Origin of the sequence: Staphylococcus sp. HMSC13A10, from assembly GCF_001808005.1 — a bacterium.
GTDB lineage: Bacteria > Bacillota > Bacilli > Staphylococcales > Staphylococcaceae > Staphylococcus > Staphylococcus pasteuri.
The window spans coordinates 1-57,671 of sequence record NZ_KV791880.1; the positions used below are offsets into that span (position 1 = coordinate 1).

Genomic DNA, 57,671 nt, shown 5'->3' on the forward strand with positions numbered 1-57,671 from the left:
CAAGACAGACATCTACTGCCAATATATGAACGAAGTTCAGAATGGTTTAAGGCGAACCGAAAAGAACGAATGAAAAGAGTTAGAGCCACTAAAGAATAAATAAAACACAAAAAGCGTGTTGAAAGACATCTTTATCAAGATCATCTTTCGACACGCTTTTAATTATTAAAAGATATATTATTTAATACGGATTTTTCTGTTTCTAAAGAATAGACTAATAATTAGTAATCCAATGCTACAAGCTAATAAAATAAGCGCGTTGTGAATAGCATCGGCTTCTACCACTACCTGATCTGGTGAGACAGTTAAGTAATATTGTTTAAGTGAATCAGAAATTTTCTCAGCTAATGTATGAATAATATAGCTAAAGTACATTGTTATCACTAGCATAATGGCAAGAAACAACATATTTACAACCTTTAAAGCACTTCGATTAAAAATAATTGTTAAAATCGATAAAATTAAACTAAGAATACATAATGCGAAAAAGGCGTAAAAGACAATCAATAATCGGTCAATTGATTGTTGTAATTGATCAATATTACCTAAATTGATATTAATATTTCCAATTTGTGTAACAGTATCTTGGAAATTTTTAAGTTGATGAAAATCAATAGTTTGTTTGGCAAATACAATATTGAATATGGGTTGTTTATACATGCTATAACCTGTAATTGCAGTCAACACAAGCACAATTAATTGAATAATCATGCTTACCCATGAACGCTTTTTCTTGCCATATTGTTTACCTCGATGCAAACCTTGCGTTTGAAATGCATCGTCAAAGTTTTCCAATCTGCTTTGTTGATTAGACATGCAGGTGCCTCCCTTGAAATAGTCATATCTTTCTTTATCATTTCTAGTCTGATTTTGTTATAATAATGATTACTCAAAGACAGTAAAAAATTAGACAATTTATAAAATGAAATTCATGACTAAATTAAAATATACTTTAAATTATATCCCTTTTTATGTTGCGAATGTAGGTTTTTAATCAAATTGTTTTTTAATTTTAAAAATTGATAAGAGGTAGGTTTAGTTATTTATGAAGAATCGTTTAATGAACAGAGTGGTAAACAAATATATTCTACACAATCGTTCAATATTTTTCGATAATGATGAAGCAGTGGATAAATTTTTCGAAAAAAGACAAATTGAAAATGAGAAAAAACATAAGCAACCATCTACACTGAATGTGAAAGCCAATTTAGATAAACTTATGCTAGGAGATATGCAAGTTTTTAGATTTAATTTTAGACATGAATCCAAAAGAAAAATTTTGTATATTCATGGTGGATATAATACATTACAACCATCACCATTTCATTGGAGATTCTTAGATAAATTGACATTATCAACGTTACATGAAGTTGTATTTCCTATTTATCCTAAAGCACCTGATTATCATATCAATGATACACAAAAAGCTGTTAAAGATGTTTATGATCAATTAGTATCTGAAGTGGGTGCAGAACATATTATTGTCATGGGAGATGGCTCTGGTGGTGGATTAGCATTAAACTTAGTGCAAAACTTGATCGAACAAAATGAACAAGTACCACGTCAATTATATTTAATTTCACCATTATTAGATGCGACATTATCAAACAAAGATATAACTGATGACCTATTAAACAAAGATATATTAGTGAGCAGATTTGGTGTGAATGAAATTATGAAACGTTGGGCAGATGAATTGCCACTTACCAATTCACGTGTATCACCGAAATATGGCAAGATTGAAGGGTTACCACCAGTGTTTATGTTTGGTGGAGGTAGAGAAATTATTAATCCAGATATGCATTTATTTAAGGATACATTGGAATCAGTTGGACAAGATATTGAATTTTATGAATATCCAAGAATGGTTCATGATTTTCCACTTTATCCGATTCGTGAATCACATAAAGTTGTTAAACAAATTACCAAAGCTTTAAATAAATAGCATGTATAAATAAAGAAAAGGGCGTTTAGCAGTTCAATATTTAGCTAAACGTCCTTTTTATATTATTCCATAATAGAATTAATATGTTTAATAATGAAGTTTTGTCCTTTTGAAAAATATAAGTCAGCAATTGTGTCCTCAAAATGACTTGGTATGTCGGTTAAATTACTAAATGAAAAGACTTTTTCAATATTATCATTTCGTACACGATTCGCAAGTTGATTATAGTGTTCAAGAAATTGTTTGTCATCTTCATATTTTTCAAGAAGTTGATTTATTTCATCAATAGCTTGTTTTTGACCTTGAGTGAAACTCATTCGTGTTGCACGTTTAAATAATTTTGAAGCTGGACCATTAATCGTCAAGGCTTTTTGTTCGTTTAAGTCACTAAGCGCATATTTAACATCATCGAATAAATCTAATAATTCACTTTGTACTGTATAGCGAATAGAATCATTCATTATTTATCCTCCTTATGAGGTATACCAATTCGATGGCCTAGTTGGTCTGGCCATTCAATTGTTTGCTGTTGTTGGTCAGCATAGTGTTGCATTTGTTTGTAATAGTCTTCTGGAAAGGCAGCTGAGCGTCGTTGTTTTTGATCAATGCCCATCATCATTACTTCATTTGTAGCTGCAACATTACCATTATTACGGACCATTCTTAAGAAAAAGTGAACACGTTTGTAATCATAATCATAAATATATAACTCAACATCATAATGCTCATTTAATGTTAATTCAGATAAAAATGTAGTGTGTTCTTCAATTGTAAATGTAGTGTATTTATATTGTTCACGTTCTTCTAATGATAAACCATGACTATAATTAAAATCATCAATCACATCACTAAAAATGATATTATAGTATGCATCATGCATATGATTATTATGATCGATAAAATCTTCAGTCACCGTTTTACTTACCTTAAATGTTTGAGACATGACAACTACTCCTTTTTTGTGTGCTTGCTAATTATTTTACTAAATTAAATTAAGACATACACGTAATTCAATTCATGATAAAATAATGAAGAACTGCTTAACAGGGGGTAAATGGAGATGACAATGACTATTCGATACCAAACATCTACCGAACCTTTAAAAAGGGTGAATCGGATTGAAGATATTCCTAGTGAAGCAACAATTGTTTGGTACGATTTTGAGGACGCAACACCACAAGAAAATGAATTTTTAAGAAATCATTTTAACTTTAATAATTTAGAAATAGATGATGCCATTAATGGTATTCCTCGAGCAAAATATAAATCGTATGATGATTATCAATATTTAGTTCTTCATAGTATATTAGTACGCAATTATTCTGCAATAGCGTTAAATGTATTTTTAGGGGATAAATTATTAGTCACATACCATCATCAAAGTTTTGAATCGCTTAAAAGAGTGGCTAAAGTAAATGAACAACACCATGATCCAGAACTAGATTGTGCAGATATTGTTATTCTTATATTAGATAGTATGGTAGATAAATACTTTAATTTTGTTTACGATATTGAAGATAAGGTATATACATTTGAGGATAGACATGTTGATGATCGCTTTAGTAAAGATGTAATGGACAACGTATTTAAATTACGTTCTGACTTAATTAAAATCAAACGTGTTTTATTTCCAATGCAAGAGTTAGTTGATACGATTAAAACTGAAGGTAATTTAATTAAAGATAATAAGCATTCAATGTATATACAACATATAGATGACCACTTAATTAAACAAAGTAACGTCATTAAGACTTCTCAAGAAATGACGAATGAAATTAGAGAAAACTATGAATCTTATACATCATTTAGAATGAATAATATTATGCAAATTTTAACATTAGTTTCAGTTATATTTTCTCCACTTACCTTTATTGCAGGTATATACGGAATGAACTTTGAATATATGCCTGAACTTAAATGGCATTATAGCTATTTTGTTTGCTTAATTATTATGTTAATCATCACTATTGTGTTAATAATTTTTTTCAAAAAAAAGAAATGGTTTTAAATTGTGCATTTTAAAATAAGAATGAGTTGGAAAGGGCGGTATAGCAATGAGTGATTTTCAAAGAGAACAGAGAAAAAATGAACATGTTGAAATCGCGATGGCACAACAAGATGCTGCATTGTCAGATTTTGACAAAGTAAGGTTTGTACATCATTCAATTCCTAATATAGATGTAGATGATGTTGATTTAACTACGCGTACATCACATTTTGACTTAAAGTATCCTGTTTATATCAATGCAATGACGGGTGGTAGTGAATGGACGAAACAAATTAATGAAAAACTTGCGATTGTTGCAAGAGAAACAGGATTAGCAATGGCGGTTGGTTCAACACATGCTGCTTTACGAAATCCCAAAATGGCGGAGTCATTCACTATTGTAAGAGAAACTAATCCAGATGGTATTATATTCAGTAATGTGGGTGCTGATGTGCCTGTAGATAAAGCCGTAAAAGCCGTTGAATTATTAGATGCGCAAGCATTACAAATACATGTTAATTCACCACAAGAACTAGTTATGCCAGAAGGTAATCGTGAATTTGCCAATTGGATGGAAAATATCGAAGCTATTGTTAAAGCAGTTGATGTTCCAGTGATTGTAAAAGAAGTAGGATTTGGTATGAGTAAAGAAACGTACAAATCACTGCTTAACGTTGGAGTAGCTTATGTTGACGTAAGCGGGCGTGGTGGTACAAACTTTGTTGATATTGAAAATGAGAGACGTTCAAATAAAGATATGGATTATTTATCAAATTGGGGACAATCAACAGTTGAATCTCTATTAGAAAGTACCGATTATCAAGATAAGCTTAATGTCTTTGCAAGTGGTGGTTTACGTACACCATTAGACGCAGTGAAATGCTTAGCATTAGGTGCTAAAGCAGTTGGAATGTCACGACCATTTTTAAATCAAGTTGAACAATCAGGTATTACGCAAACGATTGAATATGTAGAGTCATTTTTAGATCATATGAAGAAAATAATGACTATGATAGACGCTAAAAATATTGATGAATTAACTCATAAAGATATGATATTTAGCCAAGATTTATTATCGTGGATAGACCAAAGAGGTTTAGATATTCATAGAGGATAATTGGCCTAACTATAGTTGCCAAAATAAATTCAAAAATAAATCAGTACACATGAGAAACTGTCAGGACATAAGCAAAAACACTTTATGTCTTAGTTCCATCATGTGTACTGTTTTTTAATTATTGGAAAAATTGTATAAAGCCCATAACAATAATCACGCCTATTAAGTCGATTAAGAATGCACCGACAATAGGAACAACTAAATAAGCTTTTGGTGAGTTACCGTATTTTTTAGTAATGACATCTAAATTAGCCATTGCATTAGGTGTTGCACCTAACCCATGACCAATAAAGCCACCAACCATTACTGCAGCATCATAGTCTTTGCCTAAGCCTCTGAATAAAATGAAGATAGAGAACAAGATCATGAATACAACTTGAACAAGAACTATGATAATTAATGGTAATGCTAATGAGTAGATTTCAGTTAATTGAATACTCATTAACGCGAGAGATAGGAAGATACCTAATGAGATATCACCGATTTCTTCGTTAATTTTTAAATCAACAATGTTAAAGCCAAATGCTTCAGAAATGTTACGTACAAAAACAGCGACGAACATTGAGCCGACATACATTGGTATATTAACATTTGTTAAATCAGTAAACGTATTTCCTATGTATGTACCGAGTGCCATACAGAATACAAGAATTGTAAACTGTATAAAGAAAATTTGTGTTGGTTTATATTTTTCGTGAAGTGCTTGATTATATTCAACTTCACCATAGTTTTTAAATGAATCATCACTATGTTCAGGTTTGAGGTTATAACGTTTGATTAAAAATTTAACTACAGGTCCGCCAATCAAACCGCCAAATACTAAGCCTAATGTTGCGGCAGCAAGAGCAGCAGTTACAGCGGAATCAATGCCCATATCTTGAATTGTTTTACCATAGGCAGCGGCATTACCGTGACCACCCTCCATTGACATAGAACCTGCTGTTAAACCTAATAATGGTTTGATATTTAATACTTTAGCTAAGGAAACACCAATGACGTTTTGACAGAAAGCCATAATACCACAAAACATAAAGTATAATAACATGACTTTTCCACCAACTTTAAATAATTTCAATGATGCTCCTAATCCAATTGTTGTGAAAAAGGCTAACATAAAGAAATTTTGTATAAATGATGAGTCTAATTTAATTTTAACTATATTAAAGGAATCTAAAATCGCAACTAAAATTGCAAAAATTAAGCCACCAATCACTGGTGCTGGAATACAAATTCTTCTTAAAAACGAGACATGGTTTATGATTGTTTGACCAATCAGATATAAAATACATGCTAAACATAATGTGGTAATAGCATCTAATTCTAACATTTTAACTCCCCCTTAGAAGTTACCCCAAAACCTATGTTTAAGTGTTATTCAATTAAAATATGTAAGCGTTATAAAAAGCCACTATACCTAGTATACACGTATAAATCCATTAAATCTAGTTTTAGAATAAATATTATTTGTATTTATACATGAAAGTATTAATTTTCAATAGATATTATCAGAAATAATATTAAAATTATTAAAAAAGAATATCCTATGTGGAGGATTTATTATTTAGTACCTTGCAATGTACAGTAGTGAGTGCTATATTATAGATAATCACTACTGTGTAATGTTTAGTACCTAAAATGAAATATGGAGGAATGCCTATGAATACGCAATTTAAGAAGGGTGCGTTAGAACTAATTGTCTTGCTCATTATTAAAAGAGAAGATCAATATGGTTATTCATTAGTTCAAAATATCTCACGTTATATGACAATTGCTGAAGGAACTGTATATCCATTATTACGAAGATTAGTTAAAAACGGTGAACTATCTACGTATTATCAGCCATCAACAGAAGGTCCAGCGAGAAAATATTATCGTCTTACAGAACAGGGCCAAGGAAGATTGGCGACGTTAAAAGAGGAATGGCAGTTGTTTTCTAATGCTGTAAATACGTTTATTGAGGAGAGTGAATCAAATGAATAAAGAAAGATATTTAAAGCAATTGGTCGCTAATTTAAAGCATATGGATAATACTGACAAGCAAGATATTTATAACGAATATGAAACTCATTTTATAAGTGGTAAAAATGAAAGGAAATCTGAAGAAGATATAGCTAAACAATTAGGAGATCCTAAAATGATTGCTAAAGAATTGAACGCCACTATGGCTATCGAAAAGGTAGATGAGAAGTCTAATTTAAAAAGTATATTTAAAGCTATATTAGCAGTGATGGGATTAGGACTTTTTAATTTCTTTATTGTATTAGTACCAGCATTCTTCATTTTAACGATTTTTTTCACATTAATTGTTTTTACATTAATACTTTTCAGTGCACCTATATTTTTAATTATCAAATTTGCAACTGAAGGCTCAAATTCAATTATTTTATATGATGTTTATATGGCGGGATTAATGTTTGGTGTTAGTTTAATGTTATTAGCAATTACTATTCTTCTCATTAAATGGTTCTTAAAATTAACAGTAATGTATCTTAAATGGAATGTCTCATTCGTGAAAGGAAGTGTTCATCCATGAGAAAGTTAATCATCACACTTTTTATAATTGGTTTAATATTGAGCATTGGTTTTGGTATAGGTCTTATTTCTCAAGGTAAGAAGTTATCTTCAGCACATCATGAAACGCAATTAAATAAAGAATATAAAAACAATATAAAATCTATTCAATTGGATGTTGAGAATAGTGATGTTGAAATAAAGCATGGTAAGACATTTTCGATAAAATCAATTGGTAGTTCAGACGCTAAAGTAGATAGTAAAGTCGAAAAAGGAACACGGCATATTAATGACCAACATAATCAATCTAATATCAATTTTAGAATAGGCACTATGTTCACTAATAAAATTATTATTACCTTACCAAAAGAAATGAATGAACTAACAATAAAAGATGACGCGGGGGATATAAAAGTTGATAATGTTGTTAGTAAGAAAACGCATATCAATGTTGATTCTGGAGATATCACTTTGACAGATAGTAAATTAGGTGATTTGAAAGTCAATAATGATTCGGGTGATATTTTAATGAAACACATTCATTTCACAAAAGGTAAAATAAAAAATGATTCAGGAGATATAGAAATGAAACAAAGTATTCCTGATCAACCATTAAATGTATCAAATGAGAGTGGAGATATTCATATAAATTATAAAAACAAAGCCAAAAACACATCATTTACTGCCTTAAACGATTCTGGAGATACGAATATATATGATAAAGAATTAAAACAACATCAAATAGGTAAAGGAGACAACAAAGTCAATTTATCTAATGATTCCGGTGATATTACAGTAAAATAAAATTTATTAAAAGAGAGGATGGCACTATTTTTAGTGCTATCCTCTCCTTTATTTCCATGTATCATCAGGGTTTTGAAAATCTGATTTTTTCATGCGAGATACATATGGATTACCTTTGACTGTATAGCGAAGTGGTTTATTTGTCCATTCTCCTTTATTTGGAATACCAATACGACCACTTTCAACTATCGATTTAGGATGTTTCCGATTTTTTATGTCAATTGATAGGCGACATTGATTGATAGTAGATCCATCAATGGCACGCGGAATATTAAATGCTTTCGTCCATTTTCCTGGTCCATTAGTCAATTCAAATCCATCTTTGCCTCTATTGATTCTCATAGCTTCAATCCCGTCTTCTGGTTCTACTGCGCGAATAAGCACACCTTCAGGAACACCACTATCTTTAGTAACAAAGTTAATTAATAAATGTGTATGCATGACATGTGCATAAATTGTTCCACCAGTCTTATATAATGAAGTAACTTTAGGTGTTTGTTTACCGCCAAAGCCATGAGCTGCGCGATCTTCAAAACCTAAATAAGCCTCAGTTTCGACAATATAACCGCTATAAGTTTGATGATTATCCTGATAAATAACACGGACTCCTAATAATGATTTTGCAATATCTGTTGTATTACGTTCTTTAAAATCCATAATGGAACTCCTCTATAAAAATATTTGTTTTTATAATTTATTTTGGAAATTCTTAAAAAATATTTGATTTATATTTTTTAAAGTCTATCTATTTAATACAATGACCGTATTAACAATATTATTACTTAATTAATGTATCAAAATTGATATGAGTAATAAAATAAATTGAATTGATGATTTGAAAGGAGCAGCTAAGATGAGAGAGAAAGTTGGTTTTAAAGCATCATTTAAATTATATTGGTCAAATTATTTTAATTTTAAAGGTAGATCAAGACGTAGTGAATATTGGTTTATGCAATTAGGGCATTTAATATTTATGTGTCCTGGTATTATTTTATTGATTATTGGTGCAATAGGGCTGACTATAGGTATCTCTTCAGGTCAAAGTACGACTGCACTTAGTATTGGTGCCTTTAGTCTAGTGATATCCGTTTTATATTTAGCCATTTACTCACTAGTGACAATTATTCCGAATTTAGCTATATTAGCTCGTCGATTCCATGATACTTCACGCACAATGTGGATACCTATGATTGGATTTGGTATTGCAGTATTTTTAAATATATTTAATTGGGTTGTCAATGCAACTGGACATTCAGAAAATGGTTGGTTATTACTAATCTATTGGTTAATTACAATCATCTCTTGGATTTTTGGTATTTATAATATTGTTATTTGTTGTTTAAACAGTCAGAGAGAAACAAATATTTATGGACCAAGTCCAAAATATGAAGGGTCTGAAATGATAAGTGATAATAATTATAATCCAGTAGATAAAGCAAATAAGAAACATAATTATGATAATAATGAAATTTAAAATAGTAATGTAAAGCTAGGGTCATAGTGAGACCTTAGCTTTTTATATAAGAAATCATCATTTATTCTAGTAGATGTCGTATATATTTGACGTATGGGTAAATGATTTAGTAAAATTAAGATAATACTTATCGAAAGAAGCGGATGAATGCGTTGAATAGAGTGAAACAATATCGAGCACATCAAAAGATGTCGCAATTAGAACTAGCAAGACGAATAGGGGTTTCCAGACAAACAATTAATATGATTGAAAATGATAAATATAATCCGTCATTAAAATTATGTATAAATATAGCTAAAACATTGTCAGTCACACTAAACGACTTATTTTGGGAGGATGAATAGTTATTTTTAATAAATTAGAATTTAAAGATGAATTCAAAAATAATTTATTCAAAAATCATTTAGTAAAAACGAGTGCGATATCTATATTTGTAATTGCCTGTATATTTTATTTCCAAGCAATGTTTGATATTCAACGTGAATATTTGTCTCCATATTTGATAGGTAGTTTACTTATATTAATCGTGACAGTCTGTAAACTATCTTTAAATAAAGAAACAACGGATACTACAATAATTTACGTAAATAATAAAAATGAGAAAAACTATTTAAATCGTAAAGCCAGAAAGAAACACATTATATTTTTTATAGTGCTCATGATTTATTTAATCGTCATTAATAATGTAATTATCCCTTTAGTGGTAAGCAGTGAGGTGATGGTTAATAGTTGGTCTAGTTTAGGGTTGCTTATTCCAATTATAATGATGATATTGATGAAAGACAGTCGTATTCAAATATCTGATACACCGACAGTTTCAGCAAAAGAAAAGATTAATACACAAGAACGTTCTTTAAATATGTTGCCTAATTATAACTTCAGTGATGAATATGAGAGACGTAGAATTGTTAATGCATATGCGATTAATACAATTTGGCAATTAATTGCTTTAATGGTAGTCAGTATTGTTGATATAGTTATTGAAGTAATAATGGGGCATTGGCCAATATCTAGTTATATTTCAATCCTGTTCATTGTTATTATTTCATTAGTCATTACATTTAAATATAAAAGTATTAAAAATTAAAAACAGCTATTCTTGCCATGTTGATAAACAATGGCAAGAATAGCTGTTTTTAAAGTTGCTTATTCAGTTTCATGAATATAAGATAATTCAGCATGTTCTCTACCTAATAAATCATGAAGTTGTCGGTATTTATTAAATAATTTTTCGTAATGTTTTACTTTTTCAGGATCTGGTTGTTTTTCATAATAAATCGGTTGTTTCATATGTTGTACAGTATCTCGTAATGTTTCGTAAGCACCGCCGACGTTAGCTCCTAACATAGCAGCACCTAAAGCAGTAGCATTAGATGATTCTAAGACAACTACTTTTTTGTTTAATACATTGGCATAAATATCTACGAGTAATTTACTTTTTTTAGGTATACCACCTGACGCATATACTGTATGAACTGGAATGTCATTATCTTCGAATTGTTTCATGATCATTTTAGTTCCAAATGCAGTTGATTCTAAATAAGCACGGTGTACCATTTCGAATGGTGTTTGTAATTTTAAACCAAAGACACTACCAGTTAAATGGCTATCGCTTAATATACTTCTATTACCATTATGCCAATCTAGCACGACTACATGTTGTTCTTCAACAGGGATTTGCTCTGCTAGCGTTTCTAAGTATTGTAATACATCCATATCTTTGTTCTTCGCGGCTTCAACAATTTCATGTGGAGCCATGCGTTCAGAGTAACTAAACAAGTCTCCTACAGCAGCTTGCCCAGCTTCATATGCATATAATCCAGGTATAATAGCATCTTTAACTGAACCTGTAATTGATTGAATGGGTTCTTGTTTAGGGTCTAACATTAAGTGACAAGTACTTGTACCAATGACTGGAGTGAATTCTCCTTTTTCAATGGCACCTGCACCTAATACGCCAGAATGTGCATCAATCATATAAGGTGATATTTGAACATTTGAAGATAATCCCCATAAATTTTGGTAGTATTCTGATAATGAACCTGCACTATCTCCAATTTGAATAACCGGTGCTTCACATTTGTCTTTCACAATTTGAGGTAATTCTGAATCTACAGTTTCAAAGAAATCGTAATTAAATCCATTGACTTCATCGTAAAATCCTTTAAATCCTATACCACAATTTGATCGGATATTTTGATTAACAAGCAAGCTTGTCATATAGTCTCCGGCTTCCATAATATAATGAGCACGTTCTAATAATTCAGGTGCTTTATGTTTTACCTCAAGAATTTTAGGTATCATCCATTCACTATTAACACTGTGACCATAATAGTCTAACCAATTTTGATTTGCTTTTTCATTAGCTTCGACCATTTGTGTTGCTTCATCTTGGGCACCGTGATGTTTCCATAATTTAACATAGGCATGTGGGTGATTTTTTAAATCTTCATTCATATGTAAAGGTTTGAAGTTATCATCTAAAAAGACAATAGTACAACTTGTGAAGTCGACGCCAATTCCGATTACTTCATCTTTATTAATTTGACTTTCTTCTAATACATGTTTAACACCATTTTCTAATACATTGCGATAATCGCCAGCATGTTGTAAGAAGTAATTATGAGGTAAAGTTTCTCCACCTAATTCTTCAGCAATTGTCCCATGTTGGTATGTTTCTTCATAACTAGAAATAATTTTTCCATCTGATGTATCTACTAAAATAACACGTCCAGATGCTGTGCCATAATCGATACCAATACTATAACTCATTATGTCTATCCCCTTTATGTAATGTTTTATCTTAAAGAAGTTATCAATAAAATAATGTTCTACGATATGATTAATGATAGTGCTTACATAAATGAATGTAAAGTGTGACATATTGTAAATTCTAAATTCATTAATTAGTTTATTAATGTTATATTTATGTAGAATTAAGTCATTAATTTGGGAGGTAACCATGTCATTAAATATTGAACACGTGACAAAGAGATTTAATCAATTTACAGCAGTTAATGATATATCGATTGAACTTGAGAAAGGAAAAATGCTTGGTTTTTTAGGACGTAATGGTGCTGGCAAAACAACTACATTTAGAATGATTTTAGGATTAAGTGAACCAACAGAAGGTCACATTACATATGAGGGGCATACTATAGATAAGTCGATGTACAATCGTATAGGTTATTTACCAGAAGAGCGGGGTTTGCATTCAAAAATGACTGTTGAAGACGAATTAACTTATCTTGCTACTTTGAAGGGTATGTCTAAAAAAGCTATTAAGAAAAATATAGATTATTGGTTAAATCGATTTGCAATTACTGAAAATCGTCATAAACGTATTGATTCACTTTCCAAAGGTAACCAACAAAAAATTCAGTTATTAGCAAGTATGATTCATCAACCTGAATTACTTATTTTAGATGAACCTTTTAGCGGATTAGATCCAGTCAATGTTGAACTACTAAAAGAAGCGGTCAAAGATTTAAATAACCAAGGTTCGACGATTATTTATAGTTCACATCGTATGGAGCATGTCGAGGAATTATGTGACGATGTATGTATTTTAAATCATGGAGAACTAGTAGTTTCAGGCGATATACAAGAAGTTAAATCTTCTCATGGATATAAACAGGTAATTATCGAAACTAATAAATCAATGCCAGAATTAACAGGCATTCAAGGTGTTATTGATGTAGAAGTGAATAAGCATGACATTAAACTAACAATAGAAAATGAGGCTGTAGCTGAATCTATATACAATCAAGTTATAACACATGGTTATGTGCGTCGATTTCAAGTGTTAGAACCATCACTGAAAGATATCTTTATTGATAAGGTAGGTGATCTTCATGAATAAATTCTGGGCTACATTTGGATTAACATATAAAAGTAAGGTTAAATCTAAATCCTTTATGATATTTATGGTTATTGTCATTATTTTGATGGTAGCTTTATCAAATGCTGACAAAATTATAGATATGTTCAAAGGTGATGATGACCATATAGGTGTCGTAACCAATAATGAACCATTATATAAAGCAATTAAACAACAGAGCCATGTGATTGATGAGGAAGCAACGTTTGAAAGAGTGAGTCAAAAAGATGCGAAATCTCAAGTCAAAAGCGAGAAATTAAAGGAAGCTTATATCATCAAAATGGATAAAGATCATCAACTTTCAGCGACCATTTTGAGTAAAGATAACGTTTCACAAGAAAAACAACAAAAAGTGACTGGTTTACTTACAAATCTTCAGTCAAAACTAATAGCATCGAAATTGCATCTTAGCGATAATGATTTTAAAAAATTACAATCTCAAAGTAAAGTAGATAGCCACATCTTATCAGATGATAAAGGACAACAATTAAGTGAAAGCCAAAAAGTATTTAATATGATTCTTGTTTATGCCATTTTAATGCTAATGTTTTTTATTATTTTCAATTATGCAACACAAGTGGCTATGGAAATTGCAACTGAAAAAACATCAAGAGTTATAGAAATGATTATTACGAGTGTGTCTCCGATAACACATATTATGGCTAAGATAACAGGTGTCATAGCAGTAGCGTTTACACAAATAGCTATGATAATTGTGGTTGCAATCATTTGTATATATGCTTTTGATTTAAAGCGTATGCTCAAAGGTTTTGATTTATCAATGAGTGACATATCATGGCAAATTATTATAGTAGGCATTTTAAGTGTGATTATCGGTATATTAACTTATGTTTTATTAGCAGCCATTTTAGGTTCTTTAGCATCCAGAATAGAAGACATTAATCAAACCTTAATGCCTTTAACTTTATTTGCAATGATTGCATTTTATATAGCTATTTTCAGTATATATAAACCTGATATTTTATTGGCTAAAATTACAAGCTTTATTCCATTTTTAGCCCCATTTGAAATGTTGGTGCGCGCTCAATCGACGGAATTACAAATTTGGGAAATTGTATTAAGTATGTTGATTTCATTAGTAGTTATGGTGATCTTGTTATGGATTGCTATTAAAACATACAAAGATTCAGTTTTAACATTTGAAAAAGGTCTTATTAACTCAATTAAAAAAGTAATGAAAAAATAAATAAAAGAGGGGGAAGAGTGTTAATGTCATTTTGAAAAAGCTTACATAACATTCTTCCTCTTTAAATTATAATTATCTATGGAATATTAGGTGAAAAAGTGTAACAATGTGTATGAGTTAGCAAACAAGTTAATATAAAATAATAACTGATTGATACACATCATCAACCATAATTGATTAATATAACCTCTTATTAGGATGGAGTAGATAGAACGATGTTATATTCAACGATGATTTTTATATTAGCAGGTCTTTGTGAAATAGGAGGCGGCTACTTAATATGGTTATGGCTTAGAGAAGGTCAGCCATCGTGGCTAGGTATTATTGGTGGTATCATACTCATCCTATATGGTGTGATTGCGACGTTACAATCATTTCCAACGTTTGGACGAGTTTATGCCGCATATGGCGGTATATTTATTGTCATGAGCTTAGTATGGTCTATGTTCATTGATAAAAATATGCCAGATAAATACGATGTATTGGGTGCTGTAGTATGTGTAATTGGCGTTTTAATAATGTTATTACCACATAGGGCTTAATAAAACGTGTTTGAAAGGGAGAAATAAGTAATGAATGTTGAAATTGAGCATCAAAGATATGGTGTTGATTTAATTAAAATTGATAATGAAGAAACGAAAATTGTATTTACAAATTTTGGTGCAAGAATAGTATCATGGAAATATCATGATAATAATATTGTACTAGGGAATGTTGTTGAAGCGGACGAATTTTATTTTGATAATCCATTTAAATTTGGAGCGACTATAGGAAGATACGGTGGTCGAATTTCCGATGCTTCGTTCACATTAGATGGAATAAAATACCAATTAGAAGCAAATGATGGTAATCATCATATCCATGGCGGGGGTCACGGGCTAGATACAAAGTTATTTGACTATGAAGTAGTCGAAGAATTGGGACAAGTAAAAATTATTTTTAAGACAACGTTAAAGGAAACAGATGATAATTACCCAGGAAATATGGATGTTAAAGTTACTCATACTTATGATGTCGATCATTGTTGGACAGTTGAATATGAGGCTTCATCAACGAAGACAACATTATTTAATCCAATGAATCATGTTTATTTTAATTTGAACAGAGATAATAACGTTATCGATAACCACCGTCTATATAGTTCTGAATTGAATATGTATCAACTTAATGAACAACATATAATAAATACAGACGAAACACTAGATTTACATCAAATTTTTAATGGTAATGATATATACTTTAAAGATATATTTGAAAGTAAACATGCACAACTAGCACAACAAATTGACACTTTTAATGGCTTGGATCATCCATTCAAAGTTGGAGACCATCAATTATCAATAGATAACGGTGAGTTTCAATTAGATGTAAAAACTGATATGCCAAATTATGTATTATATACATTTAATCAACCAAAAGATTGGAATAGTGATTCTAATATTTATAAGGCAAATTCTGGCTTAGCTATTGAATCTCAATTTTTACCAAATGATATTAATATGTATGGTGAAGACGCTTCGTCTATCTTAAAAGCCAATGATACATTTTATTCTCAAACAAGTTATGAAATAAATGAAAAGTAATTATTAAGAGTGAAGCCTACGGTTTTGATTCCATTGGTTTCACTCTTTCTTTATACTTAGAAAGTATTTTAATTATGATGATTTTGTTGCACGTTGGTACATCTTTTCTAATTTTTCATATCTTTTCATGGATAAATATGGATTTTTTAAAGCTTGTGAAATTCTCTTAGTATTTTTTCTGTCATTATAATAAATATCGTTTAATTCTTGAACCGATAATTGAGTCTTCGGGTCTGCTTCTTTAATTAATTCTAAATGTTGATTTTGACTGACAAATCCTTCTTTAATTACGCGACAATAAAATCCTGTTTTTCCTGATTTAGACATGCGCTTCACTAAATTGGGTAAACCATATTTTGCTTGTATTTTCCAACAAGGTTCTCTGATTTCCGATACTTCTATAATTGCTTCACCCAAACGAGATTGATTACCAAAATAAACTTTATTTTCATCTAAATTTTCAATAGTTAAGTTTTCCCCAAACATTGCATAATCAGGCAGTTTTTCTAAATCATCTTTATACATGTCATAGTTTGATTTACTAAAGCAACAGACTGCTTTATCTGGTCCACCGTGGTCTTTATAGGCTTGTTCATCATCAACAAAACCTAATTTAGATAACCACATATCTCCTTCGAAAGGGCGCTTATTAATAGCTGATTGCATGGTTTTTGAGTCTTTATATTGTAGCGATTCTATTTTCCCAGTTGAAATAGCGTAAACAGGTATCATTTCTATTCTCCCTCTTAAAGTATTTAAATGATAGTTTACTATATCTCAAGGCTTTTATGTAAAATTTTAAAATATATTAAAAATTAAACGATAAATAAGGTATGTTAAATCAAAAAAGTCATGTAAAATAGGAAATGTAAACGATTTAGAAAAGAGGCTCATGACGTAATGAATGATGTAAAACAACTTAAAATGATGACATTGAATGATGTTTTGAATCAAATTGAAGACGGTATGACACTAGGAATTGGTACAGGTAGTACAATTGAATTGTTAGTTCCTAAAATAGCACAACTTGTTGAAGAAAAGAATTACGACATCAAAGGTGTTTGTACTTCAAATAAGACTGCTTTTTTAGCTAAAGAACTAAATATTGAAATTGTTGATGTAAATGATGTTGAAAAAATCGATTTAGCTATTGATGGGGCAGATGAAGTCGATCCAAACCTCAACTTAATTAAAGGCGGTGGCGGTGCCTTATTTAGAGAAAAGGTCATTGATGAAATGGCAGACCGTTTTGTGGTCATTGCTGATGAAAATAAAGTAGTCAATTATTTAGGAGAAACATTTAAATTACCAGTAGAAGTAGATAAATTTAATTGGTATCAGGTTGCCAGAAAAATAGAAACAATTGATGGAGTAATCGTGCAACGTCGTGTTACTGAAGATGTGCCTGTAACTACAGACAATGGTAACTATATTTTAGAATGTGCCTTACCAAAAGGTGTTGATCCATATGAAATGCATGAGTTTTTAATACATATTACGGGTGTATTAGAAACAGGTTATTTCCTTGATATTACTGACGAAGCCATTATAGGTACACAACAAGGTGTTAAAAAAATGTACCGTGAATAATAAAATTTTTACTTCTATATTATATAAGTAATAGCCTTAAGGTGTTTGTTAGAACATCTTAAGGCTATTTTTCTAAATTTTATTCTTATTGAGCACTTTTGAATAAATCAACTAAACTTTGAGGACTATTCTCTCCAAGACAAATATCTAATAATTCATGAGATTCTTTTGCTTCGGCTTCACTTCTTGGGAACATTTTTGCTTCATATAATTCGATTGCTTTATCAAAATTATTGTTATGTTCAGCTATCAATTCAGCTAACTCAGCTCCATCTAACATGGCTAAATTAGCACCCTCCCCAGAAGGAGCCATTAGGTGTGCAGCATCACCAATTAAAGTAACCCCTGATTGAAGTTCCCAACGATGTGTATCAGGTAACGCATTAATTTTACGAGGTGTAATTGAACTATTCGATTCAGTAATTAAGGCAGTTACTTCTGGTGACCAACCTTCAAATTCTGCAGCAATTGTTTTTGTCGCTATTTCACCATTTGCAAAGTCTATACTATCGATCCATTCACTATCACATTTCATTTGTACATATGTGTGAAGGATGTCTCCAGCTTCTCTGTGTGCAACAATACCTTTATTAGGTGATAAAGCATACATTGCACCTTTATCTACTTTTTGAGCAGTCTCAGGATATTGATTATCTACATCATATAGATACGTTTCAATAAATGTATAACCAGAATAATGTGGCTTAATATCTGTTAAGATGTTTCGAACTTTAGACCAAGCACCGTCAGCACCAATAAGTTTGTCTGTAGTTACAGATGTGTCATCTCTAAATACCACTTTATATTTCGCATCATCTAATTTTTCAACATGATCCACTTTTTTATTCCAAACAATCATATCTTCTGGTAAAGAATTTATTAATATATCTCTTAAATCACCACGTAATACCTCAGGTCGTCCGTTTGATTCATCATCCGGTAAATCTAAAAGTATGTCACCATTATGGTTAACGATGCGAGAGGCATCAGCGCCTTTTTGTATAATTGATTGGAATTCGTCCAATAAGTTAGCTTTTTCTAAGGCAACTTGTCCATTATATTCATGTATATCTAATTGTCCACCTTGAGTTCTTGCATCACGAGAGGCATCAGATTCATAAACTTTAGCAGGAATACCATTTACATATAGCACTCTAGCTAAAGTCAGCCCACCAATGCCACCACCGATAATTGTAATAGGGTTGTTACTATCTTTTATATTCATTGTATTACTCCTTTTAAAATCATAGTTACAATTAAATTATTACTGAAAGAGTTTACCCCCAAATATCTATATTTAAAACAAAAAACTCATCCATTCAATAAATTGAATGGATGAGTTTAAAATAATTAGTATTTGTTATTAGGGCTAGAATTTTCAGAGTCCTTGATTTCATCCTGTGCTTCAGATACAACTGATGAACGACGTGATGAACGGCGTGTTTGTTTATAAGAAGTATGTTCTCTTAAATAATCAGAAGAATCATTGTCATGTTCTTGTTCATCATCAATAGACGTTTTAGAATGTTGTTCATTATCAGAGGATTGATTATGTTTACGAGAATCAGATGCGTCATCTTCTTGAATATGATTATGATTATTTTCATTATTAGTTTCACTATCATTAGAATGGTCATTAACGTGATCTAAATAATTATTAGGTTCAACTTCGTCTAAACTTTGTTTTGTCTTTTTATAGAAGATGGCACGTATAATTAAGCTTAAAATAATATAGATTAAACCTACTGCAGTAGTAGCCAATGCGATGACTTTCATAGAGAATAAGTCACCAACTTCTTCACTGAACAAGAATACTAAACCAAATGACATAGCAGCGTGGAAAATAGTAGCTATATAAATTGTTCTACCTTTAGTTGCTCGAATCAATTCACCTACAATCATAGAGAATGCAAATGTATATAAGAAATGATAACCAGCAAACTCTATACCATAAGTTGTATTAGCATTGAAAATTGAATAAATGATACCAACTACGATACTTGCAAAGAAAGTATTCATTTTAACTTCTACAATATGTTGTAAATATGAACGAAAACCAAATTCTACTACAAATGCCATAATTAAATGGCCAATTATAATAGCAGTTATTGAAACTGATAAATCTGATGCCTGTAAAAGTATGAAACTATCTGCAAACGTGTTGAAACAGAACATACCTATGATGAATATAAATAAAGGTATGATTAAAGCGAGTAATATACGCTCCACAACTTTAAGGCTCAATGATAGTTTTAAACTCGCCATCTGATCTTTTTTATATCTAAAGACGAGTAGACATATGATTGCAGCGATAAAAGGAGAAAGATCAGTAATATCGAAGACAAATCTTTTTACTCCAATTGCCGATTGAAAATCTCTAAGTATTACGAATAAGGCCATCGTAATGACAAAAAATACGAATATTGTCATTGCCCATTGAAACCCAGAAATTCGATTGTTTTTCATTTTATGTAACCTCCATTACGGAAACAAGCAATTATTATTTTTATTTACAATTATACATGTTATAAGATGTTAGATAAATTGTCTATTTCAATTATCATCAAAATGTAATAGGAATGAATTATAAACGTAATTAAATTTCAGTGAATCGGGAATAAAATAACTACATTGAATAAAAAATAAGCTAAAGTTATACTTAAAATATAATGTTAGTGAATGAAATCAAGGGGGAAGAGCAATGTATCAACAAGCCGAACCAAGCTTATGGACAGGAAGACTTGATAGTGAAACAGATTCTAAACAATTTAGACATTTTCAAACGATTCAATTTAATGATTTAAGAAATGTGGAGTATAGTAATGAACAAAAAGGTGTAGGTATGTTAGGCTATGCCGTTGATAAAGGCGTAGAACTAAATAAAGGTCGAGTTGGAGCTAAAGAAGGCCCTAATGCGATTAAACAATCATTTGCAGGATTACCAGATTTAAATCAATGTGAACAAATTGTTGATTACGGAAATGTAGAGCACGATAACGAACAACTAATTGATACACAAAAAGAATTTGCAGAGTTAGCAGCGAAATCTATTCATAATCACAAACAAACATTTCTTCTAGGTGGCGGCCATGATATTGCTTATGCTCAATATTTAGCTACTAGAAAAGTTTATCCTAATCAATCCATTGGTGTTATTAATATTGATGCCCATTTTGATACACGTGATGAAGGAGAATCAACGTCAGGAACTAGTTTTAGACAGATTCTTGAACAAGATGATAATGCCGACTATATGGTTCTAGGTATATCTCAAGGTGGCAATACACAAGGGTTATTTGACTACGCAGAGGAAAAAGGCATTTCATTTGTTTATGCTGATGAATTGCTACATCAAGTATCCCCACCAATTAAAGATATGATTGAACGCTTTATTCATGATCATGACGTGATTATGTTTACTATTTGTATGGATGTTGTAGATAGTGCCTTTGCACCAGGTGTCAGCGCATCAGCAGTATTAGGTATCTATCCACACACAGTTTTTGAATTAGCTAAACGTATTGTACCAAGTGATAAGGTTAAATCAGTTAGTATCGCAGAAATGAATCCTAAGTATGATCAAGATAATAGAACTGCGAAACTGATTGCTAACTTAGTACACCATTTCTTATTATAAATTCCAATATTCAATACATTGTTCGATGAGAGAAAGTACTTGTTCAGAGTGCTTTCTCTTTTTTAAATAGTTGATATAAATTTTGCGACCTAAATTAGGACGTATTTTAATATAGTCTAAATTACTAGTATTAAACGATTGATAATAAAATCGTGGAATAACAGCATATCCTATACCTAAATGTACAAAATTAGTAGCTGACTCAAAACGATCAGATTCCATAATAATATTAGGATGTATACTCATTCTATTAAAATAATCATCTAAATGTTTACGAACTTGTGAGCTTTTATTAGGTAATATTAATGGTAGATTATCTAGTTGAATTGTCTTTTGTTTAGGAAAAGCATCTTTAGGTGTTAGTAAAATATAGGATTCTTTGTAAAGTGCAATTGAAGTTATATCTTGGTGCCTAATTTCTTCATTTGTTAAAGCAAAATGAACATCAAAGTTAATAAGTTGTTCAATTGATTGATGTTGATCATGTACCTCATTAATACGATATTGTTGATTTGGATATTGAGTATGATGAGCGTGAATAACATTTGCCATCCATTGGCTTGTTGATTCTAAAATACCAATTTTAATTCTCGGTTCAGATGAAATATTTAAATCATACATCTTTTCTATTGTTGATCGATATTGTTGAACTAATTGTTCCGCATATTTATAGAATTGAATACCTTTTTCGGTTATTTTAATATCCTTTGTTGTGCGCATGAATAAATCATAGCCTAAATCTGATTCCATCTTTTTAATAGCAGCTGTTAAAGAGGGCTGGCTAATATGTAAAAAATTGGCAGCTTTTGTAAAACTATTATATTTAACAACGGCTAAAAAGTACTCTAATTGAATGATTTTCATAAGTCATCTCCAGTTAGTTATAGTTTATATCTATAAATAATTAGTTTATTTATATTTGTTATCTATATTTTAGCATAATATAATGGGCGTGTAAGAACTTAATTTAGTACATGTTCAATAGTCTAAATTATTTGATTATTTAGGTTATTCTATAAGTGTACATATTAAAAACTTTGAATTTATAGATATTATTTCGGATGGGAGAGATAGTAATGAGAGAAATTCATGCAAAAAAAGGTTTAGATATCGAGTGTAAAGGTTGGGAACAAGAAGCGGTATTACGAATGCTTTATAATAATTTAGATCCAGAGGTAGCTGAACATCCTGAAGAACTTGTTGTTTATGGAGGTATCGGTAAAGCGGCACGTAACTGGAAAGCATTTGAAGCAATCGAAAATACATTAAGAGACTTAGAAGCAGATGAAACAATGCTCGTACAATCTGGTAAACCAGTAGCAGTATTTAAAACTCATGAAGAAGCACCACGTGTGTTAATCTCAAATTCAGTTTTAGTACCTAAATGGGCAAACTGGGATCACTTCCATGAATTAGATAAAAAAGGTTTAATCATGTATGGACAAATGACTGCAGGTAGTTGGATTTATATTGGTTCACAAGGTATTGTTCAAGGAACATATGAAACTTTCGCAGAACTTGGTAACCAAGAATATAACAGTGATTTAACTGGTACAGTGACATTAACTGCAGGATTAGGTGGTATGGGCGGCGCTCAACCTCTTGCTGTAACAATGAATAATGGTGTAGCAATTTGTGTTGAAGTCGATGAAACACGTGTTAATAAACGTGTAGAAACAAAATATTGTGATGTAAAAACTAAAGATTTAGATGAAACATTAAAATTAGCTGAAGATGCTAGACAAAAAGGGGAAGCTTTATCAATCGGTCTAGTTGGTAATGCAGTAGATTTACACAAAGCTATTTTAGACAAAGGATTCAAAATTGATATCATTACTGACCAAACAAGTGCACATGACCCATTAAATGGTTATGTACCTCAAGGTTATTCAGTAGAAGAAGCTAAACAATTACGTAAAGAAGATCCTAAGAAATACGTTGAATTATCTAAAGACTCAATGGCTAAACATGTAGAATTAATGTTAGAATTCCAAAAACAAGGTGCAGTAGCATTTGACTATGGTAATAATATCCGTCAAGTTGCTTACGACAATGGTGTAGAAAATGCATTTAACTTCCCAGGATTTGTGCCAGCATACATTAGACCATTATTCTGTGAAGGTAAAGGACCATTCCGTTTTGCTGCCTTAAGTGGAGATCCAAAAGATATCGAACGTGCAGATGAAGAAATGAGAAAATTATTCCCAGACAATGAAAAATTAATTCGTTGGTTAGATTTAGCTGAAGAAAAAATTGCTTATCAAGGCTTACCATCAAGAATTGCTTGGTTAGGCTATGAAGAACGTGCGAAAATGGGATTAGCACTAAACAAATTAGTTCGTGACGGTGAAATTTCAGCACCAATCGTTATTGGTCGAGATCACTTAGATTCAGGTTCAGTAGCTAGTCCAAACCGTGAAACAGAAGGTATGAGAGATGGCAGTGACGCAGTTGGTGACTGGGCGGTATTAAATGCCTTAATTAACACTGCAGCTGGTGGTTCTTGGATTTCATTCCATCACGGTGGCGGTGTAGGTATGGGTTATTCTCTACACGCTGGTATGGTTGTTGTAGCTGATGGTTCAGAACGTGCAGATCGTCGTTTGGGACGTGTATTAACTACAGATCCGGGTATGGGAGTAGTGAGACATGCAGATGCTGGTTACGATATCGCAATTCAAACTGCGAAAGACAAAGGCATCAAAATTCCTATGATCGATGAAACGGAGGATAAATAATGAATGATTTAATTATTCAAAATATCAAAGAACTTATTTTACCAAAATCTACTGATCGTCCATTAAAAGGTGCAGAACTTGATGAATTAGATGTTATTGAAAATGGTACAGTTGTAGTAAAAGATGGAAAGATTGTTTATTCTGGTCCTTATACAGATAAATATGAAGCAGAACAAATCATAGATGCTACTGGTAAAGTAGTATCTCCATCCTTAATTGATGCACATACGCATTTAATATTCGGTGGCTCAAGAGAACACGAAATGTCACTTAAACGTCAAGGGAAATCTTATTTAGAAATATTAGAATCTGGCGGTGGCATTCTTTCAACAGTAAAAGCTACACGTGAAATTAGCGAAGATGACTTATTCAAAAAAGCAGAACATGACTTATTAACTATGGTTCAACATGGTGTATTAGGTGTTGAAAGTAAAAGTGGTTATGGTTTAGATAAAGAAAATGAACTTAAACAATTAAGAGTATCTAATCGTTTAGCTGAGAAATATGGATTAGATATGAAACATACTTTCTTAGGACCACATGCAGTACCTGAGGAAGCAGAATCAAATGAAGCATTCTTAAATGAAATGATTGAATTACTTCCAGAAGTTAAGGAATATGCTGATTTTGCAGATATCTTCTGTGAAACAGGTGTATTCTCAGTTGAAGAATCTAGACATTATATGCAAAAAGCTAAAGAAGCAGGATTCAAAGTGAAAATTCATGCTGATGAAATAGACCCATTAGGTGGCTTAGAATTAGCAATTGATGAAAATGCCATTTCTGCAGATCACCTTGTTGCTTCAAGCGCTGAAGGTAAAGCAAAATTAAAAAACAGTGATACAGTAGCAGTACTATTACCAGCTACAACATTTTATTTAGATAAAAATGACTATGCTGATGCAAGAGGCATGTTAGATAATAACGGTGCAATTGCTATTGCAACGGATTACAATCCAGGTAGTAGTGTAACGAATAACTTACAATTAGCTATGACGATTGCTGCATTAAAATTAAAACTATCTCCAAATGAAGTTTGGAATGCTGTTACAGTTAATGCAGCAAAAGCGATTGATTTAGATGCAGGTACAATTAATGAAGGTGACAAAGCCAATATCGTTATTTGGAATGCACCTAACCACGAATATATTCCTTATCACTTTGGTATTAACCATGCACAAAAAGTTATCAAAGATGGTAGAGTCATTGTTGATAACGAATTTTCATTAGATTAATTCATTCATAATTTAACCATGTGGAACCGTGTCGATATGAAGACACGGTTCTTTTTATATATAAGAGAAAAAATGTGCATTTATTAGAATAGTTTGACAATTGTGTTAACATGAATTTATAAGGAGTTGGCTACACATGATGTTGGTACGAACGCAATACTTAAAACAATGGCAAGGCCAATATCGACAAAACATACTTTCCGGTATTTTAATGGGGTTAGCTTTATTACCTGTAACTATAGCATTTTCTTTTATTGTTCATGTTCCACCTTCAATTGGATTAATGAGTTGTGGGTTAATGATGTGCTTAATGAGTATACTGGGAAAAAGAATTGCAATGGTTTCAGGTCCAAGTAGTGGCATATCTATTATAGGTGCACCTTTAGTTAATCAATATGGCACACATTATTTATTTTTAGCAACAATAATGATGGGTGTCCTTTTAATTATATATAGCTTTTGTCATATAGATGAATTACTTAATTATATCCCTAAAACTGTTGTCATTGGCTTTATGAATGCATTGGGGATATTACTATTAACTACTCAAATTAAATATATATTCGGTGTATCATTATCTACATATATCGTTGCGTGTTTAACCTTTATAGTGATTTATCTATCTGGAAAATGGATTCAAACCATACCTGCACCATTAGTAGCTATTATCATCATTACGTTATTAACGACAATGATTCACCCACATTTACAGTATGTTCACGATTTAGCTAATATTAAATTTAAAATGCCACAATTAACATCCCTAAATTCATCAATGACAATTTTTGATTGGTTGATTATATTTAAGTATGCATTTACGATGTCAGTGATTTCAGTCATTCAAACTAATTTAACTGCGAATATGATGGATGCAATCAGTAACACAACATCTAATAAAGATAAAGAAATAAGAGGACAAGGAATTTCTAACATTATCGTAGGTATTGTCGGTGGTTATGGTTCTAGTGGGTTAGTAGGACAATCTAAATTTAATTATAAAATGGGCGCAACAACTCGGCTATCTACATTAATGACTGGTATTTTATTAGTATTATGTATGGTGTTATTAGGGCCAATAGTTGGTTTAATTCCAATGGTAGTGCTAGCTGTTGTATTAGTAACAGTTTCTCTTAATACATTCGATAGACGTACAGTGAGTCATATTAAAGAAGCGCCGATTATGCATAGTAGTATTATGTTATTAACTATCATACTTATTCTTATGACTAATAATTTAGCTATAGGTGTAATAGTGGGCACGATTATTTATTATATTATATTTTATCTCTTTAAGAAGGGTGATGTTACAAATGACTAATTATACTGATTATGTGAATTGGAGAAGGACTTTTCACCAATTTCCGGAACTATCAGAAAAGGAATATGAAACGACACAACGACTTAAACGTATTTTAGAAGCACACGACATTACCATATTAGATTTACCATTAGATACTGGATTAGTTGCTGAAGTAGGTCAAGGCGAGCAATTAATAGCTGTCAGAACAGACATAGATGCGCTACCAATTAATGAACAAGTAGAACATGAATTTACTTCTACTAATGAAGGCGTTATGCACGCTTGTGGTCATGATATACATATGGCTAGTATTTTAGGTGTGGCAACTCAATTAAAAGCACAAGAAAATGAATTAAACGGACGTGTAAGAATTATATTTCAATCTGCTGAAGAATTAGGTTATGGTGCTCGAAAAATAGTTAAAACAGGAGCATTAGATGGAGTCAAAGCGGTCTTAGGCTTTCATAATTATCCTACAATGGATATAGGCGAATTTGCTATTAAAAAAGGAGCAATTACTTCTGCTGTCGACCGATTTGAATTTAAAATTAAAGGTAAAGGGGCACACGCTGCTAAACCTGAACAAGGAAATGATCCAACTGTAGCATTAGGACAGCTTATCAATAGTCTACAAACAATTGTAAGTAGAAATTTATCTGCGTTTGATAGCGCAGTTGTTACTATTGGAGAAATTTCATGTGGGAATACATGGAACGTTATTGCAGATCATGCATATGTACAAGGAACTGTGAGGTCATTTAAACCTGAACATCGAGATTATATTGAACAAAGAATGAAAGATATAGCGAGTGGCTTAGCGAAGACATTTAATATAGAAGTAGAATGTCATTATACTAGATTGCCTGGTACTGTTATTAATGATGATCAGTTAACAGAGACCCCAATTGAAGTGGCAGAAACAGTTGGTTATAATGTTTCAATTATGGACTTGCCACTGACAATCGGAGAAGATTTCTCAGGCTACACTGAAAGTTATCCTGGTGTATTTGTATTTATTGGTTCAAACAGTGAATATGATTTACATCATCCTCTATTTGATCCGGATGAACGTATATTGGAAAAGGTTCCTTCATATTTTGTAGAGTTAGTTAAAAAATTACTAAATCAATAAAATTAACACAGTTGCTATTGTATTTTAAAAAGAAATCAATAGTAACTGTGTTTTTTATTAAATTAAATTTTAGAAAAATTAAAAATGATTAGAGAGTAGATATACTTGGGTATAAACAGAACATATAGATATTAGGAGATGATTTTGAAATGTCAGCACAAGATCCAAGAAATAAATTTAAAACAACTGAATATGAAAAACAAGAACAATCACTCCCTGGTTTGCAAAGTGATTTAACACCAGAGCCAGATTGTGGTGAAACATCATATATAGGTCATGACAGATTAAAAGGATTTAAAGTGTTAGTCACAGGTGGCGACTCAGCTATTGGACGTGCAGCAGCTATAGCCTATGCTAAAGAAGGTGCAGATGTCGCAATTAATTATCTTCCAAGTGAAGAGAAAGATGCACAAGAAGTTAAACACGTCATTGAAGAAGCAGGACAACAAGCAGTGCTTATCCCTGGTGATGTTAGAAATGAACAATTTAACTATGACATGGTCGCAGAAGCCTATCAACAATTAGGTGGATTGGATAATGTAACATTAGTCGCAGGTCATCAACAATATCATGATGACATTAAAGGATTTGATACACAATCATTCTCAGAAACATTTGAAACTAACGTATACCCAATTTTTTGGACAGTTCAAAAAGCACTTGATTATTTACAACCAGGTGCATCAATTACTACAACATCATCTGTACAAGGATATAATCCAAGCCCAATATTACACGACTATGCCGCTTCAAAAGCAGCGATTATTTCACTAACTAAAAGTTTATCTGAAGAACTTGGTCCTAAAGGTATCCGAGTTAACTGCGTCGCACCTGGTCCATTCTGGTCTCCATTACAAATTACAGGAGGCCAACCACAATCTAATATTCCTGAATTTGGTCAACAAACCCCATTAGGTAGAGCAGGTCAACCAGTTGAATTATCTGGTACTTATGTTTTACTAGCTGCAGAAGAATCTAGTTATACAACTGGACAAGTATTTGGTGTCACAGGCGGCATTCAAATAGATTAGAAATTTTAAACGGATAATTGAAATTTAAGTCGATAAAGCTAAGATGCTTTATCGACTTTTTTATGTTTAACATATAGTTTAAATTAAATAAATTCAAAATGAATTTGGAAATTAAATGCGAATAATGTATAATTATAATACAAAATAAATAATAAAATTATGTAAAGTGCTTTAACTTTAATTACAGTAATCAGAAATAATAGGGGAAAGTGATTAGTTAGTTGTATAAATATCTTTTAAATATAAAGGAGCACACTATATGAATAAAGATCAAATCATTAGATTAATTCCTTTTATTGCATTAGTTATAGGTATAAGTTTTATTCCATTCTTCCCATCATTTAAATGGTTTTTCTTTTTAGTAGTACCAATATTCGTTATTAGCAATATATTGAAGAATTTATATTTTGTAAATCGAAATATTAAACATAACAAGATATGGATTAGTCCAATCATAGATCGATTATTAGGTTGTATTGCAGGGATTTTTTATATAGGTTTTGCTTCAGTAGCTTTATTACAAAGCGCAAACCCTTGGATTGGGTTTTTACTATTATTATTAGCATCTTCATTCATTTACTTTTTAGAAACTAAATTAAAAATCGATGAACAAACGTTAAAAAAATCTAATCATGAGTATAAAGTCATTTCTGAAAAACTTGAACGTCAACTTAAAATAGTAGCCATAATCGTTACCATTATTTCTATTATAGCTATGATAATCTCACTTTATCTAAAATGGTGGATTGTCTTTGGTATAGCCGTTGGATTACTATTATTAGTAGCAATAGGATTAATTATCTATGATAAATACTTTACGACGAAATTATAATTTATGATTGACGTTATTGGAATTATCTTGTAACGTAAAATTTAAATGCAAATCACTTATCTAGAGAAGTGGAGGGACTGGCCCTATGAAGCTTCGGCAACATATAATAATGTGCCAATTCCAGAAACCAATTGAGGTTTGAAGATAAGGGGATAGTAATTGAAGGCAAACCTCTTTTCTTAAATAATTAGAAAAGAGGTATTTTTTATTAATATAGGAAGTAGGTCTAATTATGGAAAAAACTAAGAAGGGTAATGCTTGGGCGTTATTTCCTTTATTATTATTTATGCTGTTATTTTTAGGTGTAGGTATTATTTCAGGAGATTTCACCACTATGCCTTTAAATGTAGCGATTACAATAACTGTTATCGTAGCTTTGTTAATGAATCGTAAAGAAAAATTTGCTACAAAAGTTGAAGTGTTTACTAAAGGCGCAGGACATTCAAATATTATTTTGATGATGCTTATATTTATTTTGGCAGGCGCTTTCTCAACGACTACAGAGAAAATGGGAGGCGTGAGTTCAACTGTTAATCTTGGTTTGTCACTTATTCCTGAAAACTTAATCATTGTAGGTTTATTTATCATTTGTATGTTTGTTTCTATTTCTATGGGTACTTCAGTTGGAACAGTTGCAGCGATTGCACCTGTTGGATTTGGTTTTGCACAAGCTACTGACGTATCAGCAGCCTTAGCAATGGCTACGGTAGTTGGCGGTGCGATGTTCGGAGATAATCTTTCTATGATTTCAGATACAACGATCGCAGCCGTACGTACACAACATACAAAGATGAAAGATAAATTTAAAGTCAATTTTAGAATTGTATTACCAGGTGCGATTTTAACAATTATTATTCTATTTTTATTAACGAATGGAATTTCTATGGATCATTCTAAAAGTTATGATTTCCAATTAGTTAAAGTCATTCCGTACTTACTTGTACTGATATTAGCACTAGTGGGCGTTAATGTTATTATTGTACTGATTGGCGGTACAGTCTTATCTGGAATGATTGGCCTTATCGACGGCTCTTTCGGATGGAAAGGTTTATTAAACGCAGTATCCAAAGGTATTATCGGAATGGAAGATATTGCAATGATTGCTTTACTTATTGGTGGTTTAGTCGGTCTGATACAACATAATGGCGGGATTGATTGGTTGCTCAATTTCGTTAGAGACAGAGTAAGATCTAAACGAGGCGCGGAATTAGGTATTGCTAGTTTAGTCAGTGTTGCAGATATATCAACTGCTAATAATACGATTTCAATTATTATGTCAGGACCATTAGCCAAAAATATTGCTGATGAATATGATGTTGATCCTCGTAAATCAGCAAGTATATTAGATATATTTGGTGGTTGTTTCCAAGGATTATTACCATATAGTCCCCAAGTTATTTCTGCTGCTGGTGTAGCAGGCATCTCACCATTTTTACTAGTACCTTATAGTATTTATCCGATTATGTTAGGTATTTGTGGATTAATAGCAATCATCTTAGGTTATCCAAAATTAAAAAAACGATAGCGTAAATGTTGACTAATGAATCATATTTTAATATAAATCTGAGACTGAACTAAGTCTCGGATTTTTTAAATGGTTGTTATGAAAGTAATGTTATCCTTAGTTTCTATAATAGAGATGTTTAAATAATAGGGTTTAATGGTAAATTAGATTAAATGTATAAAGATTAAGCATTTTTAAGGATAAATGTTTGGAAGTTTGAGTAAATACGTTAGAATAGAAATAAGAGTGAAAGTAGGTGACATATAGTGGCAAAGTATAATGTGGAAAATGAATATGTAGAAATTGATATTGAACGTTTATTTAAATATTCACCTGAAACTATTTATGAAGCTTGGACAAAAGAAGATATTTTAAAACAATGGTTTATGACGTCTAAACGTACGAATAAATCATTTGAAGCTGACGTTCAAGAAGGCGGTAAGTACCGTATTGTAGATAGTAGAAATGGTAAGCAAAATATTATTGAAGGTACTTATGAAGAATTAGTGATGGATGAATTTGTCAAAATGACTATTGGTATGCCTGGATTAAGTAACGAAGAAGATATTATTGAAGTTGAATTCTTCGAACGTGAATCAGGTGGCACACAAATGTTTTTCTATTACCAATCTTATATTGAACGTGAAAGAAGATTGACTAATCTTGAGTACAAACAGAAAAAGAAAGAATATCATGACTCTACAGCACATGGTTTCGAATTAATGTTTGATAAAATGAATACTGTATTAGAAGAAATTGAAGAACAAAAAAATAATTAAAAAGACGCAAGCAAATTGGTTTAACCTAAACATTTAGGTTACCGATGCTTGCGTTTTTTTATTTGAGTTCTTCTTTTTCCTTACGTTCATTATATTTTCGAAGTAATGTTTCAAAGAAAATATGATAACTGATAAAACTAGAATAATCAGTGCCATCATTTAAATAAAAAGTATTACTAGATACATAAACATTATAATCGGCTTGCTGGGCTAATGTATTATCTTTCATCGTTGTTACTGATATAAAGTATTTTTGGCGTAATTTTAATAGCTGAGTTACTTCTTTCAGTTGAAATGTTTCGCCTGATAAGGAAATGATAAAGAACAAGTCTTGAGGCACTGTCTTGTTTAAAACCATCTTTAATTCATGAACATCATGGAGAATAATAATATTTTTGTGCATAGTTAATAAGATACGTTGTGCTTCTTCAGCCACATTCATTTGTGCTCGCCCCGTACCATATAAGTATATTGTGCCAGCCTCGTTCATTTTATTTGTTAATAACTCATAATCAATTCTATCTAAATAACTAAATGTATTTTCAATTTCTTGTCTAAAAGATTCAATAGAGTCAGATGGTAACTGATTTTTCTTTTCACTTTCAAACTTCAAAAATGATTTGAAATCACTATAACCATCAAACCCCAATTTACGCGTGAAGCGGTGAATAGTCGCATTAGATGCATGTGTGTGTTGAGATAAGTCTTGTATTTTTAAATTTTTACATAAATCTATATGGTTATTAACGAAATGTGCAATTTGCAAATCGTTGTCATTAAGTTGATTAAAATTCATATTAACTCGTTCATCTAAAATCATGATGACACCTCATTTATTAATGTTGAAAAAATTTTCATCATATGAAAACATAATCTGATTATACAAAATACTTTCAAAATTCGTCAATGATATTGAAAGTATGTAAGCGTTTACTATATATTAGATATAAGATATTTCGGTGACACCTTGTTTATAAATACGAGGTTTGATACGAATAAAACGACATTGGGATGTGGAGGTTATTATAATGAATGCAATCAAACGATTTGGTAGCGCAATGATTGTGCCGGTATTAATGTTTGCTTTCTTTGGTATTGTCCTTGGATTTGCAACTTTATTTAAAAATCCTACTATAATGGGTGGTTTAGCAGATCAACATACGTTTTGGTTTAAATTTTGGTCAGTGATAGAATCTGGTGGTTGGGTTATTTTCAATCATATGGAAATCGTATTTGTAGTAGGATTACCACTATCATTAGCTAAAAAAGCACCAGGTCATGCCGCACTAGCAGCATTAATGGGCTATTTAATGTTTAATACATTTATCAATGCGATATTAACGCAGTGGCCACATACATTTGGTGCTAACTTGGAAAAAGGTGTAGAAAATGTTACTGGATTAAAAGCAATAGCGGGTATCGAGACATTAGATACTAATATTTTAGGTGGTATTATCATTTCAGGGATCATTACTTGGATACATAATCGCTACTATAGTAAACGTTTACCAGAAATGTTAGGTGTGTTCCAAGGTCTAACATTTGTAGTAACGATTTCTTTCTTTGTGATGTTACCTGTTGCTGCAATTACTTGCGTAGTATGGCCAACTATTCAAAATGGTATTGCATCTATCCAACATTTTATTATTGGTTCAGGCTATGTAGGAGTATGGTTATACCACTTCTTAGAAAGGGTATTAATACCTACTGGCTTACATCACTTTATTTATGCACCAATTGAAGTTGGACCAGTAGTCGTGAATCATGGACTTAAAGCGGAATGGTTACAACATTTAAATCAATTTGCCGAAAGCAGTAAACCATTAAAAGAACAATTTCCATATGGCTTTATGCTACAAGGAAATGGTAAAGTATTTGGTTGTTTAGGTATTGCATTAGCTATGTATTCAACAACACCTAAAGAAAACCGTAAAAAAGTAGCAGCTTTATTAATACCTGCAACATTAACAGCTGTTGTAGCAGGTATTACTGAACCTTTAGAATTTACATTCTTATTTATCGCACCATTCTTATTTGTATTACACGCATTGTTAGCTGCAACAATGGATACAATTATGTACGGTTTCGGTTTAGTTGGTAATATGGGTGGTGGTGTCCTAGATTTCTTAGCTACTAACTGGATACCACTTGGTAAAGAACACTGGATGACATATATGATTCAAGTGGTAATAGGACTTATATTCGTAGGTATATATTATGTTTTATTCAGATTCTTAATATTAAAATTTGATATTCCATTACCTGGACGACGCAAAAATGAAGAAGAAGTTAAACTATTCTCTAAACAAGATTATAAAGAGAAAAAAGGACAAGAAGATGCTACAAAACATACGTCAACTGGGAATGAGTATGATGATAAAGCAGCATATTATTTAGATGGTTTAGGCGGTAAAGAGAACATTAAAGATGTGACTAACTGTACAACTCGATTACGTTTAACTGTGAAAGATGAAAATAAAGTAGAAGATAGTAGTTATTTTACACATAATCAAATGGCTCACGGTCTAGTTAAAAGTGGTAAAAGTGTTCAAGTGGTAGTAGGAATGTCTGTACCACAGGTTAGAGAATCGTTTGAACATCTGGTTTATGATGAAAATGATAAATAATAAATAAAAATAAGGGATTCCAAAATATATCGTTTTGGAATCCCTTTTATAGTTAATTGAATTAGGAAATTCTAGCTTTATGAATCATTTTAGATTTATAACCAGCTGATAGGATATCTATATTACGTGTTGCTACTGTATGTAATAATTTAGAAAAAACTTCAGGTGGACAAATGATACTTGCACAATTTTTATTTAATGTATAACTAATATCATAATGATTCATAAACATATTCATTATATCTATCACTTTGTCTTTAATAAAAGCATCTTGTAATCCGTCAATAGATAGTTCAAATCGTTTAGCTGATTGATATAAATGATCTGAATCAAGTAGTTCATCAAGTTGTTTTGGTGATAATATTTGATAAATAGTGAAATTATGAAAACTTAAAAAGCTAATAAAATAAGGTAATTGTTGTTTTGGTAAGCTCACTTCTAAAGCATACATACCTTGTTGTTTAAATATTTGATATTGAAAGGATTCGCAAAATTTAATCTGCTTACATAGCTTTGATAATGATTTGCGAGATGATCGAGATTTTAAATCTGCGATATTTATAATGTAAGTTTCAAATTTGTCTATCAACATGTTATGCCTCCCGATTGCTAACATTCATGGTTTAGAAATTTATTGTTAAGTAGGGTAATAGTTTTTGTTGCTTTAAAATGATTGTACCATGCTTCTTTTTGATATTCACTAGGACTTTTGAATGAAGACTAGTAAAAAAAGAATATTTCATTAGTCAATACTATGAGAATCATGGATTAAAGGACTTTATTAAAATCTAATTACAGGGACCGTAAATAACTTAAAATATAAGAAAATTCTGAAAATAACATTGTCCATTATAAATAGTTATGATAATATTTGTCATTATTAACTATTAAGGGTGTGTTTATATGTTAAATCGAATCAGTCAATTTGCGACAAAAACATTTATATTTTGGATGTTATTTGCTGCTGTGCTTGGATTTATTTTTCCTTCACACATCTCAATATTAGGTGGTTTCGTACCATACTTGCTTGGGATTGTTATGTTAGGAATGGGGATGACTATAGATCCTAAAGACTTTAAAATTGTTTTACAATCACCAAAACCTGTCATTATTGGCGTTATTTTACAGTTTACGATTATGCCTACCTTAGCATTTCTTATTGCTAAAGGCTTTCAATTACCTCCTGAAATTGCCATAGGTGTGATTTTAGTTGGATGCTGTCCAGGTGGAACATCTAGTAATGTAATGAGTTATTTAGCTAAAGCAAATGTAGCATTATCTGTAGCGATAACGAGTGTATCAACTTTAATTGCGCCTTTTGTTACACCAGCATTAATCTATATTTTTGCACATGAATGGTTGAAGGTCTCATTTGCCAGTATGTTATGGTCAGTCGTTCAAGTAGTATTGATTCCAATTATTATAGGATTTGTATTCCAAAAGGTAGCAAGACGTTTTGTTCAAAAGACAGCTACAGCATTACCATTAATTTCTGTTATTGCCATTTCTCTTATTTTGGCAGCTGTAGTCGCAGGTAGTAAAACACAAATTTTGAAAACAGGATTGTTAATTTTTGTAGTTGTTATCTTACACAATATTCTTGGTTATACAATCGGTTATGTATTAGCTAAAGTATTCCGAATGGATTATAAAGATAAAAAAGCCGTAGCGATAGAAGTAGGTATGCAAAATTCTGGTTTAGCAGTATCACTTGCAACAGTTCATTTTAGTCCTTTAGCTGCTGTGCCAGGGGCTGTATTTAGCTTAGTTCATAATATTTCAGGACCTATTCTTGCAAAATATTGGTCTTCTAGAAGTAAAGATATTTAATTGACTCATTTATCTGAAGATTAAATCCCATTTTTAACTAAGATAGTATCTAGATTATGTTAAAATATGAGACATTGAGATTTAATTTTTATTATAAAAAGATAAAGGAGTACGCATATGTATAGAGCAGTTGTTTTTGATTTTGATGGAACTATAATCGATACAGAAAAACATCTTTTTGATGTCATTAATAAACATTTAACTAAACATAATGAATCACCAATTACTTTAGAATTTTATAGAAGATCAATAGGTGGGGCAGCAACTGAACTTCATAATTATCTTGAAGCACTTATTGGCCCAGAGAAAAAAGCAGCTATTTATAAAGAACATAATGATACAAGTGGACATTTACCAATAATAGAAACGATTCAACAATTAATGGAATATTTAAAGCAACGCCATATACCGATGGCAATTGCGACTAGTAGTCATAGAGAAGATATATTACCTACATTTCATAAACTAGGTTTAGATAAATATATAGAAGTGATAGTAGGTAGAGAAGATGTTGAAAATGTTAAGCCCAATCCGGAACCTTATTTAACAGCAGTACAATAACTAAATTATAATCCGACAAACTGCTTAGCGATTGAGGATTCAGTAAATGGTGCAACGGCTGCAAATAGTGCCGGTTTGGATGTTATTGTAAATACAAATGTTATGACTGAAGAACAAGACTTTTCTACTGTTAATTATGTAGCTAAAGATATTGATTTCGATAATATTGTTCAGCGCTTCTTTAGTCGTAAATAGGAGGTATGGTATGTTTTATACTATCCTGTTTTTCATAGCTGGACCTATCATTATCGGTATTGGAAACTTGATATTAGGTCCTATGTTTAATAAACGTATTCCTTTACACATACATGTGCGATCTTTTCTTGTTGGTACGATGATATATTTAATATTAGCGACAATTGGATATTTCTTATTATTACAAGGTAGATTATAAAAAATCCCCTTCAATTATGAGTAGATCTTACTCAGTTTGAAGCGGATTTTTACTGATTAAAATATTTCATTTACATAATTTTTAATAACAAGGTAACTAGAATCAATACAATTAATATCGCATCAATACCAACCATAATAGCAAAACGAGTGGTTTTTTGACCTTGAGACTTAGCTAATTTTAAAGCGTTATAATTTGGTATTAAACTAATAATTAATAAGATAAGAATAATTACGCCAATAATGACAGACATTAACTTTGTCCTCCGTTCCTATTTTCAATATATTCCCAAATAAATCCTGCGATAATACCCACTACAATCCCTATTAAAACGCCTATTTTTATATGTGAAATCATAGCACCAATAATTAATCCAATAATAATGGCTATAGGCAAAGTAGTTCCAAATTTCATTTTTCTCTCAGGAGAATTTAAAATGGTAAACGCAACTACATATATGATAAAGAAAACAATTGCTGCCAGTAGTGACTTACCAATTAATGGTAGTAGATTTGGGTTTTTAACAGAAAAATAATTGAGTAAGAAAAAGATAATTAAAAATATGATTGATATTTTTAATGCTTTTTGAATTAATGTTTTACTCATAATGTACTCCTTAATAAATATATGAAAAGTATATCATAAACCTAAAATGAACCATAAAGTAAATCTCTTTAAAGAAATTTTTAAAAAAGTTGAAATTAATTAATTATTGCAAATCCAGTAAAATTGCGGGTTTGCAAAAGACTGTCATAATAGTTTTGTAAGCGATTTCAATAAATTGTTAAAATATTGTTTCAATTTTGTCATTTTATAGTATAATTGCGTCAATAAGTTTATTATTATTTTATCCTAGTAAAAAAGAGGTGTGTTATTAACATGGAGAATAACGAATTACAAAGGGGATTAAGTGCACGTCAAATGCAGATGATTGCACTAGGCGGTACGATTGGTGTTGGCTTGTTTATGGGAGCAACAAGTACAATCAAATGGACAGGACCGTCAGTAATATTTGCGTATTTAATTGCGGGTATATTTTTATTTTTAATCATGCGTGCTATGGGAGAAATGATTTATATTAATCCAACAACTGGTTCTTTTGCTACATTTGCTAGTGATTACATACACCCAGCAGCTGGATATATGACAGCATGGAGTAATATATTCCAGTGGGTAGTCGTAGGTATGAGTGAAGTTATAGCTGTCGGAGAATATATGAATTATTGGTTCCCGAATTTACCTCAATGGATTCCAGGGGTTATAGCTATTTTATTATTAGCAGCTGCTAACTTAGTATCAGTAAAAGCCTTTGGAGAATTTGAATTTTGGTTCGCTTTAATTAAAGTTATAACAATTGTTTTAATGATTATAGCAGGTTTTGGTTTAATATTATTTGGCTTAGGTAATGGTGGACATCCAGTTGGTTTTTCTAACTTATGGTCACATGGTGGATTTATGCCAAATGGTATAGTCGGTTTCTTCTTTGCACTATCAATCGTTATAGGTTCATATCAAGGTGTTGAATTAATTGGTATTTCAGCAGGTGAAACTAAAGATCCACATAAAAATATTGTAAAAGCAGTTAACGGTGTTATCTGGCGTATACTTATTTTTTATCTTGGTGCCATCTTTGTTATCGTTACAGTTTATCCATGGGATGAGTTAGGAAGCATCGGAAGTCCGTTTGTAGCAACATTTGCTAAAGTCGGTATCACATTCGCAGCTGGTTTAATTAACTTTGTAGTATTAACAGCAGCAATGTCTGGTTGTAACTCAGGAATCTTTAGTGCGAGTCGTATGATTTATACATTAGCACGTAAAGGTCAACTACCTAAGATTTTTACTAAAGTTATGAAAAATGGTGTACCAATTTATACGGTATTAGCAATTTCTATAGGAATCTTAATTGGAGCTTTATTAAACGTTATTTTACCAATGTTTATTAAAGGTGCAGATAGTATATTTGTATATGTGTATAGTGCTTCAATTTTACCTGGTATGATTCCTTGGTTTATGATTTTAATCAGTCATATTCGTTTTAGAAAATTACATCCTGGTGAAACTAAAAACCATCCATTTAAAATGCCAGGTGGTATAGTTGCAAGTTACTTAACAATAGCGTTTCTAATTATTGTTTTAATCGGTATGTTATTTAATAAAGAAACTGTAGTATCAGTAGTAATTGGTATCGTATTCTTAACTGCTGTAACTATTTATTACTTTATTAGATATAATAAAGCAGAGAAAAATTTAAAAAAAGATAATTCATTAAAATAAAATCAATTTAAAAAGCAGCATTAACGTCATTAAACTTGCGTTAGTGCTGCTTTTCTATATTTGAAATGTATATAATTAACAATAGGATTGAGCTTAGACAATATTTTAGTCTAAACTTAATCCTATTTAATTAATGCTTAAAGTCAATATTAGAAAGATGCTTTCTATAATTATCTAATGCCATTTTAGATTGTGTAATAAAGTCTAAAGAAGATTGATAGTTTAAAGCAATATATCGATAATAAAGAACATCAATCGTAAACATTTGTGCTAATAAAGATGTTGTAGCGCCCATGCGCATTTCATTTTCATCAGTTTCACCATAATCTAGTACGATATCTGACATTTGAGAAATGGTATTGTTGGGTGAACTAGTTATTGTCACAATTGGAATATGATAATCTTCAACTACTTTAGCAATAGATTGCATTTCACTTTGTGTTCCATTGTTTGTGATAAAAACAACGCAATCTCGACTATCACAAGAAGCAAGCATCGTAGTGAAAATATGTGTTTCTTGTGCAAGCTGTGCATTCATACCAATCCGTGAAAGCTTTTGATATAAGTCGGTCGCTACGACAAAAGATGCACCATATCCATAAATGAATATTCTATTAGAATGTTTGAATTGATCGCAAATGAGATCTACGGTTTTATCGTTCAGATTACTATTTGCTTTAGTTAATGCACCATTTGCACGAGCAAGCATCTTCTTTTTAAGTGATGAGGTGCTTTCATTATCAACTAATTCAACATTATAAACAGTTGTTTCTTTAGGCATGTACTTTGATAGTTCGATTTTTAATTCTTGAAAACCACCATCTACCAATTTTTTACTAAATCGGATAATAGATGATGGACTCGTATCAAGTTCTTGTGCAAGATCTTGAGAATTCATCTTTATGACTTCGTGTGGTGCATTTTGAATATAATTTGCTATTTTTTTCTCGTTTTTTGTTAAATAGGGATACTGGTTATCTATTTCATATAAAATGTTCGTCATTTTAATCACCCAGTTTGTAAGAGTTTCTCATTTTTTTTGTAGTTCCAAATAAAAATGTCATGATAAAGCCACCTATATATGCTGAAATTAAACCAGCAATATAACCTAGATACATATTATCTGAGATTAAAGGTAATAAAGATAAGCCACTAGGTCCAACAGCTTTAGCACCTATATGACCAATTCCTCCAATAACAGCACCGCCAATACCGCCACCAAGACATGCAGTGAAAAAAGGTCTACCGAGTGGCAACGTTACACCATAAATCAATGGTTCCCCTATACCTAAGAAACCTACGGGTAATGCGCCTTTTAAAGTATTTCTAAGTGGTTGATTATGACGACAGCGTACCCATAAAGCAAGGGCAGCACCAACTTGACCAGCACCAGACATTGCAGCGATAGGTAGTAAATAGGTTGCGCCAGTACTATTAATAAGCTCGATATGGATTGGTGTAAAAACGTGATGAAGTCCTAACATGACTAATGGAAGGAAAAAGGCACCAATAATAAATCCGCTAAAGATACCACCAACGTCAATCACCCAATTCACAACATGCACTAAACCATCTGATATAAAACCAGCAATTGGCATTATTATAAATATCGTCAATAAACCAATGGTAAGTAGTGATAGGGTGGGTGTGATAATAATATCTATTGATTCTGGTACTGCTTTATGTAGTTTCTTCTCAATCATACTTAAGATCCAAACGGCAAATATAACACCTATAATTCCACCTTGACCAGCAACAAGAGGTTCTCGTGTGAAAATATTTTTTATAGGATTTTCATCGGTTAGACCTGTTAATAATGTTGTACCTCCTATAACACCACCTAAACCTGGTGTAGCACCAAAAACTTTAGCACTATTAATCCCAGTGAAAATGGCTAAGTAAGCTAACATACCATCTTTAATAACATTTAATACGGTAACAAGTTGTTTCATGAAATCTCCAGATATCATGTGCGCAGTTAACATATTGTTTAATACTGCAGCTATACCACCGATTAAACCTGCCCCTATAAATGCCGGGATTAAGGGGATAAAGATGTTAGAAATGTACTTTAAAATACGTTGCCATTTACTTTGCTTTCTTGAATTTTGATAATGCTTTTTATTTTCGTTAGCAAGTTGTTCAGCTTGTGATTTATAGCTTTGATTTTCTGAATGATTGATGTCTTCACCCAATGGTACATGACTGTATTCAGCCATTTTATTAGCGACCTTATTAACAATACCTGGGCCAACAATAATTTGAAGGTGATCATCTTCGACAATACCCATGACACCTTCAATTTGATGTAGATTATCGTAATTTACAATACTTGAATCAATGATAGTTAATCGAACTCTAGTCATACAATGCATTATTCGCTGTATATTTTCGATGCCACCTACAGCTTTTATAATTTCTTGAGCAAGTCGTTCTTCTTTACTCATGGAATTAGCCTCCTTTAACCTTTGATGGCTTGCTTAATCACTCCATTATGTTGTAGTAATTTTTGTTGTGCTTCATCTTTGGTTATGTCACTTAAATTCATGACAATAGCAGTTTTAATATCTTTATCGGCTTTTTCATAGAGTAACTTTGCTTCTTCGTCATTTAAATCACATATTTCTTTAATGATGCATATTGAACGGTGAATTAATTTCTGATTGGTTGGTTTTAAATCTACCATTAAATTATCATAAACTTTGCCAACACCTATCATTGTCATTGTAGAAATCATATTGAGAACGAGTTTTTGTGCCGTTCCTGATTTTAAACGTGTTGATCCTGTTAGTACTTCTGGACCTACAGGTATTTCTAATGCATATTGTGCGACTTTACTCATTTTACTGTCTGTATTACATGAGATTGAAACACTAGTAGCACCCACTTTGTTAGCATAAGTTAAAGCACCTTTAACATAAGGTGTGCGCCCACTTGCAGAAATACCTATAACAATATCATTTTCAGTTAAACCAATATTCTCTAAATCTTTTTGACCAAGCGCTTCATTATCTTCGGCACCTTCAACAGCTTCTGTCATCGCTTTAGGGCCTCCAGCAATAATACCTATTACTTCATTTGGTGAAGTGTTAAAAGTGGGTACACATTCAGCAGCATCTAGTACACCTAATCTACCGCTTGTACCTGCACCAATGTATATCAATCTACCGTGCTGGCTAAATTTTGCAATTGACTCATTAATAACGTTTGTTAACTTTGGAATAATAGATTCTATAGCTTTAGGAACTAATTGATCCTCTTGCTTCATTGTTTTAAGTGCATCTTGAATTGACATTTCATCTAAATGCATTGTTTGTGCGTTACGTGATTCAGTTGTTAAATCATTCAATGCTTATGTCTCCTTTAAACATATAAATTCAAAAGTATCGCCTGGCTGCATGATTTTAAGAAAAGGAAGATCTTGTTTACAAATACGTGCAAGACGATTGATATTTGAATGTCCTGGAAGAGAAGTTTTAATAATTTGAAGTTCACCTTCATAACGACCATTGAGGTGGTTATCGATAGTAATATCTCCAGGCAAACGTTGTTCGATACCAATAGGTGTAATTTTCTGATTCACCATTAATCTAGATGTTTGAGAACGTAAGACATGTTCGGGCGAATCAATTCTTACATGGTGTTTTGCATATAATAGATTTAATAAATGATTATCATTATTTTCGACATTATTGATATGCAATACAAAGTGATGTTGAACAAATATTTGATAAAGTTGTTTAGCTAAATTGATTTCCAAACCATTGTCAGCAATAACGATAGTATTAATACCAGTTAGTTGTAGTTCATGTACAGCTTGAAAAGCATGTTCATGCCTATGATTTTCTATTGTAGGTAAGCCTTTGTATAGAGGACCTCTTAAGTTTGTTCCAGGAATAAAAGCAAATATCTTAGCATTTGGATCGAACAAATGAATAAGATTATTTTGCTGTTGAAGTGATGACAAACTTAATCCTGTATCAGGTCTAGGATAATAATTATGACAATAAATAAGTGTTCGAATATTTGGATTACTATAAATAGTAGATAATATATGATGCGTTATTGTACTAGCATTAATACAACATTGATATCCTCTTTTTTGAATATCAAGAATAAGATTCACATTAAGTTGATCATCAATTCTAATAACAAATTCCCCGTTTGAGAATTGATCTAATAAACTGTAAAAGTGGTGATTAAGTAAAGAAGGATTTACATCAATAATAAAAGTGATTGAATATTGCGATAATAACTGGCACAATTCTCCCAAATGCGACAGTTTAAATTGATCATCTTCTTCTGGTATTTGAAGAGAAGTAAAAATGGTATCGTATCCCTGAGATACCATTGATAGAATATAAGATTCATTCAATCTTTGTCCTATAGATACCGAGAAACCAAGCATAATCATCCTCCTCAAATAATTGCTTAATCATATCCGATTATAACGCTAATATTATTAATTTACAATTTGCATATTAGAATAAAGTATAAAATTTTTACAAAAAAATTAAAAAACAATAAAAATTAAAATAAATAGTTGTTTAGAGGTTAATGTGTATTCATTAAATATTGTAGAGAAAGAAGTTTTTTAATTGGTATAAGATTTATAATAAGTTAAACTGTCGAAAATCATTAATTGATAATGATTGATGGTTTGGCAACTATCTCCATTTTTTGTAATGTTAAAAGGATGTTCGTTGAGAAAGGTGATTAAGTTTTTATAATTGTTTAAATTTGGATCAGTAGGTTTAAATTGATCTGATAATTGTGAGGTCATCCAGTGAGATTCTTCAATGAGTAAAGTGGTAAATTCGTTTAATGTAGTCTCGAATTTGTTATGATTAAATAGTATATAATACTTTAATTTTTCAGTTATCATAATGAGTTGAGTTAATTTTAATTCTATGTGGGTAAATGTTTCTTGTGAATTCATAAAGCCTCCGTTTAGATATAATGATAAAAAGAAAGGATACATAATATGAAACTTTCGAATAAAGGGTATCGTTTTAAAGATATTGCGTGGAGAGATTTGTTATTAATACCAATTATCTTTATTGGTTTGATAATATTTTCTATGGTAGGTTTTGGGATATTAAATATACATTATACTCACCCAGATAAATTAATGCAGTCAATGATGGCGACTGTTGCACAAGTGATGAGTTATATTATTGCAATTTTAAGTTTTTACCTAATGCATTTAAAATCATTTTCCAAAAGATTTAGTAATGGAATTAATTATGTAAAAAAGCATTGGATATTATTAATTGCCATGTTGCTTATAGCACTTGGGGCATCATCGCTTTATGAGTGGTTGATGCAATTTTTACCGAAGTCATTACAGTATAGTGAAACGCAAAATGAATTAGCACTTGATCAATTATTCAAAATACCTTTATTTTTACCTATAGCGTTTCTTTTAATTGTGATTGTTGCACCTATTGTTGAAGAATTGGTGTTTAGACATATTCTTATCGGAGAGTTAGGTAAGAAGTTTAATTTTATTTTTATGGGGATTATTTCAGCAGTAACGTTTACTTTAATACATGTTAGTGGTGCGAAATCACCATTTGAATTTGGGGCATACTTTATATTAGCAATTATATTGGTGGTTAGTTATTTAAAAGCTAAAAGAAATTTAGCGTCCTCAATTACCATTCACATATTAAATAACCTCATATCATTTATATGGACGCTATTTATTGTTTATTAGAAAAACGAAGTATAGCCTGTGACATAAAAGATGTCACAGGCTATATGTATATTGTCGCCTAGTGAGATAGTTATAGAAATCATTTAAAGTCATACTTTTTGTGTAACAAATTAGTATGACTTACTTAATAGCAATAAGCTATTAAGAACAAAAGGTTCGCATGAACTAAAGAGTTCATGCATAAGAGTTACTACGCACTAAAGTGCAAGTACCTCTAATGAATTAGGAGTGGTTCTTTATATTTCTGGTGGGGTCTGATAAAAATTGCTGATAGTTATCAATTGTTATATCTTGTGTTTTAATTGTTTTTTCAAATGAATAAGAAATGTCTTGTATATCTCTTATTAAAAGTTCTCTAGTGGAACCTAAGCCAATTTCGAATACGATAGCATGCCATTGACCATCTTTACACAACAATCCAATAAAGATTACATTTTCAACAACAGTTCGATCTTCTTCGTAAAAATCTACTAGCATCACTTTACGCTCAGAACAGTATATTAAAATATCAGAAAAAATATTGGGTAATGTAACCTGAGTAGTGTCTTCAAATTTTATATAATAGTCCATCTTTTTTAATAATTTGCGTATACGTGTTTGCGGTAAACTTAAACATTGTTTCAAAATAGACTGAATTTCTTTCGCATAGGGCAAAGTTGAATAAGATTGACTTTCATTTAAAGTAAGAAATAATGCAGAAAGTTGAGCATCTGTTAAAGTTAGCGCAATTTTTGATTGTGATTCTTGAATTTTATAGCCGCCTTGACTGCCATGTGATGCATGTATTTGTACACCTTGATTTTCTAAATCATCAATATCTCTAAGAATTGTACGTTTTGAAACTTTAAATCTTTTTGCTAATTCAGAAGCAGTAATCTTATTACTTTGCTGAATTTCTTGTATCAGTCGATTTTGACGTTCTAATTTATTCAATGAAAGTCACCTCCAATAAACATTACATATTACAATAATTATATCATATAAGCGACAATGATGACATTTGTAGCTTATTTTAGAAATAAAAAGTGAAAATATCTCAAAAAAAATTTAGAAAACGCTTACAAATAAAAAACATTTATGTTAATATATTATTTGTAACAGGGGGAGCGATTAACAAAGGGGTAGAGCTATATAACAGGTAGCTGATAATCGTTCGAGTTACACTAAAACATCTTCAATTATTTATTACTTACTTTCCTTTCTATTTGTCGGCTAGCATAAGACTAGCCGATTTTTTTATGTCAATAATGTTAATGTAGGACTAAAATTTTTAAGTACAATATATTATGACTATGTTAGAGTAGATTTTAATGAATTATAGTTTTTAAATAAAATTTGAACATACAATGATAAATAGAAAAAAATAAAGAGGTGTTATAGATGACTAATTATCAACTAAATGATATAGATCAAATGGTTACAGAATGGTTAGAAAATATAGACAATATTATCCCTAAATTAATTTTTGATATGCATACTGAAACAAAATTAAATCGATTTGATTTAGTGACGAATGTTGATCAGCAAATCCAAAATGAATTTCAACAATTTTTAAGTAACCACTTACCAGATCATCAATTATTTGCTGAAGAAAAGAGCAATGAAGGGATTGATCCTAGGCAAGGCCATGTATGGATTATGGATCCTATAGATGGTACAGCGAATTTAGTTAAACAGCAAGAAGATTATTGTATAATTCTAGGTTATTTCGTAGATGGAGAACCTAAATTATCATATATCTATGATTATCCACATGGACATTTATATAAAGCGATTGAAAATAAAGGTGCATATGATAATAACCAAATATTATTAGCCCCGCCAATCATAGATATAAAAGATGCCATTCTATCATTTAATACACAAGTGTTGAATGATGAAACAATGCATGAATTATATGAGGCATCCTTTGGACATAGAATTATAGGATCATGTGGTTTAGATTCATTAAGAGTGATTAAAGGTCAATTTGGTGCACATATCAATACTAATCCTAAACCTTGGGATATCGCAGCTCAATTCTTATTTGCAAAAGAACTTGGTTTAAAAATGAGTTCATTGGATGGCAAACAAATAGACTTATCAACTGCAGCGCCATTTATTATAAGTAATGAAGGATGTTATAAAGAAGTCCTTGAAATTTTAAATAGTGGTTCTGGATACGGAAAGTAATATTATAAATATATTGCCTCATCACTATATGATGTCCATATTTGACACTTAGATTATTCTTTTAAATTAATTTTTGTATAATAAGACTTTAGAAGTATAGTAAAATTAATTTTCTATTATATAATAATTAAGGTATGTAGTATGTGACACAGTTAAGGAAAAGGAGTGATAGGTGTGCGCAGATCAGAAAAAAATAAAATGAGTCTACCCGCAAAAATTTTAGTTTGGTTTATCGGAATATTATTTATTTTAGCCTTAGTAGCAGTGATTTATGTCGTTGCTAAAATTTTTATCACTGGCGATAAAATACATAATCCTTTAGATAGAGACCATTCTCACTTGAGAGATGGAAAGGTTAATTTAAAAAATGGTGATCCATTTACAATTGCACTATTTGGTGTAGATTCAGATGCTGAACGTAAGGCACAGGGTGGCGGCTCTCGTAGTGATACGATTATGATATTATCAATTAACCCAGAAAAGAAAAAAACTGAAATAGTTAGTGTTCCTAGAGATACACAAGCTAAAATTGTAGGAAAGGGTACAACAGAGAAAATAGCGCACGCTTATGCTTATGGTGGGCCTAGTATGTCTATCAATTCATTAGAAAAATTAATGAATGTACCTATTGATCATTATGCAACCATTGATATGGACGGATTACACGATATGATTGATACACTTGGCGGTATAGATGTTGTCAGCAATGATACTTTTACAACTAATGGCGTTCATTTTGAAAAAGGAAAGAAAACACACGTAAATGGAAAAGAAGCAATGAGCTTTATTCGAAGTCGTAAAGAAGAAGGTGCTGGTGGTGACTTCGGACGTCAAGAACGTCAGCAACTGATATTAGAAGCTATGGCAAATAAAATGACTAGCGCATCTTCTATTGCACACTTCCCATCTTTAATGAATGAAATCCAAAAAAATGTGAAGACAGATTTATCATTAGGTGAACTGAATACTATTAGAAGTAAATATAAAGATGCAAATGATACGGTTAATCGTCATCAACTAGATGGACAAGGTGGCATACAAGACGATGGATTATATTACTTTGTACCAAGCGATAGTTCACTTCAAGAAAATGCTAATTTATTAAAAGAAAATCTTAATATGTAATAAAAATTCATAGTTTCAATTAATAAAGAACAATGGTGTTAATAGTTAATACCATTGTTCTTTTTTTTGCAATTCTCAAAAGCTTTAATTTTATATTAAAATGTAAAAAGTCCTTAACATTGTATGTTTTAAGTTATACAATTAATATGATTCTATCTATTCATATATGTGGGGCATGTAGTTGGATAGGAATAAAAGAAAATGACGTTAGCAATTACGGAAATATATATAATGGGGTGAAAGTATGAAAGAACATTTAATCGTTACCCTTGACGGAACTGATTATTTAGTTGAACCAGGTACCAATTTATTAGAATTCATACGTTCAAGAGATACATTTGTACCAGCGATTTGTTATAACGAATCAATGGGACCAATTCAAACATGTGATACTTGTACAGTAGAAATAGATGGCAAAATTGAAAGAGCATGTGGAACATCAATCGATAGACCAATGACAGTTAATACAACAACAGACCATGTTCAAGCTTCTCAAAAAGAAGCACTAGATCGTATTTTAGAAAAACATATGTTGTACTGTACAGTTTGTGACTATAACAACGGTGATTGTGAAATTCATAATACGATGGATGAGTGGGGGCTCCAACATCAAACTTATGAATATAAAGAAAAGCCATATGAAAAAGATTATGGCCCATTTTATCGTTACGATCCGAACCAATGTATTTTATGTGGACGCTGTGTAGAGGCATGCCAAGATATAGAAGTTAATGAAACAATTAGTATTGATTGGGACAGAGAACATCCAAGAGTAATTTGGGATAATGATGTTCCTATTAATGAATCTTCATGTGTATCTTGTGGTCAATGTGCAACAGTATGTCCATGTAATGCAATGATGGAAGTCAATATGGAAGGTAATGCTGGTTATATGACTGATACAGAGCCAGGTTCATTAGCTGCTATGATTGATTTAACTAAAAAGGCTGAGCCAGGATATGGCCCATTATTTGCCATTTCAGATTCTGAAGCAGAAATGCGTAAAGAACGTATCAATAAGACTAAAACTGTATGTACATATTGTGGTGTTGGATGTTCATTTGAAGTACGGACTAAAGATAGAGAAGTATTAAAAGTACAACCTTCACACGATTCACCAGCAAATAAAATTGCATCATGTGTTAAAGGTAAATTCTCATGGGGCCATATTAATTCAGATCAACGTTTGACTAAACCTTTAGTACGTAAAGATGGACAATTCCATGAAGTAGAGTGGGATGAAGCGTTAAATGTAATCGCTGATAACTTTACTAAAATTAAAGAAAAACATGATGCAGACCATTTAGCATTTATTTCTTCGTCTAAGGCAACTAATGAAGAATCTTATTTAATGCAAAAATTATCACGACAAGTTATTGGTACAAACAATGTTGATAATTGCTCAAGATATTGCCAAGCACCAGCAACAAAAGGGTTATTTAGAACTGTTGGACACGGCGGAGATTCTGGTAGTATTGAAGACTTAGAAAAAGCAGCTATGACTGTACTTATTGGTACAAATACTGCAGAGGCACATCCGGTTATCGCGTCACGTATGAAACGTGCACAAAAACTATTTGGCCAAAAATCTCATGTGTTTGATATTAGAAAACATGAAATGGCTGAACGTGCTGATGAATTCTATCAACCTAAACCAGGAACTGACTTAGTTTGGCTAAGTGCAGTAACAAAATATATTATCGACCATGATTTACATGACAAAGACTTTTTAGATGAATGGGTAGATGATTTTGATAAGTATTATGAATCATTGTCAACATTCACTATGGAATTTGCAGAAGAAACAACTGGTATTCCAAAAGAACGTTTAATTAAATTTGCTAATGAAGTAGCCAAAGCTGAATCAGTATCTATTTGTTGGGCAATGGGTATTACGCAACAAGATATCGGTAGTGATTCAAGTACTGCTATTTCTAATTTATTATTAGTTACAGGAAACTATCGTAAACCAGGTACAGGTGCTTATCCATTACGTGGACATAATAATGTTCAAGGTTGTAGTGATATGGGTAGTATGCCAGACAAAATTACAGGTTATCAAAGTGTTGAAGCGGATGATGTTCGTGCTAAATTCGAAAGAGAATATGGCGTAGAATTAAATAAAAAACCAGGTCGTGATAACCACCAAATGATTGAAGGTATTCATAATGGTGAAATCAATTCACTATATTTATACGGTGAAGATACTGGTATTGTTGATTCAAATATCAATTTCGTGCAAGCAGCTTTCGAAAAATTAGACTTTATGGTAGTTCAAGATGAATTTTTAACATATACAGCAACATATGCTGATGTTGTACTACCTGCAAGCCCATCATTAGAAAAAGATGGTACATTCACAAATACAGAACGTCGTATTCAACGTTTATATAAAGCTTTAGAACCTAAAGGCGATTCTAAACCTGACTGGGAAATTTTCCAACTTATTGCTAATCGCTTAGGTTTTAATTGGAATTATCAACATCCTAGCGAAATTATGGATGAAATTGCGCGTTTAACACCTTTATATTCAGGTGTAAGTTATGAGCGTTTAGAAGGGTTCAATAGTTTACAATGGCCAGTTCATGAAGATGGCACAGATGAACCATTACTTTATTTAGAAGGATTTAATTTTGATAATGGTAAAGCTAAACTTTATCCATTAACGTTTGATAATTACTTTAAAGAAGATGAAGTTTATGACCTTCACGTTAATAACGGTCGATTATTAGAACATTTCCATGAAGGAAATATGACGTATCAAACTGAAATGATTAAATATAAAATGCCTAACGCATTTGTTGAAATCTCACCAGAACTTGCTAAAGATCGAGGTATTCATGAAGGCGCAGAATTAAAATTCATTTCTGAATCAGGTGAAGCTACTTTATTAGCACATATTACTGATAGAGTGAGCGGCAAACAAATTTATATTCCATTAAATAATGACGCCCTTGAAAATGGTGCTATGGGTGCGATCAATGCACTTACGAATAGTGATGTGGATCCTGAAACAGATACACCATCATATAAACGAACTAGCACTCGCATGGAAGTGATTTCTAAACGTGGTAAGTCACCATTGAATCCAACTAACTTCCGTGTAGATAAACAACGTAATCCACAATACAGTGTTAGAGTTGATAAAAAATGGGATCGTGAGGACTATGTTTTCCCGGGAAATCAGGTGAATGACTAATGGCAGAAAGAATAACTGAAATCAAACGTATGCAAAAGTCACCCGAACAAGTTAAATCAGAAAGTCTTAACGAAGTATTGGATGCTATATCTGAAAACAAAGACAGTATCTTAAAAGCCATACGCTTAGTTAAAGTATTAGATGAAGCGAAAATATTAGATGCATTAAATGGTGGTATTAAAGGTAGACAAGTAATTATTAATAAATTTGCTGTTGAACTTAATAAAGATATTTATACAGGATTACTTTCAAATATGGCATCATTAGTATTCTTATTAGGAGACTTAAATGTTAAAGATTTAAGTGAAATGCTTAATAAACTTAATAAAGGTATGCATGTTGCAAATCAAGCAAGCTCTAACTCTAAAACAACGATTAGAAGCTTAATGGGTGTATTAAAAGATGATGATATGAATCGTAGTCTTACATACATGCTAAACTTATTAAAAGGCATGTCTCGAGAAGACTAATTAACATTTGAGGTCAGAACATTTTATCTAGGATAAGCATATTCTCCTATGATGTTCTGATCTCTTTTCTTTATGTCGACAGAAATTTAAAAAATCATGTATCATGTATATTAAATATTATTTTAAAGAATAGAGGTGTCGTATGATAAATCCTAATATATTAAAAGCAATGGCAATTGTATCCAACGTGTTATTAGTGATAGGTATTATCTTTTTAATTATGTTGAAATTAGTGTTAGCCATTACTTTTTTTGCAGTGTCATTAGCTATTAGCTTAGTTATATTTAATGTACTCTTCAGAGATAAAACAGGAATGAAGATTGCTATTAATGTTTCTTTCTTTATAGTTGTCGTGGCAATTGTCGTTGCTTATTTCGTATTATCTAAATAGTTATAAATAGGAGCTTTGAATAAATGAAAAATATGAGTAAAGCCCGCTTGAGTACATTAGTTATCATTGTACTAATTATTATTTTTGGTATTTTGTATATTATTTTCGATACTAATTTATTTAACAATGATAAACGTGTTTCATTTAATGAAGCAGTATCGAGACAACAAAATAAAGGTGTTCTAAATACAAAAGAAGAAAATGGTGAATTTAAAAAGGCGAATGAATCTGATATTAAAAAAGCAATGTCAATTCACCGTTGTGACAATAAACTAAAATACATGGACATATCTGAAAAGGTTCCTATGTCAGAAGCGGAAGTAAATAAGATACTAAAAGGTAAAGGTATATTAGAAAAACAAGGAAAAAGCTTTTTAGATGCCCAAGATAAATACGAAGTAAATATTATTTATTTAATCAGTCATGCTATTATTGAAACAGGTAATGGACAATCAGATTTAGCTCATGGCATTAAAGATGGTAAACATCATTATTATAACTTTTATGGTATAGGTGCTTTCGATGAAAATGCAGTGCATACTGGTAAAAGTTATGCTAAAAAGCAAGATTGGAATTCACCTAGAAAGGCTATTTTAGGTGGTGCAAAATTTGTTAGAAAGCAATATTTTGAAAATCAGCAAATTTCTTTGTATCAAATGAGATGGAATCCACAAGAACCCGGACAAAATCAATATGCTAGTGATATACATTGGGCAGATAATATTGCCAAGTTTATGAAAAAATATTACGAACAATTTGGTATAAAAAAAGATAAAGTTAGAAAAGATTTTTACTTATAGTCGGTTTCAAATACAAAAGATTAACGTTAGATAGGAAGTTACTATTCATCTGTAATGATGTAGTATACTTCCTTTTTTGTGAAATTTGAAATTTAAGTTGTAAGGACCGAAATTTTTTAAAGTTTGAGATGTGATAAAATATATTAGAATCACAATGATGAGGTGGAATCATATGAAAATCGCAATCGTCGGTGCAGGTATTGGTGGATTAACTGCTGCTGCACTTTTACAAGAACAAGGTCATCAAGTTAAAGTATATGAAAAGAACGACGCTATTAGAGAAATAGGTGCTGGGATAGGTATTGGCGATAATGTGATTAAAAAATTACATAATCACGATTTAGCTAAAGGTATTAAAAATGCAGGTCAAAATTTAACAGCAATGAAAACATTTGATGAACAAAATAATCCATTAATGACTGCTTTTCTTAAACAAGATACACTTAATGTGACATTATCTCGTCAAAAACTAATTAATATTATTCAATCGTACGTTGAACCTGACAGTATTTACTTAAATCATAATGTAACTAAAATAGATAATAATAACTCAAAGGTGACGTTACATTTTATTAAACAGGAAAGTGAAGCATTTGATTTGTGTATTGGTGCAGATGGTATTCATTCCACTGTGAGAAATACTATAGATGAACAAAGTAAAGTACAATATCAAGGTTATACATGTTTTCGTGGTTTAGTGGATGATGTCCAATTAGAAGATCCATTTGTAGCAAAAGAATTTTGGGGTAGAAAAGGTCGAGTAGGTATTGTTCCTCTTGTAGGCAATCAAGCGTATTGGTTTATAACAATTAATACCAAAGAAAATGATCTTAAATACAAATCATTTGGTAAACCACATTTACAAGCGCGTTTTAACCATTACCCAAATGAAGTAAGACATATTCTAGATAAACAAAGTGAAACTGGTATTATATTAAACAATATTTATGATATGAAACCACTCAAATCCTTTGTAAAAGAACGTACTATTTTATTAGGTGACGCTGCACATGCTACAACTCCAAATATGGGACAAGGTGCAGGCCAAGCAATGGAAGACGCAATTGTATTAGCTAATTGTCTAAAAGAATATGATTTTACTAAAGCACTAGAACGTTATGATAAATTAAGAGTCAATCATACATCTAAAGTGATTAAAAAATCACGCAAAATCGGTAAAATAGCTCAATATCAAAATAGATTAATGGTTAAGGCTAGAAATACTGTTATGAAGATATTACCTAATAAAATTGCCTCTAATCAAACTAAATTTCTTTATAAATCTAAAGAAAAATAAAGAGTTACTTCAGAATTTTATTAGATTAGCAGTACTTGTGTCAGAGACATAAAGTTATTAAGAAAAGAGAAACAGCAATCAAGCTCTTTGATGAGCTTGATTGCTGTTTTTAATTACCATTATTTATTATTCACAATAAATTGAGGCGTTTCGCCATTAATTTTTTTAATAGTGTCGTTAGCAACAATTTTAGCCATCATATCTCTTGCTTCAAATGTTGCATTACCAATATGAGGTGTTAGTACTACATTTTTTAATGTTTTTAATTCATCAGTGATTTGAGGCTCAAATTCATAAACGTCTAAAGCAGCGCCTTCAATTTCTTTATCTTTTAGTGTTTGTACTAATGATTGTTCGTTGACGATAGGGCCACGTCCTGCATTTACTAAGTAAGCCGTTGATTTCATTTTCTTAAATTGCTCAGTATCAATTAAATGGTGTAAACCAGGATTGTATGCAGCATTTATAGTAATGAAGTCTGCATTTTCCAATAAAGTATCTAAGTCTACGTATTTAGCTCCGATATCTCTTTCTTTTTCTTCTTTACGGTGAGGCCCAGTGTATAGCACGTCCATATCAAATGCACGGGCACGTTTTGCAACTGCACCACCAATTGCACCTAAACCTATAATACCAATAGTTTTTTCAGATACTTCTCGTCCTCTAAAGAATAAAGGTGCCCAACCATCAAATCCTTTATTACGAGATAATTCATCACCTTCAACGATACGACGCGCAACACTTAAGATAAGACCAATTGTTAAATCAGCTGTTGCGTTAGTTGAAGCTTTCGGCGTATTTGTAACATCGATATTTTTTTCACGTGCATAGTCAATATCGACATTGTTGAAGCCAGCACCATAATTTGCAATGATTTTTAAGTTTTTACCACTATCAATAACTTCTTTATCGACGTTTGTTGATAGTAAACTTACTAATGCTGTTGCATCTTTAACACCATTTATCAATGCTTCTTTACTTATTAAACCTTCGTCATCATACATTTCTACTTCAAAATGCTTTTTCAAAAGTTCTAATCCAACTTCTGGAATTGCACCTGCGATAAATACCTTTTCCATCCTAATCACTCCTTTTATCAACAGTATATAAAAAGATACGAGTCTTAACAATTAATTCAACTATAAGAATAGGTCAAATTAACTTATTAATCGTAATCCGATTACAGCAGCTAATATCATTGCAATACATATAATACGAAATACATTTTTAGATTCATTATAAAAAATCATACCTATAATAGTACCTCCCGCTGTACCAATGCCTGTCCAAATAGCATAAGCAGTACCCATAGGTATTTCAGTCATTGAAAGCTTCAATGTGCTAAAACTACAGACAAAAGCTATCCCAATTAAAATCATAAATATTTTATTTTTAGTTCGAGACCATTCATTCATAAATACAACGCCAGTAATTTCTAAACAACCAGCGATGATGAGATATATCCATGACATTATTGATGACCTCCTTCAACATCTTCATTCGTTGAAAGTTTTAAACCGACAATTCCTAATATTAATAATATAATTAGAAATAATTTAATAAATGTAAAAGGTTGATTGAAAAAGACCATATCAACAATAACTGTACCTGCAGCTCCTATACCAACAAAAAAAGCGTATACAGTACCTACAGGTAAGCTTTTAGTAGTATCAATCACAAGATAGAAGCTTAAAAATATAAAAATAAGTGTTACTAACCAACTAATAAATGAATCAGCGTTATTCAAACCAGTAACCCATATGATTTCTACTAATCCTGCTAAAATGACTTTTAACCATTTCAATATCGTATTCCTCCTAATAAAATAACAATAAATCTATTCTCTCAAAATCGGTGATAAGAGGCAAAATGTAAGTGTTATAACATAAAAAAACTTGTAAATGATTAATTAATCATTTACAAGTTTGTATTCATTATTCAAATTACTATCAATACTAGATATGGATATAGTTGTATGAACCAGCTTCACTTGCTGAGATAGTACGTGTACTAACAGAGAAAGGTCCACCATTATAGTTCATTTCTGAAACTGTAACTGATCCATCGCTGCTAACATTTTCAACATAAGCAACGTGACCGTAGCCACCAGATGATGATTGTAAAATTGATCCTGCTTTAGGTGTGTTGTTTACTGTATAACCAGCTTGTTGTGCTGCTGATGCCCAATTTCTAGCATCTCCCCAAGTTGAACCAATTTTTCCACCAACTTTGTCATATACGTACCAAGTACATTGACCAGCAGTATATAAATTACCAGATGAAGAGTTCTGTGTAGTAGTAGATGTTGTAGTAGTTGTAGTTGAAGTCTGTGTTGTATTATATGATTGATTATTTGGTTGATTAAATTCAGCAGCATCTGCATGATGAGATGTTGTACCGAAATATGCAGCGCCAATGCCTGCTGTTAATGTAGTAATAGTTGCAATTTTTTTCATGATAAATATCCTCCCGAATTTGTTTGGTATTAATATGTAAAGTGATATGGTGTAGCGATCCAAATAT

The 57,671-nt window shown here is 31.3% G+C and carries 59 protein-coding genes, 1 pseudogene and 1 riboswitch; of the genes and pseudogenes, 36 read left to right on the forward strand and 24 right to left on the reverse strand.

Features of this window, described 5'->3' with window-relative positions; translation table 11 throughout:
- Positions 1-177 precede the first annotated feature (177 nt).
- Positions 178-816: a hypothetical protein gene (locus HMPREF3125_RS09445; RefSeq protein ID WP_017636505.1), complete on the reverse strand. Its 639-nt coding sequence runs from the start codon at positions 814-816 to the stop codon at positions 178-180.
- 229 nt (positions 817-1,045) lie between these two features.
- Here HMPREF3125_RS09445 and HMPREF3125_RS09450 point away from each other — a divergent pair, with 229 nt between their 5' ends.
- Positions 1,046-1,945, forward strand: coding sequence for an alpha/beta hydrolase fold domain-containing protein (locus HMPREF3125_RS09450; protein WP_070453467.1), 900 nt, complete (start codon positions 1,046-1,048; stop codon positions 1,943-1,945).
- A gap of 62 nt (positions 1,946-2,007) precedes the next feature.
- Here the strand turns inward: HMPREF3125_RS09450 and HMPREF3125_RS09455 are convergent, their stop codons facing one another.
- Together HMPREF3125_RS09455 and HMPREF3125_RS09460 are read right to left on the reverse strand one after the other, a co-directional pair.
- The gene (locus HMPREF3125_RS09455; RefSeq protein ID WP_070453470.1) at positions 2,008-2,406 is read right to left on the reverse strand and encodes a hypothetical protein; all 399 of its coding nucleotides are present in this window, start codon (positions 2,404-2,406) and stop codon (positions 2,008-2,010) included.
- Complete coding sequence (locus tag HMPREF3125_RS09460) at positions 2,406-2,888, reverse strand: thioesterase family protein (protein WP_029055796.1); 483 nt, start codon at positions 2,886-2,888, stop codon at positions 2,406-2,408. Before HMPREF3125_RS09460 ends, HMPREF3125_RS09455 begins: the two co-directional genes overlap by 1 nt.
- Before the next feature lie 117 nt (positions 2,889-3,005).
- Between HMPREF3125_RS09460 and corA the strand changes: the two genes are divergently transcribed.
- Both corA and fni read left to right on the forward strand, forming a co-directional pair.
- Positions 3,006-3,953, forward strand: a complete 948-nt coding sequence (gene corA, locus HMPREF3125_RS09465; protein ID WP_070453473.1) for a magnesium/cobalt transporter CorA — start codon at positions 3,006-3,008, stop codon at positions 3,951-3,953.
- 46 nt (positions 3,954-3,999) lie between these two features.
- The gene (fni, locus tag HMPREF3125_RS09470) at positions 4,000-5,049 is read left to right on the forward strand and encodes a type 2 isopentenyl-diphosphate Delta-isomerase (RefSeq protein ID WP_070453475.1); all 1,050 of its coding nucleotides are present in this window, start codon (positions 4,000-4,002) and stop codon (positions 5,047-5,049) included.
- Positions 5,050-5,167: 118 nt separating this feature from the next.
- On the opposite strand, the gene gltS is transcribed toward fni, so the two are convergent.
- Positions 5,168-6,376, reverse strand: a complete 1,209-nt coding sequence (gene gltS, locus HMPREF3125_RS09475) for a sodium/glutamate symporter (RefSeq protein ID WP_017636499.1) — start codon at positions 6,374-6,376, stop codon at positions 5,168-5,170.
- Between the two features lie 329 nt (positions 6,377-6,705).
- On the opposite strand from gltS, the gene HMPREF3125_RS09480 reads away from it, so the two are divergent.
- The 3 genes from HMPREF3125_RS09480 to HMPREF3125_RS09490 are packed head-to-tail and all read left to right on the forward strand — an operon-like array spanning position 6,706 to position 8,364.
- Positions 6,706-7,029, forward strand: a complete 324-nt coding sequence (locus tag HMPREF3125_RS09480; protein WP_070453479.1) for a PadR family transcriptional regulator — start codon at positions 6,706-6,708, stop codon at positions 7,027-7,029.
- Positions 7,022-7,582 carry an HAAS signaling domain-containing protein gene (locus tag HMPREF3125_RS09485; RefSeq protein ID WP_070453482.1) on the forward strand — a complete coding sequence of 187 codons (561 nt, stop codon included), beginning with the start codon at positions 7,022-7,024 and terminating at the stop codon, positions 7,580-7,582. The genes HMPREF3125_RS09480 and HMPREF3125_RS09485 overlap by 8 nt, the downstream gene beginning before the upstream one ends.
- Positions 7,579-8,364: a DUF4097 family beta strand repeat-containing protein gene (locus HMPREF3125_RS09490; protein ID WP_070453485.1), complete on the forward strand. Its 786-nt coding sequence runs from the start codon at positions 7,579-7,581 to the stop codon at positions 8,362-8,364. The genes HMPREF3125_RS09485 and HMPREF3125_RS09490 overlap by 4 nt, the downstream gene beginning before the upstream one ends.
- Positions 8,365-8,412: 48 nt before the next feature.
- Here HMPREF3125_RS09490 and HMPREF3125_RS09495 read toward each other — a convergent pair whose 3' ends face one another.
- Positions 8,413-9,021: a DNA-3-methyladenine glycosylase gene (locus HMPREF3125_RS09495; protein ID WP_017636495.1), complete on the reverse strand. Its 609-nt coding sequence runs from the start codon at positions 9,019-9,021 to the stop codon at positions 8,413-8,415.
- Between the two features lie 196 nt (positions 9,022-9,217).
- Between HMPREF3125_RS09495 and HMPREF3125_RS09500 the strand changes: the two genes are divergently transcribed.
- The 3 genes from HMPREF3125_RS09500 to HMPREF3125_RS09510 all read left to right on the forward strand — a co-directional run bounded on the left by HMPREF3125_RS09500 (position 9,218) and on the right by HMPREF3125_RS09510 (position 10,925).
- Entirely contained in the window at positions 9,218-9,838 is a 621-nt protein-coding gene (locus tag HMPREF3125_RS09500; RefSeq protein WP_070453488.1) for a DUF805 domain-containing protein, read from the forward strand.
- A 143-nt stretch (positions 9,839-9,981) separates the two neighbouring features.
- Entirely contained in the window at positions 9,982-10,182 is a 201-nt protein-coding gene (locus HMPREF3125_RS09505; RefSeq protein WP_017636493.1) for a helix-turn-helix transcriptional regulator, read from the forward strand.
- A gap of 374 nt (positions 10,183-10,556) precedes the next feature.
- The gene (locus HMPREF3125_RS09510) at positions 10,557-10,925 is read left to right on the forward strand and encodes a hypothetical protein (protein WP_070453491.1); all 369 of its coding nucleotides are present in this window, start codon (positions 10,557-10,559) and stop codon (positions 10,923-10,925) included.
- A gap of 59 nt (positions 10,926-10,984) precedes the next feature.
- On the opposite strand, the gene HMPREF3125_RS09515 is transcribed toward HMPREF3125_RS09510, so the two are convergent.
- On the reverse strand, positions 10,985-12,610 hold the full coding sequence (locus tag HMPREF3125_RS09515) for a ribulokinase (RefSeq protein WP_070453494.1): 1,626 nt from the start codon (positions 12,608-12,610) through the stop codon (positions 10,985-10,987).
- A 190-nt stretch (positions 12,611-12,800) separates the two neighbouring features.
- On the opposite strand from HMPREF3125_RS09515, the gene HMPREF3125_RS09520 reads away from it, so the two are divergent.
- The 4 genes from HMPREF3125_RS09520 to HMPREF3125_RS09535 all read left to right on the forward strand — a co-directional run bounded on the left by HMPREF3125_RS09520 (position 12,801) and on the right by HMPREF3125_RS09535 (position 16,508).
- On the forward strand, positions 12,801-13,700 hold the full coding sequence (locus tag HMPREF3125_RS09520) for an ABC transporter ATP-binding protein (RefSeq protein ID WP_070453497.1): 900 nt from the start codon (positions 12,801-12,803) through the stop codon (positions 13,698-13,700).
- Positions 13,693-14,925, forward strand: a complete 1,233-nt coding sequence (locus HMPREF3125_RS09525) for an ABC transporter permease (protein ID WP_070453500.1) — start codon at positions 13,693-13,695, stop codon at positions 14,923-14,925. The genes HMPREF3125_RS09520 and HMPREF3125_RS09525 overlap by 8 nt, the downstream gene beginning before the upstream one ends.
- A gap of 215 nt (positions 14,926-15,140) precedes the next feature.
- A complete protein-coding gene (locus tag HMPREF3125_RS09530) occupies positions 15,141-15,467 on the forward strand; it encodes a YnfA family protein (protein WP_017636488.1) in 327 nt (108 codons plus the stop codon).
- A gap of 30 nt (positions 15,468-15,497) precedes the next feature.
- Complete coding sequence (locus tag HMPREF3125_RS09535; RefSeq protein WP_070453503.1) at positions 15,498-16,508, forward strand: aldose epimerase family protein; 1,011 nt, start codon at positions 15,498-15,500, stop codon at positions 16,506-16,508.
- 72 nt (positions 16,509-16,580) lie between these two features.
- Here HMPREF3125_RS09535 and HMPREF3125_RS09540 read toward each other — a convergent pair whose 3' ends face one another.
- A complete protein-coding gene (locus HMPREF3125_RS09540) occupies positions 16,581-17,240 on the reverse strand; it encodes an MOSC domain-containing protein (RefSeq protein ID WP_070453506.1) in 660 nt (219 codons plus the stop codon).
- Positions 17,241-17,408: 168 nt separating this feature from the next.
- Here HMPREF3125_RS09540 and HMPREF3125_RS09545 point away from each other — a divergent pair, with 168 nt between their 5' ends.
- Positions 17,409-18,098, forward strand: coding sequence for a ribose 5-phosphate isomerase A (locus HMPREF3125_RS09545; RefSeq protein ID WP_070453510.1), 690 nt, complete (start codon positions 17,409-17,411; stop codon positions 18,096-18,098).
- 85 nt (positions 18,099-18,183) lie between these two features.
- Here HMPREF3125_RS09545 and HMPREF3125_RS09550 read toward each other — a convergent pair whose 3' ends face one another.
- Together HMPREF3125_RS09550 and HMPREF3125_RS09555 are read right to left on the reverse strand one after the other, a co-directional pair.
- The gene (locus tag HMPREF3125_RS09550) at positions 18,184-19,323 is read right to left on the reverse strand and encodes an FAD-dependent oxidoreductase (protein WP_070453513.1); all 1,140 of its coding nucleotides are present in this window, start codon (positions 19,321-19,323) and stop codon (positions 18,184-18,186) included.
- 125 nt (positions 19,324-19,448) lie between these two features.
- Complete coding sequence (locus HMPREF3125_RS09555; protein WP_070453515.1) at positions 19,449-20,564, reverse strand: peptidoglycan release complex CPBP-like subunit SdpC; 1,116 nt, start codon at positions 20,562-20,564, stop codon at positions 19,449-19,451.
- 235 nt (positions 20,565-20,799) lie between these two features.
- Between HMPREF3125_RS09555 and hutG the strand changes: the two genes are divergently transcribed.
- Positions 20,800-21,735, forward strand: a complete 936-nt coding sequence (hutG, locus tag HMPREF3125_RS09560) for a formimidoylglutamase (protein WP_017636482.1) — start codon at positions 20,800-20,802, stop codon at positions 21,733-21,735.
- Here the strand turns inward: hutG and HMPREF3125_RS09565 are convergent.
- Entirely contained in the window at positions 21,730-22,599 is an 870-nt protein-coding gene (locus HMPREF3125_RS09565; RefSeq protein ID WP_017636481.1) for a LysR family transcriptional regulator, read from the reverse strand. The genes hutG and HMPREF3125_RS09565 overlap by 6 nt on opposite strands.
- A 212-nt stretch (positions 22,600-22,811) precedes the next feature.
- Here HMPREF3125_RS09565 and hutU point away from each other — a divergent pair, with 212 nt between their 5' ends.
- The 8 genes from hutU (at position 22,812) to HMPREF3125_RS09605 (ending at position 32,286) form a co-directional block, all read left to right on the forward strand.
- Complete coding sequence (gene hutU / locus HMPREF3125_RS09570; RefSeq protein WP_070453518.1) at positions 22,812-24,473, forward strand: urocanate hydratase; 1,662 nt, start codon at positions 22,812-22,814, stop codon at positions 24,471-24,473.
- Positions 24,473-25,708: an imidazolonepropionase gene (gene hutI / locus HMPREF3125_RS09575; protein ID WP_070453520.1), complete on the forward strand. Its 1,236-nt coding sequence runs from the start codon at positions 24,473-24,475 to the stop codon at positions 25,706-25,708. Before hutU ends, hutI begins: the two co-directional genes overlap by 1 nt.
- Positions 25,709-25,844: 136 nt before the next feature.
- Positions 25,845-27,026: a SulP family inorganic anion transporter gene (locus HMPREF3125_RS09580; RefSeq protein WP_070453522.1), complete on the forward strand. Its 1,182-nt coding sequence runs from the start codon at positions 25,845-25,847 to the stop codon at positions 27,024-27,026.
- Positions 27,019-28,140, forward strand: a complete 1,122-nt coding sequence (locus tag HMPREF3125_RS09585) for an amidohydrolase (RefSeq protein ID WP_070453525.1) — start codon at positions 27,019-27,021, stop codon at positions 28,138-28,140. The genes HMPREF3125_RS09580 and HMPREF3125_RS09585 overlap by 8 nt, the downstream gene beginning before the upstream one ends.
- Before the next feature lie 149 nt (positions 28,141-28,289).
- Positions 28,290-29,171 carry an SDR family oxidoreductase gene (locus tag HMPREF3125_RS09590; protein WP_070453528.1) on the forward strand — a complete coding sequence of 294 codons (882 nt, stop codon included), beginning with the start codon at positions 28,290-28,292 and terminating at the stop codon, positions 29,169-29,171.
- A 259-nt stretch (positions 29,172-29,430) separates the two neighbouring features.
- Complete coding sequence (locus HMPREF3125_RS09595; protein ID WP_046467115.1) at positions 29,431-30,003, forward strand: hypothetical protein; 573 nt, start codon at positions 29,431-29,433, stop codon at positions 30,001-30,003.
- A 53-nt stretch (positions 30,004-30,056) separates the two neighbouring features.
- Positions 30,057-30,154: riboswitch (SAM riboswitch) on the forward strand.
- A gap of 81 nt (positions 30,155-30,235) precedes the next feature.
- Positions 30,236-31,528, forward strand: a complete 1,293-nt coding sequence (locus HMPREF3125_RS09600; RefSeq protein WP_017636473.1) for a Na+/H+ antiporter NhaC family protein — start codon at positions 30,236-30,238, stop codon at positions 31,526-31,528.
- A gap of 245 nt (positions 31,529-31,773) precedes the next feature.
- Positions 31,774-32,286, forward strand: coding sequence for an SRPBCC family protein (locus HMPREF3125_RS09605; protein ID WP_017636472.1), 513 nt, complete (start codon positions 31,774-31,776; stop codon positions 32,284-32,286).
- 58 nt (positions 32,287-32,344) lie between these two features.
- Here HMPREF3125_RS09605 and HMPREF3125_RS09610 read toward each other — a convergent pair whose 3' ends face one another.
- Complete coding sequence (locus HMPREF3125_RS09610) at positions 32,345-33,106, reverse strand: MurR/RpiR family transcriptional regulator (protein ID WP_017636471.1); 762 nt, start codon at positions 33,104-33,106, stop codon at positions 32,345-32,347.
- A 208-nt stretch (positions 33,107-33,314) separates the two neighbouring features.
- On the opposite strand from HMPREF3125_RS09610, the gene HMPREF3125_RS09615 reads away from it, so the two are divergent.
- Positions 33,315-34,913: an alpha-glucoside-specific PTS transporter subunit IIBC gene (locus HMPREF3125_RS09615; protein WP_070453534.1), complete on the forward strand. Its 1,599-nt coding sequence runs from the start codon at positions 33,315-33,317 to the stop codon at positions 34,911-34,913.
- 61 nt (positions 34,914-34,974) lie between these two features.
- Here HMPREF3125_RS09615 and HMPREF3125_RS09620 read toward each other — a convergent pair whose 3' ends face one another.
- Positions 34,975-35,505, reverse strand: a complete 531-nt coding sequence (locus HMPREF3125_RS09620) for a hypothetical protein (RefSeq protein WP_017636469.1) — start codon at positions 35,503-35,505, stop codon at positions 34,975-34,977.
- A gap of 311 nt (positions 35,506-35,816) precedes the next feature.
- Here HMPREF3125_RS09620 and HMPREF3125_RS09625 point away from each other — a divergent pair, with 311 nt between their 5' ends.
- From HMPREF3125_RS09625 to HMPREF3125_RS09635, 3 genes and pseudogenes are all read left to right on the forward strand, one after another.
- The gene (locus HMPREF3125_RS09625) at positions 35,817-36,743 is read left to right on the forward strand and encodes a bile acid:sodium symporter family protein (RefSeq protein ID WP_070453537.1); all 927 of its coding nucleotides are present in this window, start codon (positions 35,817-35,819) and stop codon (positions 36,741-36,743) included.
- A 117-nt stretch (positions 36,744-36,860) separates the two neighbouring features.
- Positions 36,861-37,499, forward strand: a pseudogene (locus tag HMPREF3125_RS09630) (HAD family hydrolase).
- A 10-nt stretch (positions 37,500-37,509) separates the two neighbouring features.
- Positions 37,510-37,698 (forward strand): hypothetical protein, encoded by a 189-nt coding sequence (locus HMPREF3125_RS09635; RefSeq protein WP_017636466.1) that lies wholly within the window; start codon positions 37,510-37,512, stop codon positions 37,696-37,698.
- A 70-nt stretch (positions 37,699-37,768) separates the two neighbouring features.
- On the opposite strand, the gene HMPREF3125_RS09640 is transcribed toward HMPREF3125_RS09635, so the two are convergent.
- Entirely contained in the window at positions 37,769-37,951 is a 183-nt protein-coding gene (locus HMPREF3125_RS09640; RefSeq protein WP_017636465.1) for a hypothetical protein, read from the reverse strand.
- Positions 37,951-38,304: a hypothetical protein gene (locus HMPREF3125_RS09645; RefSeq protein WP_029055818.1), complete on the reverse strand. Its 354-nt coding sequence runs from the start codon at positions 38,302-38,304 to the stop codon at positions 37,951-37,953. The genes HMPREF3125_RS09640 and HMPREF3125_RS09645 overlap by 1 nt, the downstream gene beginning before the upstream one ends.
- A 273-nt stretch (positions 38,305-38,577) precedes the next feature.
- Between HMPREF3125_RS09645 and HMPREF3125_RS09650 the strand changes: the two genes are divergently transcribed.
- Positions 38,578-39,975: an amino acid permease gene (locus tag HMPREF3125_RS09650; RefSeq protein ID WP_070453540.1), complete on the forward strand. Its 1,398-nt coding sequence runs from the start codon at positions 38,578-38,580 to the stop codon at positions 39,973-39,975.
- Between the two features lie 130 nt (positions 39,976-40,105).
- Here HMPREF3125_RS09650 and HMPREF3125_RS09655 read toward each other — a convergent pair whose 3' ends face one another.
- The 5 genes from HMPREF3125_RS09655 to HMPREF3125_RS09675 form a co-directional block, all read right to left on the reverse strand.
- Positions 40,106-40,978, reverse strand: coding sequence for a MurR/RpiR family transcriptional regulator (locus tag HMPREF3125_RS09655; RefSeq protein WP_070453543.1), 873 nt, complete (start codon positions 40,976-40,978; stop codon positions 40,106-40,108).
- 1 nt (position 40,979) lies between these two features.
- Positions 40,980-42,422 (reverse strand): PTS transporter subunit EIIC, encoded by a 1,443-nt coding sequence (locus tag HMPREF3125_RS09660; RefSeq protein ID WP_070453545.1) that lies wholly within the window; start codon positions 42,420-42,422, stop codon positions 40,980-40,982.
- A 14-nt stretch (positions 42,423-42,436) separates the two neighbouring features.
- Complete coding sequence (gene murQ / locus HMPREF3125_RS09665; protein ID WP_070453549.1) at positions 42,437-43,324, reverse strand: N-acetylmuramic acid 6-phosphate etherase; 888 nt, start codon at positions 43,322-43,324, stop codon at positions 42,437-42,439.
- Between the two features lie 3 nt (positions 43,325-43,327).
- On the reverse strand, positions 43,328-44,383 hold the full coding sequence (locus HMPREF3125_RS09670; RefSeq protein WP_070453552.1) for a MupG family TIM beta-alpha barrel fold protein: 1,056 nt from the start codon (positions 44,381-44,383) through the stop codon (positions 43,328-43,330).
- A 186-nt stretch (positions 44,384-44,569) separates the two neighbouring features.
- Complete coding sequence (locus HMPREF3125_RS09675; RefSeq protein ID WP_070453555.1) at positions 44,570-44,914, reverse strand: hypothetical protein; 345 nt, start codon at positions 44,912-44,914, stop codon at positions 44,570-44,572.
- Between the two features lie 45 nt (positions 44,915-44,959).
- Here HMPREF3125_RS09675 and HMPREF3125_RS09680 point away from each other — a divergent pair, with 45 nt between their 5' ends.
- Positions 44,960-45,694 (forward strand): CPBP family intramembrane glutamic endopeptidase, encoded by a 735-nt coding sequence (locus tag HMPREF3125_RS09680; RefSeq protein ID WP_070453558.1) that lies wholly within the window; start codon positions 44,960-44,962, stop codon positions 45,692-45,694.
- Positions 45,695-45,916: 222 nt separating this feature from the next.
- On the opposite strand, the gene HMPREF3125_RS09685 is transcribed toward HMPREF3125_RS09680, so the two are convergent.
- Positions 45,917-46,627: a helix-turn-helix transcriptional regulator gene (locus HMPREF3125_RS09685; protein ID WP_070453561.1), complete on the reverse strand. Its 711-nt coding sequence runs from the start codon at positions 46,625-46,627 to the stop codon at positions 45,917-45,919.
- A gap of 447 nt (positions 46,628-47,074) precedes the next feature.
- On the opposite strand from HMPREF3125_RS09685, the gene HMPREF3125_RS09690 reads away from it, so the two are divergent.
- From HMPREF3125_RS09690 to HMPREF3125_RS09720, 7 genes are all read left to right on the forward strand, one after another.
- Entirely contained in the window at positions 47,075-47,866 is a 792-nt protein-coding gene (locus HMPREF3125_RS09690) for an inositol monophosphatase family protein (protein ID WP_070453564.1), read from the forward strand.
- A 174-nt stretch (positions 47,867-48,040) separates the two neighbouring features.
- Positions 48,041-48,991 carry an LCP family glycopolymer transferase gene (locus tag HMPREF3125_RS09695; protein ID WP_029055824.1) on the forward strand — a complete coding sequence of 317 codons (951 nt, stop codon included), beginning with the start codon at positions 48,041-48,043 and terminating at the stop codon, positions 48,989-48,991.
- Positions 48,992-49,235: 244 nt separating this feature from the next.
- Positions 49,236-52,190, forward strand: coding sequence for a formate dehydrogenase subunit alpha (fdhF, locus tag HMPREF3125_RS09700; RefSeq protein WP_070453567.1), 2,955 nt, complete (start codon positions 49,236-49,238; stop codon positions 52,188-52,190).
- Positions 52,190-52,660 carry a helical membrane plugin domain-containing protein gene (locus HMPREF3125_RS09705; RefSeq protein WP_070453571.1) on the forward strand — a complete coding sequence of 157 codons (471 nt, stop codon included), beginning with the start codon at positions 52,190-52,192 and terminating at the stop codon, positions 52,658-52,660. Before fdhF ends, HMPREF3125_RS09705 begins: the two co-directional genes overlap by 1 nt.
- 142 nt (positions 52,661-52,802) lie before the next feature.
- Positions 52,803-53,051, forward strand: coding sequence for a hypothetical protein (locus HMPREF3125_RS09710; RefSeq protein ID WP_017636451.1), 249 nt, complete (start codon positions 52,803-52,805; stop codon positions 53,049-53,051).
- 23 nt (positions 53,052-53,074) lie between these two features.
- Positions 53,075-53,851, forward strand: coding sequence for an N-acetylglucosaminidase (locus tag HMPREF3125_RS09715; RefSeq protein ID WP_070453574.1), 777 nt, complete (start codon positions 53,075-53,077; stop codon positions 53,849-53,851).
- 172 nt (positions 53,852-54,023) lie between these two features.
- Positions 54,024-55,148 (forward strand): FAD-dependent monooxygenase, encoded by a 1,125-nt coding sequence (locus HMPREF3125_RS09720; RefSeq protein ID WP_029055829.1) that lies wholly within the window; start codon positions 54,024-54,026, stop codon positions 55,146-55,148.
- A 119-nt stretch (positions 55,149-55,267) separates the two neighbouring features.
- On the opposite strand, the gene HMPREF3125_RS09725 is transcribed toward HMPREF3125_RS09720, so the two are convergent.
- From HMPREF3125_RS09725 to HMPREF3125_RS09740, 4 genes are all read right to left on the reverse strand, one after another.
- Positions 55,268-56,227: an NAD(P)-dependent oxidoreductase gene (locus HMPREF3125_RS09725; RefSeq protein WP_070453578.1), complete on the reverse strand. Its 960-nt coding sequence runs from the start codon at positions 56,225-56,227 to the stop codon at positions 55,268-55,270.
- 78 nt (positions 56,228-56,305) lie between these two features.
- On the reverse strand, positions 56,306-56,620 hold the full coding sequence (locus HMPREF3125_RS09730; protein ID WP_029055831.1) for a DMT family transporter: 315 nt from the start codon (positions 56,618-56,620) through the stop codon (positions 56,306-56,308).
- The gene (locus HMPREF3125_RS09735; RefSeq protein ID WP_029055832.1) at positions 56,620-56,952 is read right to left on the reverse strand and encodes a DMT family transporter; all 333 of its coding nucleotides are present in this window, start codon (positions 56,950-56,952) and stop codon (positions 56,620-56,622) included. Before HMPREF3125_RS09735 ends, HMPREF3125_RS09730 begins: the two co-directional genes overlap by 1 nt.
- Positions 56,953-57,103: 151 nt before the next feature.
- Complete coding sequence (locus HMPREF3125_RS09740; protein WP_070453581.1) at positions 57,104-57,604, reverse strand: CHAP domain-containing protein; 501 nt, start codon at positions 57,602-57,604, stop codon at positions 57,104-57,106.
- Between the last annotated feature and the right edge of the window lie 67 nt (positions 57,605-57,671).

Coding starts and splice junctions, on each gene's coding strand:
- fdhF (WP_070453567.1), top strand. CDS start 49,236: ATGAAAGAACATTTAATCGTTACCCTTGACGGAACTGATTATTTAGTT.
- HMPREF3125_RS09635 (WP_017636466.1), top strand. CDS start 37,510: ATGTTTTATACTATCCTGTTTTTCATAGCTGGACCTATCATTATCGGT.
- HMPREF3125_RS09480 (WP_070453479.1), top strand. CDS start 6,706: ATGAATACGCAATTTAAGAAGGGTGCGTTAGAACTAATTGTCTTGCTC.
- HMPREF3125_RS09620 (WP_017636469.1), bottom strand. CDS start 35,505: ATGTTGATAGACAAATTTGAAACTTACATTATAAATATCGCAGATTTA.
- HMPREF3125_RS09710 (WP_017636451.1), top strand. CDS start 52,803: ATGATAAATCCTAATATATTAAAAGCAATGGCAATTGTATCCAACGTG.
- HMPREF3125_RS09705 (WP_070453571.1), top strand. CDS start 52,190: ATGGCAGAAAGAATAACTGAAATCAAACGTATGCAAAAGTCACCCGAA.
- HMPREF3125_RS09615 (WP_070453534.1), top strand. CDS start 33,315: ATGAATGCAATCAAACGATTTGGTAGCGCAATGATTGTGCCGGTATTA.
- HMPREF3125_RS09505 (WP_017636493.1), top strand. CDS start 9,982: ATGAATGCGTTGAATAGAGTGAAACAATATCGAGCACATCAAAAGATG.
- HMPREF3125_RS09600 (WP_017636473.1), top strand. CDS start 30,236: ATGGAAAAAACTAAGAAGGGTAATGCTTGGGCGTTATTTCCTTTATTA.
- HMPREF3125_RS09715 (WP_070453574.1), top strand. CDS start 53,075: ATGAAAAATATGAGTAAAGCCCGCTTGAGTACATTAGTTATCATTGTA.
- fni (WP_070453475.1), top strand. CDS start 4,000: ATGAGTGATTTTCAAAGAGAACAGAGAAAAAATGAACATGTTGAAATC.
- HMPREF3125_RS09525 (WP_070453500.1), top strand. CDS start 13,693: ATGAATAAATTCTGGGCTACATTTGGATTAACATATAAAAGTAAGGTT.
- HMPREF3125_RS09555 (WP_070453515.1), bottom strand. CDS start 20,564: ATGAAAAACAATCGAATTTCTGGGTTTCAATGGGCAATGACAATATTC.
- HMPREF3125_RS09595 (WP_046467115.1), top strand. CDS start 29,431: ATGAATAAAGATCAAATCATTAGATTAATTCCTTTTATTGCATTAGTT.
- HMPREF3125_RS09640 (WP_017636465.1), bottom strand. CDS start 37,951: ATGTCTGTCATTATTGGCGTAATTATTCTTATCTTATTAATTATTAGT.
- hutU (WP_070453518.1), top strand. CDS start 22,812: ATGAGAGAAATTCATGCAAAAAAAGGTTTAGATATCGAGTGTAAAGGT.
- HMPREF3125_RS09655 (WP_070453543.1), bottom strand. CDS start 40,978: ATGACGAACATTTTATATGAAATAGATAACCAGTATCCCTATTTAACA.
- HMPREF3125_RS09500 (WP_070453488.1), top strand. CDS start 9,218: ATGAGAGAGAAAGTTGGTTTTAAAGCATCATTTAAATTATATTGGTCA.
- gltS (WP_017636499.1), bottom strand. CDS start 6,376: ATGTTAGAATTAGATGCTATTACCACATTATGTTTAGCATGTATTTTA.
- HMPREF3125_RS09485 (WP_070453482.1), top strand. CDS start 7,022: ATGAATAAAGAAAGATATTTAAAGCAATTGGTCGCTAATTTAAAGCAT.
- HMPREF3125_RS09510 (WP_070453491.1), top strand. CDS start 10,557: ATGGTTAATAGTTGGTCTAGTTTAGGGTTGCTTATTCCAATTATAATG.
- HMPREF3125_RS09590 (WP_070453528.1), top strand. CDS start 28,290: ATGTCAGCACAAGATCCAAGAAATAAATTTAAAACAACTGAATATGAA.
- HMPREF3125_RS09445 (WP_017636505.1), bottom strand. CDS start 816: ATGTCTAATCAACAAAGCAGATTGGAAAACTTTGACGATGCATTTCAA.
- HMPREF3125_RS09545 (WP_070453510.1), top strand. CDS start 17,409: ATGAATGATGTAAAACAACTTAAAATGATGACATTGAATGATGTTTTG.
- hutG (WP_017636482.1), top strand. CDS start 20,800: ATGTATCAACAAGCCGAACCAAGCTTATGGACAGGAAGACTTGATAGT.
- HMPREF3125_RS09490 (WP_070453485.1), top strand. CDS start 7,579: ATGAGAAAGTTAATCATCACACTTTTTATAATTGGTTTAATATTGAGC.
- HMPREF3125_RS09550 (WP_070453513.1), bottom strand. CDS start 19,323: ATGAATATAAAAGATAGTAACAACCCTATTACAATTATCGGTGGTGGC.
- HMPREF3125_RS09565 (WP_017636481.1), bottom strand. CDS start 22,599: ATGAAAATCATTCAATTAGAGTACTTTTTAGCCGTTGTTAAATATAAT.
- HMPREF3125_RS09730 (WP_029055831.1), bottom strand. CDS start 56,620: ATGTCATGGATATATCTCATCATCGCTGGTTGTTTAGAAATTACTGGC.
- HMPREF3125_RS09675 (WP_070453555.1), bottom strand. CDS start 44,914: ATGAATTCACAAGAAACATTTACCCACATAGAATTAAAATTAACTCAA.
- HMPREF3125_RS09515 (WP_070453494.1), bottom strand. CDS start 12,610: ATGAGTTATAGTATTGGTATCGATTATGGCACAGCATCTGGACGTGTT.
- HMPREF3125_RS09460 (WP_029055796.1), bottom strand. CDS start 2,888: ATGTCTCAAACATTTAAGGTAAGTAAAACGGTGACTGAAGATTTTATC.
- HMPREF3125_RS09535 (WP_070453503.1), top strand. CDS start 15,498: ATGAATGTTGAAATTGAGCATCAAAGATATGGTGTTGATTTAATTAAA.
- corA (WP_070453473.1), top strand. CDS start 3,006: ATGACAATGACTATTCGATACCAAACATCTACCGAACCTTTAAAAAGG.
- HMPREF3125_RS09670 (WP_070453552.1), bottom strand. CDS start 44,383: ATGCTTGGTTTCTCGGTATCTATAGGACAAAGATTGAATGAATCTTAT.
- HMPREF3125_RS09645 (WP_029055818.1), bottom strand. CDS start 38,304: ATGAGTAAAACATTAATTCAAAAAGCATTAAAAATATCAATCATATTT.
- HMPREF3125_RS09680 (WP_070453558.1), top strand. CDS start 44,960: ATGAAACTTTCGAATAAAGGGTATCGTTTTAAAGATATTGCGTGGAGA.
- HMPREF3125_RS09520 (WP_070453497.1), top strand. CDS start 12,801: ATGTCATTAAATATTGAACACGTGACAAAGAGATTTAATCAATTTACA.
- HMPREF3125_RS09720 (WP_029055829.1), top strand. CDS start 54,024: ATGAAAATCGCAATCGTCGGTGCAGGTATTGGTGGATTAACTGCTGCT.
- HMPREF3125_RS09610 (WP_017636471.1), bottom strand. CDS start 33,106: ATGATTTTAGATGAACGAGTTAATATGAATTTTAATCAACTTAATGAC.
- HMPREF3125_RS09660 (WP_070453545.1), bottom strand. CDS start 42,422: ATGAGTAAAGAAGAACGACTTGCTCAAGAAATTATAAAAGCTGTAGGT.
- HMPREF3125_RS09580 (WP_070453522.1), top strand. CDS start 25,845: ATGATGTTGGTACGAACGCAATACTTAAAACAATGGCAAGGCCAATAT.
- HMPREF3125_RS09455 (WP_070453470.1), bottom strand. CDS start 2,406: ATGAATGATTCTATTCGCTATACAGTACAAAGTGAATTATTAGATTTA.
- HMPREF3125_RS09495 (WP_017636495.1), bottom strand. CDS start 9,021: ATGGATTTTAAAGAACGTAATACAACAGATATTGCAAAATCATTATTA.
- HMPREF3125_RS09540 (WP_070453506.1), bottom strand. CDS start 17,240: ATGATACCTGTTTACGCTATTTCAACTGGGAAAATAGAATCGCTACAA.
- HMPREF3125_RS09740 (WP_070453581.1), bottom strand. CDS start 57,604: ATGAAAAAAATTGCAACTATTACTACATTAACAGCAGGCATTGGCGCT.
- HMPREF3125_RS09450 (WP_070453467.1), top strand. CDS start 1,046: ATGAAGAATCGTTTAATGAACAGAGTGGTAAACAAATATATTCTACAC.
- HMPREF3125_RS09530 (WP_017636488.1), top strand. CDS start 15,141: ATGTTATATTCAACGATGATTTTTATATTAGCAGGTCTTTGTGAAATA.
- HMPREF3125_RS09690 (WP_070453564.1), top strand. CDS start 47,075: ATGACTAATTATCAACTAAATGATATAGATCAAATGGTTACAGAATGG.
- HMPREF3125_RS09650 (WP_070453540.1), top strand. CDS start 38,578: ATGGAGAATAACGAATTACAAAGGGGATTAAGTGCACGTCAAATGCAG.
- HMPREF3125_RS09585 (WP_070453525.1), top strand. CDS start 27,019: ATGACTAATTATACTGATTATGTGAATTGGAGAAGGACTTTTCACCAA.
- hutI (WP_070453520.1), top strand. CDS start 24,473: ATGAATGATTTAATTATTCAAAATATCAAAGAACTTATTTTACCAAAA.
- HMPREF3125_RS09725 (WP_070453578.1), bottom strand. CDS start 56,227: ATGGAAAAGGTATTTATCGCAGGTGCAATTCCAGAAGTTGGATTAGAA.
- HMPREF3125_RS09625 (WP_070453537.1), top strand. CDS start 35,817: ATGTTAAATCGAATCAGTCAATTTGCGACAAAAACATTTATATTTTGG.